Here is a 57,671-nt window from a genome sequence, read left to right as displayed (position 1 = left end):
AATTTCTTTTTTAATTACTAAAAATAACTTTATGAAGAAAAAAATACTGCTTATCTTATGGTTTTCATTATTACTTACCGCAATTGGATATCTTTTCTGGCAGAATGAGTTTAAATATAGTCTGCCAACACCAATTCCTGAAAACTATCACAAGATTGCTTTAGGAAGAACTGTTGATTTATCTCAATGTTGTCCTTTTGATGCAAAACCAGTTTTTTTTCACTTCTTCAATCCTGATTGTCCATGCTCACGTTTCAATGTGCCTCATGTTAGTGAACTTATAAAAAAATACGGAGACCAAGTCAACTTTAAAATTGTAGTTCTGAATAAGAAGAGAATTTTTACGATTAAGGAAATCCAAGAAAAATTTGGAGCAGAAATTCCGGTTTATTTTGATGAAGGTATTGCAAAGAAATGTGGTGTTATCTCGACTCCGCAGGCTGTTATTCTTGATCCTTTGCACAATTTATATTATCGAGGAAATTACAATAAAACAAGATATTGTACGAATCCAGAAAGTAACTATGCCCAGCAGGCCGTAGAGTTGCTTTTGAACAAACAAAAATCGCCCACTTTTAATGCTTTAGCTCTTAGAGCTTATGGATGTTCGCTGCCCAAATGCACTAAATAAATCTATCACTAACTTAAATTAAAAACCCCATGAAAACAAAAGCCAGCTTGAATGAGCAAGACTACCTACACAATTTTATGTCGACTATGACGCAAAAATCAGACACGATTATTAATTATGTTTTAATTGTTTATTTTCTCCTCGGAATCGGATTGTCGTTTAAATACGATACGTTTGAAATTGGAGTAGGAGTAGGAACGCTCAATCTTTTAGCCTATTATTCAGCTAAATTTTTTATTAAAAATTCTAAATTTTATCAATATGTTTTATCTGTTGTATTGGCTATTTTTATGGCTCAGTATATTTACCAAATGCACGGATTATTTGAGATGCATTTTACGGTTTTTATAGCCAGCACCATCCTAATTATTTATCAAAATTGGAAACTTCAAATTCCGCTGACGTTCTTGGTTGTACTGCACCATGCAGGTTTGGCATATCTTCAAAACTTCATTTATAATGATGCTAACGGACTTCAGGTTTATTTTTCTCAGGTAAATTTTGATCTCGAAACTTTGATTATTCATACTGTGCTGGCAGCAGTCGTATTTTTTATGAACGGGTATTGGGCGTATTATTTTAAAGAACACAGCCAAAATCATATTTCTAAAATCTCAGATGAATACGAATTGGAAAACATGAAACTGGCATCGGCCAAATTCAGCTCGATGTCGGCTACAAAAGAGTATAATGATTATATCCACAAAACGACATTGGATTTAAAACTTCCAGTTAATTCGGTTTTAAAACTAATTGATGTTACAAGAGGACATACAGACAATGATAAACTGCATACGTATCTGGATATGATGCGTGAAAGTGCTAAAAAAATTGACGATCTGGTAAATGATATTCATATAAAATCTACTAACAGCAGACCCTGATTAAGTAGAAAACCAACTTCCAAAAAAAAAAATCATTTACACGCAGTTAATCCTCATACTAACATTAATGTAGAAAAATATGGATGCCAGATTTTCCCGTCCAACGCCTTCTGATCGAGAAGTTGATTGGAATAAAAACAAAGTCTTACTTAGCAAAACAGATAAAAATGGGACTATTTTGTATGCTAATGAAGACTTTATAGATGTTTCAGGATATGATGAATTTGAATTAATAGGTCAGCCTCATAATATTATCAGACATCCAGATATGCCCAAAGTAATTTTTAAATTCTTATGGGACAGTATAAAATCAAGTGAAAATATACATGTCATCATTAAAAACATGGCAAAAACAGGCCGTTATTATTGGATTGTCACCGATTTTAAAATCATTGCCGATACTGATGGTGATATTGTAGGTTTCTTTTGCACTCGAAAATCAGTTCCTGAACCTATCATCACAAAGTTTATCGAACCGTTGTATAAAAAGCTTTTGCAGATTGAAGAAGTAAGTGGAATAAGTGCTTCAGAAGAATATCTGGTTGGATTTTTGGAAGAACGGAAGAAAACTTACATGGAATATATCGATCATTTAATCACAACTGGTAAAGACGATAAAAACAAAGTAAGTAAAGGTTTGTTCAGTGGTTTATTCGACAAAAAATCACCGTCTAAAAAATAACTGAACTTCAAGATATGCTTCATTGTATCGACAAAAATATTCAAAATTCATTTTTGCCCCCAACAAATCTTAATCACCTGAATATTTAAACTTATAGTAAAGAATAAGTCAGATACAGTGAAGTGTATTTTTTTATAAGGTACAGAGATATAGAGTTTCAAAGGGACAAAGGTTTAAAATCTCTCGAAGTTATACTTTAAACCTTTGTTACTCTGAACCTTTGCTTCTTTGTCCCTAAAAATATAACTACGAAATATAATTCCAAATATTCTTTTTCTTAGTCAATTCTATGAAGACTGTTTTTAGAATGGCGTGTTCTGGTTTTTGAAGAGGCGGATCTTCTTTTAAAATTTTCATGGCATAGTTGCGAGCGTAAGAAAGAATTTCTCTGTCTTTTACGATATCGGCAATTTGAAGGTTTAGTACACCACTTTGCTGTGTTCCCATCAAATCTCCTGGTCCGCGGAGTTTTAGATCTACTTCGGCAATTTCGAAACCATCGTTGGTACGCACCATAGTTTCCATTCTGGTTTTGCTGTCAGTGCTTAATTTATGGCTTGTCATTAAAATACAATAACTCTGTTCAGCACCTCGGCCAACACGTCCGCGAAGCTGATGCAGCTGCGATAAACCAAAACGCTCAGCACTTTCAATAATCATCACGCTGGCATTTGGCACGTTAACACCTACCTCAATAACGGTTGTAGCCACCATAATATTGGTTTTTCCTTCAGAGAAACGTTTCATCTCAGCATCTTTATCAGCAGGTTTCATTTTTCCATGCAAAATGGAAATCGAATATTGAGGCAGAGGAAAATCTCTGGAAATACTTTCGTAACCATCCATTAAATCCTTATAATCCATTTTTTCGGATTCCTGAATTAACGGATACACAATATAAATCTGTCTTCCTTTTGCAATTTCATCGCGAAGGAATTTCCAGACTTTCAAACGATTTGTGTCGTAACGGTGTGCCGTTTCGATAGGTTTTCTTCCCGGTGGTAATTCATCAATCACAGAAATATCCAAATCACCATACAAACTCATCGCCAAAGTTCTCGGAATTGGCGTTGCCGTCATGACCAAAACGTGAGGCGGAATATCGTTTTTCTTCCACAATTTAGATCTTTGTTCTACACCAAAACGATGCTGCTCGTCAATGATAGCAAGACCTAAATTATTGAATTTCACTTTATCTTCAAGTAATGCGTGCGTTCCAATTAATATTTTTAAACTTCCGTTTTCAAGCTCTTCGTGAATAATTTTTCGTTCGGAAGTTTTAGTTGATCCCGTTAAAATTCTGATGTTGATGTTTAATAAATTCGCAAATTCAGATAAACCAAGAAAATGCTGGTTGGCCAAAATTTCGGTTGGAGCCATTAAACACGCCTGAAAACCGTTGTCAATCGCCAAAAGCATACTCATAAACCCAACGATAGTTTTTCCAGAACCTACATCACCTTGAAGTAATCGATTCATTTGGGCGTTGCTTCCCATATCCGTACGGATTTCTTTAATTACTCTTTTTTGAGCATTTGTTAAATCAAACGGCAGGTGGTTTTGATAAAAATCATTAAAAAGTTCCCCGACTTTTGTAAACGGATGTCCTTTTATTTTATGTTTTCTAATTAAATTTTTAGTGATTAACTGAAGCTGGATGAAAAACAATTCTTCAAATTTTAATCGAAATTGAGCTTTCGCCAAAGCATCGGCACTCTTTGGGAAATGAATATTAAATAATGCGGCTCTCTTGGAAATCAGTTTTAATTCTTCGATTAAATAGGCTGGGAAAGTTTCGGTAAACAACGCTTGGGTTTCAAGAAACAATTGTTCCATCATTTTATTGATTGTCCTATTCGAAATACCACGATTCGTTAGTGTTTCTGTAGAAGGATAAACCGGCTGCATGGCAGAGCGCAGACTTCTTTCGTGTTCGCTTAGTAATTCAATTTCTGGATGTGCCATGCTGAATGAACTTCCATACAAAGAACATTTTCCAAAAATTACCAGCTGTTCGTTCAGTTTTAAACTTTCACGAATCCATTTGTGACCTTGAAACCAGTTGAGTTCGATCTGTCCGGTTTCATCTACAAAAGTTGCAACGAGACGTTTTTTGTTTTTGGCAAATTCAACAGTTTTAATGTTGATTATTTTTCCAATAATCTGTACTTCAGTTCCTGTATTCTGTAATTCATTAATCTTATAATATCTTGTACGGTCGATATATCGGTTGGGATAAAAGTTAACCAGATCTCCGTATTTATGAATTCCCAGTTCCTTGCGAAGCAGCTGGCCACGGCTTGGACCAACACCTTTCAGATATTCAATAGGAGTTTCAAGAAGATTGTTAGACATTGAGGAATTTTAGGTTTTAATTTCAGATTGATCCAATTGGGATTTGGAATTATTTTTTGATTTTATTCTTTGGAATTTTCTAAAAGCGAAGATAGATTTTAATTGGGAAATTTAAAAGTGACTTTCTGCTTAAAAATTTTAGTGTACAGATACGCAACCTTTTACAAATAATAATATCTATTTAATGTACAAACCATAAAACCTAATAAAATGAAAAAAATTACTCTTATTGGCGTAATAACACTGTTTATAACAAGCTTTTTATCTTGTTCAAATGATGATGGAGATTCCAAAAACACCAGTTATTATGGAAAATGGGAATTAAGTAGAATGGCTGGCAACGGATTTATTCTGGCGGTTTACAGTATTGGACAGCCGCAGTGGAAGGAAACCTATGATTTTAAAAAAGACAACACTTTTATTAAAACTAAAGTCCAAAACGAAACTACTATTACAGCATCAGGAACTTTTTCGGTAGTAACTATTCAAAACAGACCGCATTTGCAACTAACCTATACCAATCCAAGTGAAATTGTGGGAAGTTGTAAAGGAAACCAAAGTGAAGAATTAGTGGTAAATGAAGCAGGAACACTAAATAGTACATGGCAAAACTGCGATGGTCCTTCATTAGAATATAAAAAAGTAAAGTAGTCTATTCAAGATATTTATTGATTTATAAATACAAAAAAACTCTGTCAAAAGCTGGCAGGGTTTTTTATTTTTCCGTCAGTATTATTTTAATAAATAAAGATAATTGTTAGATTTGTTGACCATTAAGATATAAGCCCAAGAAAAATGAAAGAAGAAAAAGTTCCTTTTGAAACCATGATTTTTGCAGGTGTCACATTTAAAGTCATTAACCGACATGAAGCGCATACTATTATTGGAGATCTAACCAATTTCAATAATCAGAAAATTTACAATGTTTTTGAAGATACCTGGCGTTTTCCTGATTATGAAGAAAATCCAATATTCTTGCTGGCAGAGGACGATGTAGAAATGGATTCATTTGAAATGGATTTTAGTACAGATGAACATCCAGATGTTTTTATTCTAGGATTTATATTTAAAGGAAACCTGAATGTTGCCAAACTAATCAGTTCTTACGATACCGATAATTCACCTGCTTTAATTGTTTTTGGAAAAACCACAGCAGTAAATATTACTTTGTTCGGAAGTATTCATTATCTAGGCGGTGGTGTGCAGTGTGATGTTCTTATGGGAGAATACAATCATGGCGAACTTTTCGTAAAAGGCGATGTAAAAGCTTGGTTAATCCACAGTGATGATATGCTGATGCATTTTGAACGTTTTACTGATGTTGAAGCAATTATAAATGTGGGCAGACCCGATATTATGATCTGTAGTAATGTTGAAGGACCAGACGGTCTTTTGACAATCGAAAATTACTTTCCGTCAACTCATAAATTATATGATATTGTTGATGATGCTTTTATTGATTATTCAAGTTATGAAGATGGAATATTAGGTAACAATTACCATGAAGTTTTTAAAGAAGGGCTTTCGATCCTGAATTACAATAAAAAAGATCAGTATACATACGCTGATTTCCGTAATCAGTTTATCAATATGGTCAATGCTTTATCTGAAACCGAAGAATTAAAAGAAGAAGGTAAAATCATAAGAAATATTGGAACAACCATTTATTCGTTTATTCCTTTTGATTATGAAGGAATGAAATACAGCCAGATTTCTGAAGAAATTTCCAATGGATTTGACATCAGAATGCGTGCTTTATGGTGTCATGATACAGAAGAAATCACATTGGTATTAGAATATCTATACGAAGACGGAAATCCAAAATACCAGTGGGCTAACAACGAAACAGCTCCTGGAATTGAAATGTTGTGTGTAAAACGTGCTGCTTTAAAAACGTTTGAAATACTTACAGCTGAAGTTGTTGAAGAAGAGGAAGATGATGAAGACGAAAGAGAGTACACAGAGTATGACAGTAGTTTCTCTTTAGAAGAATTCACACCTCAGTTTGGAAGTTATAAATTGCCTGATGACTTGGTGAAATTATATAAATTTCAGCAAGAATACGGATCTGAAACTTATTCAGAATGTTTTGGACTTCTGGTAACAAATGATAAAACGGGAATAAAAACCTGGTCTGAGGAAGAAGAATTCTATAACAGTTTTATTGAATTTGCTGGTGCAAACGGTTCAGGAAGTTCATACGCGTACTGGCTTATCGACAATGATTTGAATAATTGTCCGATAGTCGTTTTTGGTGACGAAGGCGGGATTCACGTAGTAGCTGAGAACATCCGTAAATTAATTCATCTCTTAACTTTAGATACTGAAATTTCTGTTGATTTTGATTACGCGTATTTCTATAAAGACGACGAATATTATTCTGAAAATGAAAATAAAGAAGCATTTCACGAATGGGTTAAAAAAGAATTTAATCTAGATCCGATAGAAACAAATGAAGAAGCTGACGCAATCGTAGACGAAGCAAAAGAAAAGTACAAAAAGAAATTAAACGATTTTCTAACCAAATTCGGGATTGAAATTGGTGAAGAAGATGATGAATAAAATTGAATAAAATGACAACACATTTAGCACTTTTGAGAGGAATTAATGTTTCCGGACATAATATGATGAAAATGGAAGCTTTAAAAACCATGCTGGAAAATCTCGGCTTTCAAAATGTTCGTACCTATCTGCAATCGGGAAATGTATTTGTGGATAGCGAAGAAGAGGCGTCAAAAGTGGGTTTTATGATTAAACAGGAAATCTTTAAAGTTTTTGGGCATGAAGTTCCTGTCGTCATGATTACCAAAGAAAATTTAGAATCGTGTTTTGCTAACAATCCTTATTTGAAAGAAAAAGATTGTGACACTAAAAAGCTTTATGTGGCTTTTGTTTCAACGACTTTGAAAAAAGAAAATATAAACGATTTAAAAATCAGTCAGTTTAAACCAGATGAGGCCAGTATTGACGAAAATAGGATTTTTATAAAATATGCAGTTGGGGCAGGCAAAACCCGTTTCGATCAAAAATACATCGAGAAAAAACTGAATGTTACTGCTACGATTAGAAATTGGAATACAGTGACAAACTTACTTAAAATGTATTCGGAATAATTAATCACGAAGCCATTTTTGCATAGCTGGAAAAGGAGATTTTTGTTCTTTTTCGGCTTTTTCTTTTCCAAGGCATAATCCCATCCATTCCAACAGCGGCAATCCTATATAAGTTCCCGAACTAAAATTGGAAATAAACCACTGCGATTGATCTCTATAACCATTTGGATGAAATACAAATTCTAAAGGAAGTTCTAAATAATGCAAAGCACCATACGACCATAAAATTGCTGCAATTTCATCACCTTGAGTAGGCCATTCTGAAGGTATTTCTGTCGTTCCCACTAACTTTCTTTCCGCAGAAGTAGTTACCGCAAGATGTCCAGCTTCGTGTAGTATATCTCCGGGATAAAGTAATTTTTCGTAATCAATATAAATACAGTCTGGACCAAGTTCAAGACCAGGCAAAAATGTATTATCGAGTTCTTTTTCAATAACATTGATTTTTATTTCTTCAAGAAACCGCACTACTTTTTTTACTTCAATATTTTCTTTTAAAGACATAATCAGCTGGTTTTAATTAAATCACAATACCAAAAGCCATAGTCAAAAGCGTCGGAAGAATCATTGTCACAAGCTGTATTTGAAGGATTTTGGTTTTTTGGTTTTTCATATTTTCGATATACAATTTCGCCTATTTCAAAATCAATAGGTTTAGAGAAAATAGGTCCATCGAAAGTAAAAGTGTGAAATTCTCCGTTTTCTCCGCAAACATCTACATTTTCAGGAAGATCATTTATAAAATCCTGATCGATTAAACGTCCCACAAAACTTTTATCCAAATAACGTTCGTTTACACAAACCACAATAGTTTTAAATCCCAATGAAATAAATTCATTAATCAAATTATGTGACGGAATTTTCCAGATTGGAAAAACACCTTCAAAACCAATTTTCGCTAGTTGTTTCTCACGGTATTTTCGTAAATCTTCTAGAAATATATCACCAAAAACCGAATGCGTGATTCCGTTATTTTTGAAATCTGTTAGTGTTTTGGTCATAACTTCTTCGTAAACTTCCATAGTTGGCATTTCCGGAATTTCCATGATTTTGAGAGGTATGCCAATGCTTTCGGCTTGCTCTTTTAGTAGTTCAGTACGAACACCATGCATCGAAATTCGCTGATATTGCTGGTTGACACTTGTCAGCAGATATTCAATTTTATAGGCAGGATTCTGCAGTATTTTATATAAAGAAAGAGCAGAATCTTTTCCGCTGCTCCAGTTAAAAAGGGCTTTTATAGGTGCTGGCACAATTTGATATTTTAATAATGTAAACTTACAAATTTCATTCTATTTGTTACTGAAACCTTTGTAACTTTGGAATTTTACAAGCCAAAGAGATGACATTATTTAAAGACAAGTTCAGAACAATTTCAAATAGATTGAAAAATTGGGATTATTCTAGTGAAGCAATTTATTTTATTACAATAGTCACTAAAGGCAGGAAATGCATATTTGGGAATATTGAAGGTGATAAAATGATTTTAAATCATAATGGGAAAATTATAGAAAAAGAGCTCTTGAAATCAATAACTATTCGTAAAAATTGGTTTTTTCACAATTGGGTTATCATGCCAAATCACATTCATTTGTTAATTGAAATTCAAAATAATGAAGTTTCTAACGTAGAGACGCACAGCAGTGCGTCTACATATAGTATTTCTACGAAACAAAATAATGACTCTCATATTTCTTTGACGACAAATAAACGTGACACGCACTGCAGTGCGTCTCTACAAAACCAATCAGAACCAAAATTGTCCAGAAAACCAAATTCTATTTCATCCTTTATTGCCGTTTTTAAATCAATAACGACCAAACAAATAAATGATATTGATTCCATTTGGCAGACAAATTATCATGATCATATTGTTCGAAATTATAAAACATTTGAAACAATTTATGATTATATTAAAAATAATCCAATATCTTGGGAGAAAGATTCTATAAATTCAAATTTTCAATGAAATATATTTTCCTCTTTATAACGTCCTTCCTTTTTGCACAACAAACCAAATATGTTGATTTTAAATCCGTTTCAGGGCAACTAACGATATACAGCACTCCAAAAATAATTTCTGGTGAAGTCGATTATACTTTCGAAGTGCTTCAGCCAATCGACACTATCAAAATCGATGGGAAAAATATGGAGTTTACTAATGTTCAGATTGATGGGCAAGATGTAATTTTTTTGAATACCACTAAAGAATTACAAATCATAAATAATTTTCAAAAAGGCCTTAAACACTTAATATTTAAATATAATGTAAAACCAAAACAAGCTTTGTATTTTGTTGATATTGAAAACAATGATGTACAAATCTGGACACAAGGACAAGGAAGATATACCAGTAATTGGTTTCCCAGTTTTGATGATGTAAATGAAAAAGTCATTTTTAATTTAGGGATAACTTACGATAAAGAGTATCAAGTTGTTTCGAACGGTATTTTGAAAAGTAAAACCGAAAAAATTAATCAGATTCATTGGCAGTATGAAATGGAAAAACCAATGAGCTCTTATTTGTTGGTTCTTTCTATTGGTAAATACGATAGAAAAGATTTTCGTTCGAAATCGAAAATCCCGCTTGAATATTATTTAGAAAACAAAGATTCTGCTCGTTTTGAACCAACTTATCGCTATTCAAAACGCATTTTTGATTTTCTGGAAAAGGAAATTGGAGTTAAATATCCATGGAAAATATTTAGAAATATTCCAGTTCGTGACTTTTTGTATGCCGGAATGGAAAATACCACTACAACACTTTTTGCCACACGTTACGTGGTTGACGATATTGGTTTTGCTGACCGAAATTATGCAAATGTTGACGCTCATGAATTGGCGCATCATTGGTTTGGAGATTTGATAACTGCCGAAAGCAGCACTCATCATTGGCTTCAAGAAGGGTTTGCTACATATTATGCGTTACTTGCGGAACGCAATATTTTTGGTGACGATTATTTTTATGCCAAACTTTACGATACCGCGCAGCAGATTAAATTTGCTTCTAGAACAGATCATGTTCCGGTTTTAGATGCCAAAGCAAGTTCGCTGACGTTCTATGAAAAAGGCGCATGGACGCTTTTTGTATTACACGAAACCATTGGCGATAAAGCGTTTAAAAGAGCGGTGAAAAATTATCTCAATAAATACGCTTTTAAGAATGTAAATACGCAGAATTTCTTTGATGAAGTCAAAAAAGTAACTGACTTTGATTTGGTTCAGTTTCAGAAAACTTGGCTTGAATCAACGACTTTTGATACGCCAACTGCCAACGCTTTGTTGAGTAAAAACAAAGCAATTCAAGTCCGGTTAGAAGTCGATAAATTAAAGAAAACACCTTTAGCAGACAAAATTGATTTTCTAACAAAAACTCTAGATTCAGATGTTTATTATTCAGTAAAAGAAGCTATTATAGCCCAATTGCAAAATGAAATCTATGAAAGCAAAAAGGAATTGTTATTGAAAGCAATGCATCAGAATAATATTCAAGTACGTCAGACTCTTGCAGGAACTTTGTCCAAAATACCAGAAGATTTTAGAACAGAATATGAAACTTTGCTAGATGACAAATCGTATCAAACACAAGAGATTGCTTTGTTTTATTTATGGAAAAACTTTCCTGATCGTAGAAAAGAATATCTAGATAAATCTAAAAACTGGATTGGTTTTAACGATTATAATTTACGGACTTTATGGCTTTCTTTGGCATTATCAACTCCAGATTATAGTTCAAATCCAGAAGAACTCATTACTGAATTGATTGGTTTTTCGACGACGAAATATGAAGCAACAACACGTCAGAATGCTTTAGAAAAATTGATTGCTTTTAAAATCATTAACGATCAGGTTCTTGTAAATCTTGTAAACGCAACCACACATCATATGTGGCAGTTTTCTAAGTTTGGAAGAGATTCTATCAGAACTTTATTGAAAAATTCAGAAATGCGTGCTTCATTTAATAGAATTTTGCCTAATTTGAACCCCGATGAACAATTTCAGCTGAATCGTTTGTTGAAAGAGTAATTTTTTACTGGAGATCTTGTATGGTGCTGAAGGGAGACATGGAAGAAGCAAGAATAAGATGAAAGAGTAAAGATGAAAGAGTAAAGATGAAAGATTATTGAAAGGACGATAGAATAAGAAATTAAAGAAAAAAGTAAAAAAAAGTCTTTCTTCTGGCTTCTTTCCTCTATTCTCCATTTTTCAACCCCAAAACAAAACCAAAAACCTACGTTATACATTTTATGAGAGCATTAGTTATTTCTGGCGGTGGAAGTAAAGGCGCATTTGCCGGCGGAGTTGCACAATATTTAATTGAAGAAAAAAAACATGAGTACGATTTATATTTAGGTACATCGACGGGAAGTTTACTTATTCCGCATCTCGCTTTAGGTCATATTAAGCAAATCCATTCGATTTACACTAATGTTACCATGGCAAGTATATTTAATATTTGTCCGTTTGTAGTTAAAAATAAAGATGGTGTAGATATTGTTACCATTAATCACTTTAATGTACTGCGCCAGTTTTTTAAAGGAAAACGCACTTTTGGAGAAAGCAAAGGTTTGAAAAAATACATCCAGAATAATTTCTCTCTTACCGATTTTAATAAACTGAAAAAGCTTAAAACAGATGTTATAGTTACCGTAACCAATTTTACTAAAAACGAGTCAGAATACAAATCTGTAAAAGATTGTACGTATGAAGAATTTTGTGAATGGTCTTGGATTTCAAGTAACTACGTTCCGTTCATGAGTCTAGTGACCAAAAATAACTCTGAATATGGGGATGGCGGATTTTCGAGTTTGGTTCCTATTCGTGAAGCAATTAACCGCGGCGCTACAGAAATAGACGTAATTATATTAGAAACAGAAGTCAATACAAACAAAATGGTTATTGGGAAAAATCCATTTTCATTGATGATTGACTTATTTAGAATTGCCTTAGATCAAGTTGAAAAACACGATATTGCTATTGGAAAACTTATGGCAAATAGTAAGAATGTGAAACTTAATTTATATTACACTCCAATAAAATTGACAGATAATGCCTTGATTTTTAACAAAGATGTAATGAAAGAATGGTGGAAACAAGGTTACGAATATGCTCAGAATAAATCAGAAGTAATGAGCGATAATAAGATATTGATTTGAAAAAAGTAGTACTGTTTATTTGTCTTTTTTTGGGTTTCAGTTCATGGAGCCAGAATTTATGCTGGACTGAAATTTTGACAAAAGAGGAACTACATAAGCAAAACGAATTAGAAAAGTATGTGAAATATGATTTCTCAAACTTATGGAATAAATCAGAGAACAATTTAGTTTATGGCGTTATTGGAGACAATTACGAGAGAATACTAATTAAGTTAATTTCTATTAAAAGAAATAAAGATAAAAGAAACGAATATTTTGTTTCGGGTAAATCTCGGGTAAAATCGAATACATGTGATTTTAAAGGTAAGATAACAATCGTAAAAGTTAACGAAGTTATAGAACCAAAGTTTGGTGTTGATGATGAATATAAAAATGCAGGAATAAAAAAGCAAGGACTTTTAAATGCTGTTTATGAGTTTTTTGAAGATCATAAACAAAAAGGATCAGGTAAGTTTTCGGGAAAACTACAATCGCTTTGGTATTTAGACAAGAACGATTTGATGCAGTATAATGATATCGAAATGGATTCAGATAGCTACTTTAATAATGCGTTTACAGGTATTTGGAAATCCAATAATTCTGGAAAAGAAAAAGTTTGTAATTGGGGCGATTACAGGGTTCCAAATGTAAATTGCGATTTTGATATAGGAAGTGGCGAATTCAGTGTTTCTGAAAAATATCAAAAAAACGGATGGTGGATTAAACCAAAATTAAATTGGTGGTAAAATATATAAGGCAAGATTTAATATTAAATCTTGCCTTATATATTTTACCACATTTCTGCTACTTCATTTTTGATAAATCCTAAAGCGGCATTACTTGGAGATTGTTTTTCTAATAAATCATTCAAGATTACTTCACGTAATTTGTCTGCGTTGTCTACTTTATCGCTCATAGCAGCTTTACGAATCATCTGGATGGTTGCGTTTTTAGCAGTTGTAATGATTGTCCAGCATTCATCAGACATATAAATCTGTTGTGTTAAATTATGTTCGAATTCTTGCTCGATTTGGTCAATTACATAATTTTCGTAATCGTGTTTGTTTTGTGAAATCGGTGAAATTCTAATTAATAATTTCGTGAGATTGATTCGTTCTAAAAACAAAGTCATACGTTCGTAAGCTTGTAAACGAATGGGAAGTGATTCTTTATGAGCTTCTCTGTTTAATAAAAAAGCACGTTTTCTGTCATTGTTTTTAATGTGCAGTTCAAAAAAACGATACGCTACCAATCCGGTAATAATTGCAGGCAGTGTATAGCTGGCTAATTCTATAATTCTTGTAAAATCCATTTGAATAATTTTTAAGCAAAAATATACTTTTTAAGGAAAAATCCATTTTAAATTTTTAGTAATAAACAAAAAGGAAGACTTACTTTTGTAACTTGTTTTTTTAGTTACCGAAAAATCTTTTTAATGGATTCGTATATCATTATTTTTCTTTGTTTAGCCGCTTTTGCAGCTGGATTTATTGATGCAATTGTAGGCGGTGGTGGTTTAATCCAGACTCCAATGGGACTAATTCTTTTACCAAATCTTCCAGTTTCGACAGTGGTAGGAACTTTAAAAATTCCTGCTTTTAGCGGTACTGCTTTTGCTGCTTTCCAATACTTGAAAAAAGTGGTTATTCAGTGGAAATTATTAATTATAATGATGTGTCTGGCAGTTCCGTCAGCATTTTTGGGATCGACAATTTTGACTTTAGTAAGTAATGATTTTATGAAACCACTTTTATTGGTCGTTTTGTCTTTATTATTCATTTACACTTACGCCAAGAAAAACTTCGGACAGCATGTTGTTAAAGATCATTCGGCAACAACACAAATAATTTATGCGGTTGTCATTAGTGTAATCGTTGGCTTTTATGATGGATTTATCGGTCCAGGAACTGGAAGTTTTTTTGTGGTAGCATTCATAGCACTTTTAGGATTTGATTTTCTTCATGCTTCTGCGAATGCTAAAATGGTAAATCTGGCGACTAATTTTGGATCGATTTGTTTATTTATGATAAAAGGAAAAATCATCTGGTCAATCGCAATTCCTATGGCTGTAAGCAATGGATTAGGCGGATGGTTAGGTGCAAAACTGGCTATTAACAAAGGAAACAGCTTTATTAGAATTTTCTTTTTAGTAGTTGTTGTGGGAACTCTGATTCGTTTTGCTTATGATGTGTTTTTTAAATGAGATTGTAAGGTTCTGAGATGTTGGATTTTTATATTGCTATACCTTTTCTCATTTTTTTGATTTATATTTGTTGTTTAAACAATATTATTAGTATCAAAATATGATAGAAATAGTTGAGAATTACGAGAAATACATTGATAGTTTACCTGAATTAATCAATAAATCATATTATAAGGCTGAATTTTTTATGCAAAAATTGGGCTTAAAACATGCTACATATTACAGGAAATTAAAATCAAAAACATTCACACATCAGGAAGTTAAGTTGATAACTAAATTATTGTTTCCAGAAGAAATGTTAATTGAAGAATTGAAGAAAGGTGAGGAGGATATAAGAGCTGGCAGAACTATTGATTTTGATGATTTTAAAGAGAGATTAAGAGCTAAGTATAATATCTAAATCGACAGGATTTCTCTTGTTATCCCAAAACAAAATGATATATAAAATTTGACTTTCTATTGTATAGAAAATGTATACTTGGTTTGATAACAAGAATTTTCGATAACAAGTTTTTTTATATCTAGAACCAATCTCATTATTTTGAATAATCATTTCTATAGTTGAGATAGTTTTTTCTGAGAAAATTTTTGCTTTTGAATCACTGAATCTATCAATAATAGATGTATATGTTTTTTCGGCGATTTCCGTTAGTTTTACAATCATTAATTTGCATTAAGTTTTTTACAAATATAATATTTAGGATTTTTCTTTCAAAATATTCAAAAATGTAAATTCTTTATCTTTAGCCCCGATTGAGGCGGTATCCTCGCAGCGTAGCGAAGAGATCAAGCCGAAAGCGGGAAACCATGCTTAAAAGAAAGCCTTTTGTTTGGCTTCAAATTAAAAAACTTAGTGGCTTAGAACCTTAGCAACTTAGTAGCTTATTAAATCATTAATTCTTAATTTTGCATAAAAGGAGAAAATTACATGCAGAAATATATTGACCAGCTCAACGAAGCGCAGAGAGCACCTGTTTTAAAAAAAGACGGGCCAATGATTATTATTGCTGGTGCAGGTTCGGGGAAAACCCGTGTTTTAACAATTAGGATTGCCTATTTAATGCATCAGGGAGTCGATGCCTTTAATATTTTGTCGCTTACGTTTACGAATAAAGCGGCGAGAGAAATGAAACACAGGATTTCGGATATTGTGGGAGCATCTGAAGCCAAAAACCTCTGGATGGGAACTTTCCATTCCATTTTTGCCCGTATTCTTCGTGCAGAATCGGAACTTCTGGGATATCCTTCCAATTTTACGATTTATGATTCTCAGGATTCGGCTAGACTGATTTCTTCTATTATTAAAGAAATGCAGCTGGATCGTGATATTTATAAGCCAAAACAAGTTTTAGGACGTATTTCAAGTTATAAAAACAGCTTAATTACCGTAAAAGCATATTTCAATAATCCAGAATTGATTGAAGCCGATGCTATGTCTAAAAAGCCGAGATTGGGTGAAATCTATCAGCAGTATGTGGAACGCTGTTTTAAAGCCGGCGCCATGGATTTTGATGATTTGCTATTGAAAACCAATGAATTACTGACTCGCTTTCCAGAAGTTTTAGCAAAATATCAAAACCGCTTTAGATATATTTTGGTGGATGAGTACCAAGATACGAATCACTCTCAGTATTTGATTGTTAGAGCTTTATCAGATAAATTTCAAAATATTTGTGTAGTTGGAGATGATGCGCAGAGTATTTATGCATTCCGTGGAGCGAACATCAATAATATTTTGAACTTCCAGAAGGATTATGAAGGTGTGGTCATGTTCCGTTTGGAGCAGAATTACCGTTCGACGCGAAACATTGTGGAAGCTGCGAATACGGTAATGGAGCATAATAAAACCAAACTGGATAAAGTCGTTTGGACAGCCAATGAATTTGGACCAAAAATTAAAGTCCACAGAAGTTTAACTGATGCCGAAGAAGGTCGTTTTGTTGCTAGTACTATTTTCGAACAGAAAATGCAAAATCAATTGCATAATGGCGCTTTTGCTATTTTGTACCGTACAAATGCACAATCTCGAGCGATGGAGGATGCGTTAAGAAAACGTGATATTCCGTATAGAATTTATGGTGGTTTGTCTTTCTATCAGCGTAAAGAAATTAAAGACGTTTTATGTTATTTGCGTTTGGTTTTGAATCCGAAAGATGAAGAAGCTTTAATTCGTGTCATCAATTATCCAGCACGTGGAATTGGTGATACAACGGTAGAAAAACTGACTATTGCAGCCAATCATTACAAACGTTCGATTTGGGAAGTAATGGTCAATATTGATAAAATCGACTTAAAGCTGAATGCGGGTACAAAAAACAAATTAAAGGATTTTGTTACGATGATTCAGAGTTTTCAAGTTATCGATCAGAATCAGGATGCTTTTTATGTTACCGATCATGTTGCTAAGAAAACAGGTTTGGTTCAGGAATTAAAGAAAGATGCTACTCCAGAAGGAATGGCAAAAATTCAGAATATCGAAGAACTTTTAAACGGTATTAAAGATTTTACCGAAGGACAAAGAGAAATTGACGGAGCAAGAGGTGCGCTTTCTGAATTTATGGAAGATGTAGCTTTGGCAACAGATCTGGATAAAGATACAAATGATGATGATCGTGTGGCGTTAATGACAATTCACCTAGCCAAAGGATTAGAGTTTCCTCATGTTTTTGTAGTTGGTATGGAAGAAGATTTGTTTCCTAGTGCAATGAGTATGAGTACAAGAAGTGAATTAGAAGAGGAACGTCGTTTGTTTTATGTAGCATTAACTCGTGCAGAGCATCAGGCATATTTAACTTACGCTCAGTCGCGTTACCGCTGGGGAAAATTAACTGATAGTGAACCATCTCGTTTTATTGAAGAGATTGAAGGACAATATTTAGAATATTTAACTCCGGCTGAAAGTAATTATCGCTACAAATCGCCAATTGATGGAGATATTTTTGGTGATGTTGATAAATCAAAATTGAGATTAACAAAACCAGTAGGAGGAACACCGCCTAAACACATTACAGATAATAGTCCGAAACCGGATCTAAATATTAGAAAACTGAAACCAGTTGCTGGAACTAATCCAAATGCTAGTGCACCAAATTTATTTGATGGCAAATTAACCATTGGAAATGTAGTTATGCATGAACGTTTTGGAAAAGGCGAAGTGATTAATCTTGAAGGTGTTGGTCCTGATAGAAAAGCAGAGATTAAATTTGAAGTAGGAGGAATTAAGAAATTACTTTTAAGATTTGCTAAACTGGATGTTATTGGATAGTTAGACTTCGATTAAACTTCTGCACAATAAATATGAAACATGAAAATTTTAATGTGTAATGATTTAACTTGAAAACTATCTAAATTTAAATAAAAAACAAAATGGCCGAATTTATAAAAATATATCCCGATAAACCAAGCGAAGCTGCGATTGCAAAAGTTGTGAAAGTACTTCAGAATGGTGGTTTGGTAATTTATCCTACTGACACCGTGTATGGTTTAGGATGTGATATTACCAATTCAAGAGCATTAGAGAAAATTGCAAAAATTAAAGGTGTTAAACTAGAGAAAGCCAATTTCTCGTTTATATGCCATGATCTGAGTAATTTGTCTGATTATGTTCGTCAAATCGATACGTCGACTTTTAAAATATTAAAAAGAGCCCTTCCTGGGCCGTATACTTTTATTTTACCAGGAAATAATAATTTACCAAAAGAGTTTAAGAAGAAAACTACCGTAGGTATTCGTGTTCCAGATAATAATATCATTTTAGAAATTGTCCGCCAGTTAGGAAATCCAGTTGTTTCGACTTCTATTCGTGATGAAGATGATGTAATTGAATATACTACAGATCCCGAACTAATTTTTGAAAAATGGCAGAATCTGGTAGATATGGTTATTGATGGTGGTTATGGAGACAACGTAGGGTCAACAATCATCGATCTTTCAGAGCATGAACCAGTTGTGGTAAGAGAAGGAAAAGGTGATATTGATATTTTGTAAAAAAAATACAGAATTACGTAAAAGCTAAAAAAATATAACTAACTTTATAGTAGTTAAAATTTAGTTAGTTAATTACAATAATAAAAAAAGCAGGTCAATTGACCTGCTTTTTGCTTTTAAAGCTGTTATTATTTAGCTTGTTTTTTCATTTCTTTTTCGATCATATCATAGAACTGGTCGATTTTTGGCATAACCACGATACGAGTTCTTCTGTTACGAGATTTGTTTTCAGGAGTATCATTTGCAACTAATGGTACATATGAACTTCTACCTGCAGCAATTAATTTAGCTGGGTTTACACCAAGGTCATTTGTTAATACACGAACGATTGAAGTTGAACGTTTAACACTTAAATCCCAGTTGTCTAACAAAACACCATTACTTCTGTAAGGTACGTCATCTGTGTGACCTTCAACCATACATTCGAAATCTGGTTTGTCGTTAACTACTTTTGCAACTTTTGCTAAAACAGATTTTGCTTTGTCACTAACTTCGTAGCTTCCGCTTTTGAATAATAATTTATCAGCAATAGAAATAAATACTACTCCTTTTTCAACATTTATTTCGATATCCGGATCGTTGATTCCAACAGCACCTTTTAAACTTGTAACTAATGCTAAAGTTACACTGTCTTTTTTCGTAAGTGCATCCTGAAGTCTTGAAATTTTTAAATCTTTTTCTTTTAAGCTTTCTAAAGATTTTTCAAGGTTTTCAGCTCCTTTGGTAGTTAAAACTGTTAAATCTTTAGAGCTGTTTATTAAGTCTTGATTGTGTTGTTTATAGCTTTCAGCTGTTGCTGCTAATCCTGCTTTTTCTTCTAAACAAGAATTTAATTTAACTGTGCAAGAGTTTAATAAATCTTGAATTTCTTTATTCTTAGCTTCTAGTGCTGCGTACTCTTTTTTAGATACACACGAAGTTAAGGCCATTAATACTGATAGTGCGATAACTATTTTTCTCATAGGTATTATATTTAATTAAACGTTGATTACAAATTTAGTTTTTAATATTTTGATTAGTGTTAAAGATTTCTTTAAAAACCCGTAATTTCTTTATATAATAGAGGAAAACGATACTTTTTACAGTATAGTATTGCTGTATTTGAAAATCTTTTCTTTTTTTCAGATACTTTAAAGATAGACAATAAAATGAAAAATGTGCTCTTAAAATCGCAAATGTATGTCCAAATTTTCCTTGTGTAAGAAAACGGATACCCGCAATTCCATCTAAAATCATTCTGAAGAAAATCACAAAAAGCAATCCTTTTTTGGGAAGGTTTTTTACCATCATCAATAGTGAATTTCTGAAATTGAGATATGTCTTTTTCGGATTTCCTTGAGCCAGAGTCGCACCGCCGACATGATAAACAATTGATTTTGAATTGTATTTTATAAAATGCCCGCTATTTTGCGCACGCCAGCATAAATCTATTTCTTCTTGATGCGCAAAGAAAGTTTCATCAAAACCACCAAGTTCATGGTACACTTCTTTTCGAATAAAGAAACAAGCTCCAGATGCCCAAAATAGAGGACAAGTATCATCATATTGGCCATTATCTTTTTCGACAGTATCAAATATTCTTCCTCTGCAAAATGGATATCCATATTTGTCTATGAATCCACCAGCTGCGCCTGCGTATTCGAAATATTCTTTGTTTTTATAATCGAGGATTTTCGGCTGAATTATAGCGGTTTGTTTTTCTGTATCGAAAGTTTCAATTATCGGTTTCAGCCAATTTTCGGTAACTTCAATATCAGAATTTACCAATGCATAAAGTTCTGCATCAACATGCTGAAGTGCATCATTATATCCTTTTGCAAAACCGTGATTGCCTGTATTTTGTACAATTTTTACAGAAGGAAAATTTTGCTTTATAAAATTGATAGAATCATCCGTAGAGGCATTATCCGCAATATAAATAGTGGCTTCTTCTGAATATTGTATAACCGACGGCAAAAATTGTTCTAACAATTTAACTCCGTTCCAATTTAAAATGATAACTGCTATTTTATCCAAAAGAATTCTTATTTTATAATATTATAATCGGGTAAGCTGGGTAAAAACTGATATTTTTCATTTTCAAAGTCCATCTGACAATAATAATGATTCAGTCCGTTTGTGACATTCAAAAACCGTGCCTGCATTGTCATGTTATAGCGGGCAATCTGGTCAAAAGTTGCTTGTGAAATCCTCACTTCGGGCGCTTTGCATTCTACTAATATATGTATAGAACCATCAGAATTAAATACTACAACATCGTATCTTTTTCTTAACCCATTGACTGTTAAAACTTTCTCTACATTAATGAGCGATTTTGGATATTTTTTCTCATTTATTAAGTAATGAACAACATGCTGACGCACCCATTCTTCGGGGGTAAGAATTATAAATTTTTTCCTGATTTCATCAAAAATAGACACTTTATTTTCGTTATTTTTGAATCGGAAAGTGTAGGTAGGGAAATTAAGTTTTAGCATAAAGCAAAAATATAAAATAGTTTCAGGTTTCAAGTTCAAAGTTTCAAGTTATTGAAATTCGAACCTGAAATCTGAATCTTGAAACAAATTTTAAATGGACGAAGTAATAAAGATTGTTAACGATATCAAAGCGGGAAATATCAAACCTATTTATTTTTTAATGGGTGAAGAACCGTATTATATCGACAAGTTATCTGAATATATTGAGCAAAATGTGCTTGCTGAAGAAGAAAAGGGTTTTAACCAAACGGTTTTATACGGAAGAGATGTTTCGGTTGATGAGATTGTCTCTACGGCTAAGCGCTATCCTATGATGGCTGATCGTCAAGTTGTTATTGTTAAAGAAGCACAGGATTTATCGCGAACAATTGACAAAATTGAATCGTATGTTGATAATCCAATGGAAACGACGGTTTTGGTTTTTTGTTATAAATATAAAACACTAGACAAAAGAAAAAAAGTAACCAAACTTCTAGCGCAGAAAGGAATTGTTTTCGAAAGTAAGAAATTATATGAAAATCAAGTTGGAGACTGGATTAAACGTGTTTTAGCTGGAAAAAAATATACAATTGATCCCAAAGCAAATGCGATGTTGGTTGAGTTTTTAGGAACTGATTTGAGTAAAATTAACAATGAACTTGAAAAACTTCAGATTATTTTACCGCAAGGAACCATGATTACGCCACAGCATATTGAGGAAAATATTGGTTTCAGTAAAGATTATAATGTATTCGAATTACGAAAAGCAATTGGCGAACGAAATCAATTGAAAGCTTATAAAATTGCTGAAAATTTTGCCCATAATCCTAAAGAATATCCGCTGGTGATGACAACAGGTTTGGTTTTTGGATTTTTTGTTCAGCTTTTAAAATACCACGGACTTAAAGATAAAAATCCTAAAAATGTCGCTGCCGCAATTGGTGTGAATCCATTTTTCTTGAAGGAATATGATTTGGCAATAAAAAATTATCCAATGCGAAAAGTCAGTCAGATTGTGGGAGCTTTACGCGATATCGATGTTAAAAGTAAAGGAGTTGGAGCAAATGCACTTCCGCAGTCAGATTTACTTAAAGAAATGCTGTATAAAATATTTAATTAAGCCATTAAAATTCACGATATTTGCGTTTCTAAAAAATTTTACTACTTCAAAATATTACGATATAATTATGGGAATGAATAAAAATACCGTTTTAGGATGGGCTACTTTCATTATGGTGCTTATGGGGTTACTGCTTATAGGTCTTGGTGCTTTTAGATACAGAGACGTATCCGGCTGGGGATTTGCGGCAACTGGAGTTGGTTTTATTGCTAATGCTTGGGTTTTTAATGCTTTAAAAGGAAGAGTGTAAGCTCAATAGCAATTTTCGTAAATCAAAAATTCAACGTAAAAAATAATTAATTTATATAAAGAACATAAAAAATGTCAGACGATAAGAAAGTAATTTTCTCAATGCAGAAATTGAGTAAAACCTATCAAGGAGCAGACAAACCGGTACTTAAAAATATTTACCTTAGTTTCTTTTACGGAGCTAAGATTGGTATTTTGGGTCTTAACGGTTCTGGAAAATCTTCTCTTTTAAAAATTATTGCAGGTGTTGATAAAAACTATCAAGGAGATGTTGTTTTCCAGCCAGGATACACAGTTGGATATTTAGAGCAGGAGCCAATTCTTGATGATTCTAAAACAGTTATTGAAATTGTTCGTGAAGGAGCTGCAGAAACTATGGCAGTTTTAGATGAATACAACCAAATCAATGACTTATTCGGTCTTCCTGAATATTATGAAGATCAGGATAAAATGGATAAATTGATGGATCGTCAAGCGGCATTACAAGATAAAATTGATGCTCTTGGTGCTTGGGAAATCGATACCAAATTAGAAATTGCAATGGATGCATTGCGTACTCCAGAAGGTGATACACCTATTAAAAACCTTTCAGGAGGAGAGCGTCGTCGTGTAGCTTTATGTCGTTTGCTATTGCAGCAGCCAGATGTATTGCTTTTAGATGAGCCTACTAACCACCTTGATGCTGAATCTGTACTTTGGTTAGAGCAGCACTTAGCACAATATTCAGGAACTGTGATTGCCGTAACTCACGACCGTTATTTCCTTGATAATGTGGCGGGTTGGATTCTTGAGTTAGATAGAGGAGAAGGTATTCCATGGAAAGGAAATTATTCTTCTTGGCTGGATCAGAAATCAAACCGTTTGGCTCAAGAAGAAAAAGTGGCTTCTAAACGTAGAAAAACTTTAGAGCGTGAGTTGGAGTGGGTTCGCCAAGGAGCAAAAGGTCGTCAGACAAAACAAAAAGCGCGTTTACAGAATTACGACAAATTATTGAATGAAGATCAAAAACAACTAGACGAAAAATTAGAAATTTATATTCCTAATGGACCTCGTTTAGGTACAAATGTTATTGAAGCTAAAAATGTTGCCAAAGCTTTTGGTGATAAATTATTATATGATAATTTAAACTTTACTTTACCACAAGCGGGTATCGTTGGGATTATTGGACCAAACGGTGCTGGTAAATCAACCATTTTCAAAATGATTATGGGAGAAGAAACTACTGATAGCGGAGAATTTACAGTTGGAGACACTGTGAAAATTGCTTATGTAGACCAGTCACACGCGAACATTGATCCGAATAAATCAATCTGGGAAAACTTTGCCGATGGTCAGGAATTAATTATGATGGGAGGGAAGCAGGTAAACTCAAGAGCTTACTTATCTCGTTTTAACTTCGGTGGCGGTGAGCAGAATAAAAAAGTATCAATGCTTTCTGGTGGAGAACGTAACCGTTTGCACTTAGCAATGACTTTGAAAGAAGAAGGAAACGTACTTTTACTGGATGAGCCTACGAACGACCTTGACGTAAATACACTTCGTGCACTTGAAGAAGGTTTAGAGAATTTTGCAGGTTGTGCTGTAATCATCTCTCACGATAGATGGTTTTTAGACAGAATCTGTACACACATTTTAGCTTTCGAAGGAGATTCTGAGGTTTATTTCTTTGAAGGAAGTTTCTCTGATTATGAAGAAAACAAAAAGAAACGTCTTGGTGGTGACTTGACTCCTAAACGTTTGAAATACAGAAAATTGATTAGATAATAATCTGTTTGAAATTTCAATAAAAAAATCCCAAATTCCAATTTTTGTGAATTTGGGATTTTTTGTTTAATATGTTTTTCGCGTTTAGTTTTTCTTTCCTAGGAACAAGTAGTCTTTCGCAAGAATTCCACAAAGCTTGGAATTTGGAATTTTAGTTTTGGGAATTTTCTACAGAAACTTAGCTTTCAATTCTGGAGTAGGAATCATGCAGCTTTCTTTTTTGCCGTACCATTTGTATCGATTTTTTGCAATATAATCGTAAAGATAATTTCGTAGTTTTTCGGGTAAAATTTTAAAAGCTGAAATTAAACTGTAAATTCCGCCTAGATCATTTCCAATTTCTATAACAGCTGTTGATTTGTAATAGTAAGCAACACCTGGATTGTATAAAATGATACTGTCAATTTTATTTTGATCGACACCAATATAATTACAAATTTCTTTTCCTAATTCAGACTGCAACGATACAAATCGAAAAATATCCTTTTTATCATGCTTGATAATAAACTGAACGGCTCCATCACACAAGTTACAAACACCATCGAAGAGTACAATTTTTTTATTTTTTGGAAGATTTTCCATTTTTCACCATTTATAATATGTTTTCTAAAACTTCAAATTTTAAGAAAACTATATATTTAATCAAAAAGCAGAGTTTTATATTAATTATTGTTTGTATTTATTTAAAAAATGAAACCAATAAATTTTGCATATAGAAATTGGCTTTCATAAATCGATTTTAAGCGATTTTTAAAAATTTACGACCTTCTTTATTGTGAAAAACAAAATATGTCCTTAAATCGGATTATTTGAATTTTGCCGTTTTTTACTTCAATTTTATGACTAAAACTATAATTGAGAATGAAAGCTTTTACTTTTTAACAGCTTCAACTAATTCTAATTCGTCTAAACTAACTTTCGAAGTAAAAATGCCATAATTTACTGTTGCTTTATTTTTCTCGATCAAATCGATACTTCCAACAGATCTTCCGTCAAGCATTCTTACTCGGTCACCAACTTTTAAAATTGGTTTTGGTTTTTCTACAACTGGTTTTAGTTTCTTCTCTTTTTTCTCTTTTCGAATTTCTTCGACTTTTACTTGAACTTCAGCAATAATTTCCTTTTGTTTTTCAACTTTTGCTTTGACTTCTTTTGGAGTTGCTTTTTTACGCTTCGAATTTTCAATCTCAACAATTTTCAAAAATTCACCAATAAGTTCTTTCTTGTTTTTATTGTTGAAATATTTCTCAGCAATATCATCTATTTTTTGTCCGATGTAAATGATCTTCTGATTACTGTCGTATAATTCTTGATAGCTTTCCAGCTTCTGCTGAATTCTAGTATTGATGTTTTCCATCTTTTTACTTTCTTCCCGAGCTCTGGTTTCTTCTTCTTTTAAATTTAAAGAAGTTTTTTCCAGTTTCGATCTTTCTTTTTGAAGCGTTGCAATGGTTTTATCAAAACGAACCTTTCCAACTTCGATTTTCTTTTTGGCACGATTGATCAATCCAAACGGGATTCCATTTTTCTGAGCTACTTCAAAAGTAAACGAACTTCCGGCCTGACCTAAAGCCAATTTGTACATTGGTTCGAGTGACTTTTCGTCGAACATCATATTCGCATTTGTTGCGTATGGTAATTCGTTTGCCAGAATTTTTAAATTGGAATAATGTGTTGTGATAATTCCAAAAGCCTCGCGGTGATAGAATTCTTCTAAGAAAATTTCAGCCAAAGCTCCACCTAATTCAGGATCAGAACCTGTACCAAATTCATCAATTAAAAACATGGTTTTTCTATTACATTTTTTTAAAAAGTAATTCATGTTTTTTAATCGGTAGCTGTATGTACTCAAATGATTTTCAATAGATTGATTGTCTCCAATATCCGTTAAGATTCTATCAAACAAAAAAGTCTCACTTCTTTCATGAACTGGGATCAAAATTCCTGACTGCAGCATTAATTGTAATAATCCAACTGTTTTTAAGGAAATGGTTTTTCCTCCGGCATTTGGTCCAGAAATGACAATAATTCTATTTTCTTGTTTCAGCTCAATGGTCTGCGGATGCGTAACTTCTTGTTTTTGTTTGTTGTTCAAATACAAAATTGGGTGATACGCTTCTCTAAAAAATAATCTTCTTTCTTCAGTAATAGTTGGCAAAAGACCATTAATTCGATTTGCATATTTTGCTTTTCCAGCAACTACATCAATATCACTTAAAAAATCTTGATATTCAATTAATAAAGGAAGGTAAGGACGAATTACATTAGATAAATTTTTTAAAATTCTCGTAATTTCTTCTTTTTCTTCGTATTCTAAATTGGCTAATTCTCTTGAATATTTTAAAGTAGCTTCAGGTTCTATATAGGCAATGCTTCCAGTTTTCGAACTTCCTAAAATAGAGCCTTTTACCTTACGGCGATACATGGCTAAAACCGCTAAAACCCTACGGTTCTGTACAAAACTTTCTTTAATATCGTCCAAATATCCTAAGCCATTGTATTGCGTTAAAGCCACGCCAAAACTTTGGTTTACTTTACCGCGAACTAGGTTCATATTTTGTCGAATTCCAGAAAGAGCAGGAGAGGCATTGTCTTTTATTTCTCCATATTTATCTACAATCGCATCAATTGCTGTGATAATATCTTTTGTTAATTCTACACGAGAAGCTCTTGCGTTTATGTTTGGATAATAATCATCAAACTTTTTCAGGAAATTTAATAAGACATTTGTTGTTGCAGAAAGGTTTGCAATTTTTCTAAAGCTTCCTACTTCAAGAAAACTATCTTCAATAGCTAAAAATTTAATTTCGTGCGTGATCGCGTCAAATCCATGATTTGGAATTGCGTTATTATTTTGAAAAGAAGATACATACTCTGATGTCTGCATCAAAGCCTGCATTAATTCTTCTTTATCTCTAAAAGGTTTTATTTGTAAAGCTTTTTCTTTTCCAATGTCAGTGTTACAACCATCTGAAATGGTTTCGAGTACAGTTGGAAATTGTAAGTCTTGTAATGTTTTTTCGGTAATACTAATCATTTAATTTCTTTAAGAAAGTACACGCAAAAGTACAAAAACATAATGATTGAATTCTACTAGTTCGTGTCTAAATTTTATTGTGAGTAAATATGATTTTAACTAATAATTGCTGATATTCGCTAAAAAAATATTATGGACGTAAAAATGCATTCTTCATGGAAACCAGTTTTAAATGAAGAATTTCAAAAACCATATTTCAGCGAATTGATTTCATTTGTGAAATCTGAATATACCACTAAAGTTTGTTATCCAAAGGGGAATCAGATTTTTTCTGCTTTTGATCATTGTCATTTTGATGATGTAAAAGTTGTTATTATTGGACAAGATCCTTATCACGGACCCAATCAAGCAAATGGTTTGTGTTTTTCTGTAAACGACGGAATTCCATTTCCTCCTTCTTTATATAATATTTTTAAAGAAATTGAAACGGACTTAGGAAAAACAATGCCAAAAACAGGAAACTTGGAACGCTGGGCGGATCAAGGTGTTTTTCTTTTAAATGCTACTTTAACTGTTAGACAATCTGAAGCTGGAAGCCATCAAGGAAAAGGTTGGGAAAAATTTACTGACGCTGTTATTAAACAAATTTCTGCCGAAAAAGAAAATGTTGTTTTCTTACTTTGGGGAGGTTTTGCTCAAAAGAAAGCGGCTTTGATTGACGCTTCAAAACATCATATTTTAAAATCAGGACATCCTTCGCCTTTAAGTGCTAATCGAGGTTTTTGGTTTGGGAATAAACATTTTAGTCTCGCCAATGATTTTTTAAAATCAAAAGGTTTGCCGCAGATTGAATGGTAATATAAAAGAAGGTTCTATTTTATTCTAATAATCTAGAACCTCAAATTTACCATCTGCTATTGTAAAAATACTTGAGTCAACAGTACAGTTTTCTAGAAGTCTCAGGTTTTCTTCAACACAGAGTATAGAATTAAGTAAAATTATTTTTTGATAATTTCTTCTAAAATTGCTTTGTTTTCGTAGTTGATTATTTTTAGAATAATTTCCTGATTTTTAACTGTTTTTCCTTCAATCACATATAACTTCCCTTTTTTATAAGGAACATTACTTTGATCAAAATCAACATCGCCATAAGTCAGTGTGTTTATGATGTCATTTTTATTGATCCAGTTTTCGCTTAATGCTTTTTTTGCCTGATCTGAATATTCAAAAGAAGATTTTGTTTTAATATTATTTAAAACTCTAGCATTTGGAAAATAGTTGCAGCGAGTGTCTTTACCACTAAAAACAAGGGCTACAAAAAAGCATCCCATAACTAAACCAATTAAATAATATGCAAAACGATGTACAAATTTCATGAAATAATTTTTTGGCAAAGGTACATTAAAGTTCCTTTAGAATACAAGTAAATTAATATCGTTATCTGGTAAGTCAAACCAGTCGCCGATAGCTTTGTTTGTCAATATTCCATGATATAGGTAAATTCCATTTTTAAGACCTTTATTACATCTAATCGCACTTTCTAAACCACCATCTTCGGCTATCTGATGCAGATAAGGAGTTAAAATGTTACTTATTGATAATGAGGCAGTTTTAGAATAACGTGAAGGTATGTTGGGTACACAATAATGCAAAACGTTGCTTTTTATGAAGGTTGGTTTTTCATGAGTTGTTACTTCTGAGGTTTCAAAACAGCCGCCCATATCAATACTTACATCAACAATTACAGCGCCTTTTTTCATATGTTCAACCATAGTTTCTGTTACTACAATCGGACAGCGGTCTTTTCCGCGCATCGCACCAATGGCAACATCACAGCGTCTTAATGCTTTTAATAAACCTTTTTGCTGAATAGTAGAAGTAAAAATACGTTGATTTAAATTGTTTTGTAAACGGCGAAGTTTCGTGATTGAATTATCGAAAACCTTAACATTTGCGCCTAATCCAAGTGCGGTCTTTGCAGCAAATTCTCCAACAGTTCCGGCGCCTAAAATAACAACTTCAGTAGGAGGAACTCCAGTAATATTTCCGAATAAAAGTCCTTTTCCAAACTCATCTGTAATCATTAATTCAGACGCGATGAGTATTGATGCCGTTCCAGCAATTTCACTTAAAGATTTTACAGCAGGATAAGATCCGTCTTCATCTTTAATATATTCAAAAGCTAATGCCGTAATTTTCTTTTTGGCTAAAGCTTCAAAATATTCTTTCTTTTTTGTTTTAAGCTGAATCGCTGAAATAATAGTTGTTTCGGGATTTATCATTTCGATTTCAGCTAATGTTGGCGGTTCTACTTTTAAAAGAATCGGACAACCAAAAACTCTTTTGGTATCTTTTGTAATTTCTGCACCAGCATCTGCATATTCTTTGTCAGTATAACTCGAACTTTCTCCAGCTCCAGATTCAATCATTACTCGGTGTCCTTCATAAGTAAGCGAATTAACGGCATCGGGAGTTAAACAGATACGACGTTCCTGATAACTTGTTTCTTTGGGAATTCCTATAAAAAGCTCACTTTTAAATCGACCAATCTCAAGTTTTTCTTCCTGTGGAATTAATTGTTGTTTTGTAAACGGAGTTAAAGTAATTGACATGGATTGTGCAAAAAATTAAAGGGTACAAATTACGCAAAAAGATTTAAAATTAATGCAAAAATTCTGCTAATACTCTAACGCTGTAAGTTAAGTTTTTTTTTCATTTTTTAAGGTCAGTTTTTATTCTGTTTCAGTTTCTTGTGTTTCGCGCCTAATCCATTTATCTCCAATAAATTTTCGTGAAGCTTCTTCTCCATATTCGAGATCAAAAATCTGATTTAAAGTCTTGTCTTTAAGTATTAATTGTTCAAGCGCTACAATGATTATGTTTTCTGCTGATGGTTCGTCATCAGTTAAAAACTGCCAGTCTCCATCATACTCATGAAAAACTTCAATAATTGGCTTTCCTTGCATCCATTGCTTTGTGGTAAAGGCAGTAAGGTTTTTTGGTTCTCTAAATTTGAAATCGCTATTTCTATCAAGTAAAGGTTGTTTATAGAGAAATTCTTCTTCAAAATTTTCTTCCCACGGGAAATTATCATTTCGATCTGTCCATATTAGTTGTAAAGCAGGAAAATCGTCACTTTTATAGAAGTTTATCGCAATTCCAAAATAATCAGCTATATTATCGGGATGAACATTTATGAATTCTGCTTTACTGTCTTTAAAAATATTCAAGTAGTTTTTTTCTGTTATAATTGATTCATTTTCTTTAATCATTTCTGCAACGTCATTAATTAAAGTATGAAGAAGATTATTAGATAATCCAAAACAAATTATTTCAGGATGATTATATTTTTCCCAAAGACCAATGCTGTATGCAAATGAAGGTAAATAGTCCGTTGCTTCAATTACTATAATCTGAAGACCATACTTGTCAATATTATTTCTTGTTTTTTTGAACAAAGTATCAGAATCAACACAATTATGTTTGTTTTCGGCGGTCATTTATTATTAAATTCAATTTAGTATTAACTCTCGGTTCCCATCAGCCAGTAATTCGATATTGATTGTTGAATATTCAGCAGGAAGCAGATTGGCTATTTTTTCAGACCATTCTATAAAACACCAGTTTCCAGAATACAAATAATCATCAACACCCATATCAAGTGCTTCTGTTTCTTTGTTTAATCGATAAAAATCAAAATGATAAACCGTTTGATTATTAGAAGTTTGATATTCATTTACTAGAGAAAAAGTAGGACTGCTGGTGGCGTCCTGAACTCCTAAAGTTTTGCACAGTTGTTTGATTAAAGTGGTTTTTCCAACTCCCATTTCTCCTTTAAAAAGAATGATTTTTTTAGGATTTGAAGCTAAAATCTGTTCTGCAACTTCTTGAATTTGATCTAATGAAAAAACGGTATTCATTTTTAATTACTTATTTATTTAGTTAGTTCTCAGTCACAGTGACAGTTTTCAGTTTTAACTATTACTGAAAACTGCGACTGAAAACTTTTTATTTAGGGTTAAACACCAAAAACGGAATAATCATTTCTTCTAATGAAATTCCACCATGCTGATAGGTGTTTTTATAATAACTTACATAATGATTGTAGTTGTTTACATAAGCCAGAAAGAAATCATTTTTGGCAAAAATAAACGAACTGCTCATATTTATGGCTGGAAGGCCAATTGTTTTAGGCTCTTTTACCACATAAACGTCCTTTTGTTCGTAGGTTAAACTACGTCCCGTTTTATAACGCAAATTTAAACTTGTATTTTTATCTCCCACAACTTTCGACGGATTTTTTACATTAATTGTTCCGTGATCTGTAGTTAGTATTAATTTGAATCCTAAAAGCTGTGCCTGCTGAATCAATTCTAATAAAGGTGAATTTTTAAACCAGCTCAATGTTAACGAACGATAGGCTTTGTCATCAGAAGCTAATTCTTTTACCACTTCCATTTCTGTTTTGGCATGCGAAAGCATATCCACAAAATTATAAACAACCGTTACTAAATCATTGCCTTTTAAAGCTTTGAAGTTTTCTGCCAGTTTTTTTCCTCCTGCATAATTGGTGATTTTGAAATAATCTTGTTTAATGTTTAGTCCAAGACGTTTTAATTGTGCAGTTAAAAATTCGGCTTCATAAAGGTTTTTACCGCCATCTTCAACATCATTTTTCCAATATTCAGGATGTTGTTTTTCCATTTCCAATGGCATCAAACCTGAGAAAATGGAGTTTCTGGCATATTGTGTTGCCGTTGGAAGAATAGAGAAGTATGGGACTTCTTTTTCGAGTTTGTAATAATTAGAGACAACAGTTTCAAAAGATTTCCACTGGTCATAGCGAAGGTTGTCAATAACGACAAATAAAATAGGTTTGTCTTTCTTTTTGATTTCTGGAACTACTAATTCTTTAAAAAGAGTATTGGACTGAATAGGTTTGTCGGCTTTTGGAGCAAACCAGTCTTCGTAATTTCTTTCGATAAATTTTCCAAATTGCGAATTGGCTTCCACTTTTTGTGATTCAAGAATTTCGATCATTGCCTGATCGTTTATATTTTCAAGTTTCAGCTCCCAGAAAAGTAGTTTTTTGTACAATTCAACCCAGTCCTCATATGAATTAACCATAGCTAATTCCATTGAAATTTTTCTGAATTCTTTTTGATAATCTAAGGTAGTTTTTTCCGAAATTAACCTTGAATCGTCTAAGTTTTTCTTCAAACTCAAAAGAATTTGGTTGGGATTAACAGGTTTTATTAAATAATCGGCGATTTTAGAACCAATCGCTTCTTCCATTATGTATTCTTCCTCACTTTTGGTAATCATAATCATCGGGATAGATGATTTTTTTTCTTTCATTTCCGAAAGTGTTTCCAAGCCGCTCATTCCCGGCATATTTTCATCAAGAAAAACAATATCAAAATTGTCTTCTTCAAACAATGCAATAGCGTCAAGTCCGTTATTACAAGTAGTTACAGAGTAATTTTTTTTCTCCAGAAATAATATATGAGGCTTTAAAAGATCGATTTCATCATCGACCCAAAGTATTTTAATTTTATCCATAAACAAATTTATTTTAATGCAATTTAAAGCTATAGAACTTAAAAAGTATTAAAAATAGTATAAAATTAGAAATGTTAAAGTGAAAATTATTTTAAGATCTTTTTTGGGTGAGTTTTTCTGAATTAAGAAATTACGTATTGTAAATATCGATTATTTAAGTTAAAAACTGAAATCTGTTTATAGTTATTTACTTATATTTGTTGACCAAAAATAACCATCTAGTGACTCATATTAACAAGTTAAAAATATTCAATGACCCAATCTACGGGTTTATCTCTATCCCAAATGAACTTATTTACGATTTAATCCAGCATCCGTATTTTCAACGTTTACGCCGTATATCACAAATGGGATTATCGTATTTGGTTTATCCTGGGGCCAATCATACACGTTTTCATCACGCTTTAGGCTGTATGCATTTAATGCAGAAGGCTGTTGAAACGCTTCGTTTTAAAGGGGTTGCTATTTCCAGTGAAGAAGAATGTGCTTTGTACATCGCCATTTTACTTCATGATATTGGCCACGGACCATTTTCTCATGCCATGGAAAAAAGTATTGTAGAAGATGTCAATCATGAAGCTATATCTTTGTTATTTATGAACAAGCTGAATGAAGAATTTGAAGGAAGATTAAGTCTTGCTATTCAGGTTTTTAAGGGGGAATATCATAGAAAATTCATGCTGCAATTGATTTCAAGCCAATTGGATATGGATCGTATGGATTATCTTAAAAGAGATAGTTTTTATACCGGAGTTGCAGAAGGAAACGTCAATTCTGGCCGATTAATTCAAATGATGAATGTCGTAGATGATGTTTTGGTTATAGAAGAAAAGGGAATTTACTCTGTCGAAAAATTTCTGCTTTCAAGAAGATTAATGTACTGGCAGGCATATCTGCATAAAACTAGTTTAGTAGCCGAATTAATTTTGATGAAACTTTTAAAAAGAGCAAAAGAGCTGACTTTAAAGGGAATTAAACTTCCTTGCAGTGAACCGCTTATGTATTTTATGCAGAACAAAATCACACTGGAAGATTTCGATACCGAAAAACTGGATTTATTTTCTCAATTAGATGATTTTGATATTATTAGCGCTTTAAAATCATGGCAGAAACATAGTGATTTTATTCTTTCAACTTTGAGTAAAATGATTATAAACAGAGATTTGCTAAAGATTAAATTAAGTGCAGATAAAATTCCGATGGAAGAATCGCAGTCTTTAAAAGAAGAGTTTGCGGAGGCACACAATATTTCGGCAGTTGATGCGGGATATTTCATTTTTAGAGGTAAAATAAAGAATCAGGCCTATAGTAAAGAAGCTGAACCGATACGAATTTTGAAAAAAGATAAGACAATTGAAGATGTTGTTGAAGCTTCTGATCAATTGAATTTGAAATCGTTATCTAAATTAGTGACAAAATATTATATCTGTTTTCCAAAACAACTTATCTAAAATTAACATTTAAAATCTATTTTTTATATTTTTGTCGCGATGAAATTTACAGCAGAACAAATAGCAGGAATTTTAGAAGGAGAAGTTGTTGGGAATCCCAATGCAGAAGTTTCTAAACTTTCTAAAATAGAGGAGGGTGACGAGGGTTCACTTACTTTTTTGGCTAATCCCAAATATATCAATTACATATATAGTACAAAAGCAACTGTTACTATTGTTAACGACAGCTTTGTGCCAGAACAGGAAATTACTACTACTTTAATAAAGGTAGAAGATGCTTATGCAGCGTTTTCTAAACTTTTACATTTTTATAATCAGGTAAAATTAAACAAAACTGGTATTGAACCTCATTCATTTATGTCTGAAGGAACTAAATATGGAGAAAATCTGTATTTGGGAAGCTTCAGCTATATTGGGCAGAATGTTGTTTTAGGTGATAATGTAAAAATTTATCCCAACAGTTTTATTGGAGATAATGTAACAATTGGAGACAATGTGTTTATTTTTGCCGGTGCTAAAATTTATTCAGAAACTGTAATTGGTAATAATTGTACCATTCATTCGGGTGTTATTATTGGTGCTGATGGTTTTGGTTTTGCTCCAAATGAAAATGGAGAATATAGCAAAGTGCCTCAAATTGGAAATGTTATTATTGAAGATAATGTAGATGTTGGCGCTAATACTACAATTGACAGAGCAACTCTTGGTTCTACAATCATTAGAAAAGGGGTAAAGCTTGACAATCAAATTATGATAGCTCATAATGTGGAAATTGGTAAAAATACTGTAATTGCTGCTCAAAGCGGGGTTGCGGGTTCTACCAAAATTGGCGAAAATTGTATGATTGGCGGACAGGTAGGTATTGCAGGTCACTTAGTAATAGGAAACAATGTGAGACTTCAGGCACAGTCAGGAGTAGCGAGAAATATTAAAGATGATGAAGTTTTACAAGGAACTCCATCACTTGGATATACCGATTTTAATAAATCGTATGTTCATTTTAAGAATCTGCCTAAAATCGTGGCTCAAGTTGAAGAATTAAAAAAACAAATAATAAACCCAAAAAATGGAAATAATGGTTAAACAGAAGACCATCAAAAATGAAATTTCACTAACAGGAGTTGGATTGCATACTGGAAAAGAAGTTACAATGACTTTTAAACCAGCTCCAATTAATAATGGTTTCACTTTTGTAAGAGTAGATTTGCAAGGTCAGCCAGTCATTGAGGCTGATGCTAATTACGTTGTTAACACACAGAGAGGTACTAATTTAGAAAAATTAGGCGTAAAAATTCAAACTCCTGAGCATGTTTTAGCAGCAGTAGTTGGTTGCGATTTGGATAATATTATTATTGAATTGAATGCCTCAGAACTTCCTATTATGGATGGTTCGTCAAAATATTTTGTTGAAGCAATTGAAAAAGCAGGTATTGAAGAGCAGGAAGCAAGCCGTAATGTTTATGTAGTAAAAGAAGTGATTTCATTTACTGATGAAGCAACGGGAAGTGAAATTCTTGTAATGCCAAGCGATGAATACCAAGTGACTACAATGGTAGATTTTGGTACAAAAGTATTAGGTACTCAAAATGCTACACTTAAAAGTTTAGCTGATTTTAAACAAGAAATCGCAAGCTCTAGAACTTTTAGCTTCTTGCATGAGTTAGAATCATTATTAGAGCATGGTCTTATTAAAGGTGGTGATTTAAACAATGCAATTGTATATGTAGATAAAGAGATTTCTGAATCTACAATGGAAAACTTAAAGAAAGCTTTTGGTAAAGATGAAATTTCTGTAAAACCAAACGGCGTTTTAGATAATCTTACATTACATTATCCAAACGAAGCAGCAAGACATAAATTACTTGATGTTATTGGAGATTTATCGCTTATTGGAGTTCGTATTCAGGGAAAAATCATAGCAAATAAACCAGGTCACTTTGTAAATACTCAATTTGCTAAAAAGCTGGCAAAAATTATTAAAATTGAGCAGAGAAACCACGTTCCAACTTATGATTTAAATCAAGAGCCATTGATGGATATTCATAAAATCATGTCAATGCTGCCTCACAGACCTCCATTTTTGTTGATTGACAGGATTATTGAAATGTCTGATCGTCATGTTGTTGGTTTGAAAAATGTTACTATGAATGAAAATTTCTTCGTAGGACACTTTCCGGAAGCACCAGTTATGCCAGGAGTTTTAATTGTTGAAGCAATGGCACAAACAGGAGGAATTTTAGTTTTAAGTACTGTTCCTGATCCGGAAAATTATTTAACTTATTTCATGAAAATTGATAATGTTAAATTCAAACACAAAGTATTGCCAGGTGATACACTAATTTTTAAATGCGAATTGATTTCTCCTATCAGAAGAGGAATCTGCCACATGCAGGCGAATGCATATGCAAATGGTAAATTAGTTACTGAGGCAGAATTAATGGCACAAATTGCAAGAAAGCAATAATTAATCAAATTTATTGTTTAGGTTTGTGGCCTTCAAATTAGATTATTTTAATTCAAAATATAAAACATAGATGAATCAACCATTAGCATATGTTCATCCTGGCGCGAAAATCGCTAAAAACGTTGTAATTGAACCTTTTACAACAATTCACAATAATGTTGTTATTGGTGATGGTACTTGGATTGGTTCGAATGTTACCATTATGGAAGGAGCCCGAATTGGAAAAAATTGTAATATCTTTCCAGGCGCGGTAATTTCTGCAGTACCACAGGATTTAAAATTTGGTGGTGAAGATTCTTTGGCAATTATTGGTGATAACTGTACAATTAGAGAATGTGTTACGATTAATAGAGGGACAATTGCTTCTGGACAAACTGTTCTTGGAAATAATTGTTTAGTTATGGCTTATGCGCACATTGCACACGATTGCGAAATTGGTAACAATGCGATTATTGTAAATGGTGTTGCATTAGCAGGCCACGTAGTTGTTGGTAATCATGCTGTTATTGGTGGTTTAGCGGCAATTCACCAGTTTATACATATTGGAGATCATGCTATGATTTCAGGAGGATCTTTGGTAAGAAAAGATGTTCCGCCGTATACAAAAGCTGCAAAAGAACCTTTATCATACGTTGGTATTAACTCTGTTGGTTTAAGAAGAAGAGGATTTACTACTGAAAAAATTAGAGAAATTCAGGAAATTTACAGAATTTTATATCAAAAGAATTACAATACAACACAAGCTTTAAGTATTATTGAAGCTGAAATGGAAGCTACTCCTGAGAGAGATGAAATTCTTGATTTTATTAGAAATTCGTCTCGAGGAATTATGAAAGGTTACTCAGGGAACTATTAATTATTTTAGAGTTTAGATTTCTGATTTTAGATTTCTGAACTTTGAAAAGATTATAATAAATTATTAAATAAAAAAAGAAGATTGATTCTATTTTAAGAATAAATCTACACACGAAAATCTAAAATAAAAACAAAATGGCATCTACATCAGATATTAGAAACGGATTGTGTATTAAATTTAATCACGATATCTATAAAATCATTGAATTTCTTCACGTAAAGCCTGGAAAAGGTCCAGCTTTCGTAAGAACTAAACTAAAAAGTTTAACTTCAGGTAAAGTATTGGATAATACTTTTTCTGCAGGACACAAAATTGATGTTATTCGTGTTGAAACACATACATTCCAGTTTTTATATCCAGAAGGTGACGAATTTCACTTTATGAATGCAGAAACATTTGAGCAGATTTCTTTAAACAAAAACATCTTAGATGCTCCAGATTTATTAAAAGAAGGAACAAATGTAATGGTTCAAATTAATACTGAAACTGATTTACCTTTATCTGTAGATATGCCTGCATCTGTAATTCTAGAAGTTACTTACGCTGAGCCGGGAGTAAAAGGAAACACAGCTACAAACGCTACAAAAAATGCTACTGTTGAGACAGGTGCATCTGTAAACGTGCCGTTATTTATCAACGAAGGAGACAAAATTAAAATTGATACTGCTACAGGTTCTTACATGGAGCGTGTAAAAGAGTAGTTTTTTAATTGAGATAATTTGACAATGAGTCAATTAGATAATTTGTGAATCGACATAATTTTGTATATTCATATTCTAATTGACTCATTTCTAATTTGGCACATTTTCTAATTATATAGTATGAAATTTCCAAAAGTTCACTCTTTAGAAGAAATTGCAAATTTGCTTAACTGCGAATTTATTGGTGACAAAGACTTTCAGGTTTTAGGCATGAACGAAATTCATGTTGTTGAACCAGGAGATATTGTTTTTGTGGATCATCCCAAATATTACGACAAAGCTTTACAATCTGCTGCAACCATAGTTTTAATTAATAAAAAAGTGGATTGTCCAGAAGGTAAAGCTCTTTTAATTTCTGATGATCCTTTCAGAGATTTTAATACTTTAACCAAACATTTTAAACCTTTTCAATTTGCAAATGTGGCTATTGCTTCAACTGCAGAAATCGGTGAAGGAACGGTAATTCAGCCTAATACCTTTGTGGGTAATCACGTTAAAATTGGAAAAAACTGTTTGATTCATTCAAACGTTTCTATTTACGATCACACTGTGATTGGTGATAACGTAATTATTCATGCTGGAACTATTTTAGGTGCAGATGCTTTTTATTATAAAAAGCGTCCTGAAGGTTTCGATCAGCTAATTTCTGGTGGAAGAGTTGTTATTGAAGATAATGTTGGTATTGGTGCGCTTTGCACAATCGACAAAGGCGTTACTGGAGATACAAAAATCGGAGCCGGAACAAAACTAGATAATCAAGTGCATGTTGGACATGATACGGTTATTGGAAAAAAATGTTTAATTGCCTCACAAACAGGTATTGCCGGATGTGTGGTCATTGAAGATGAAGTGACACTTTGGGGACAAGTAGGAACGACTAGTGGTATTACAATAGGTACAAAAGCTGTTGTGATGGGACAAACTGGAGTTACGAAATCGGTAGAAGGAGGAAAAACCTATTTTGGAACTCCTATAGAAGAATCAAGAGAAAAGTTAAAACAATTAGCCAATATCAAAAAGATTCCTGAAATACTAAGTAAATTAAAGTAATATGTCTATTAAAGAATTTGTTCAAAAATTTTATAAGTCGGATGCCTTAATTGATAGTGAAGTGCTAAAAACATATCTGCATCCTGAAATAATTATTGACTGGAATAGCAGCAAAGGTTTTATTCAGCTGGATTATAATTCGATACTTGAAATGGCCAATGAATTGAGCAGGGCGTATGTACGTTCTAAAGTTAGAATCAGTCATATTATTGCTGAAGAAGATTTAGTTTCAGTACGTTATTCTCATTATGTAAAAACGATCGAGAACCCTCGCGAGGAGATGCTCTTGGCTCATTTTGCAGTAATCTGGCAGATAAAAGATGACAAACTTTATAGAGGCTACCAGATGAGTCAATTTTCTTAATATTTTTTTGACAATAAAAGAGGCAAAATACATTACAAAACCTTATTTTTGCAACACAATTTAAAAACTTACATAAAATATATATCATGAGTGTTTTAGTTAATAAAGATTCCAAAATAATTGTTCAGGGATTTACAGGAAGCGAAGGAACTTTCCACGCTTCTCAAATGATCGAGTATGGTACTAACGTTGTTGGTGGTGTTACTCCAGGAAAAGGAGGCACAAGCCATTTAGACCGTCCAGTTTTTAATACAGTAAAAGATGCTGTTGACCAAGCTGGAGCTGATACTTCTATCATTTTCGTTCCGCCAGCTTTTGCTGCTGATGCAATTATGGAAGCTGCTGATGCAGGAATTAAAGTAATTATCGCTATTACAGAAGGTATTCCTGTTGCAGACATGATTAAAGCAAATAATTATGTTAAAGAAAGAAATTCTAGATTAATTGGTCCTAACTGTCCAGGAGTTATTACTCCAGGTGAGGCTAAAGTTGGAATTATGCCAGGTTTCGTTTTCAAAAAAGGAAATGTTGGTATCGTTTCTAAATCAGGAACTTTAACTTACGAAGCTGCTGATCAAGTTGTAAAACAAGGATTAGGAATCACTACAGCTATCGGAATTGGTGGAGATCCAATCATTGGAACTACAACCAAAGAAGCTGTTGAATTATTAATGAACGATCCAGAAACTGAAGCAATCATTATGATTGGTGAAATTGGAGGTCAATTAGAAGCTGATGCTGCTAGATGGGTAAAAGCTGATGGTAACCGTAAACCAGTTATTGGTTTTATCGCTGGAGAAACTGCTCCTGCTGGTAGAACAATGGGGCACGCTGGTGCTATCGTTGGAGGTTCTGATGATACTGCTGCTGCTAAAAAACAAATTATGAGAGACAACGGAATTCACGTTGTTGATTCACCAGCTGAAATTGGTAAAAAAGTAAAAGAAGTACTTGGATAATCTTCAAGTTTCGAAATAACAAATTCCAAAAAAAGTCTCAATATTTGTTGAGACTTTTTTACATTTTAAAGGCTGAGGCGTAAATAAAAAAATCTTAGCATCTTAGAACCTCAGTATCTTAGAAGCTTAAAAAAGAAATATGTACAAAGAATTAGAAAAATTTAAATCAACAAACAGTTTCACTTTTACAGTAAATGATAGTTTAGAAGAAGTTTGCAATGCTCCTGAAGGAAGCGCAGGTATTTTTGTGGTTTACGCTGTTGAAGGAAATGATAAAGAACTAATTATGGTTGGTTCTACTGGAACCGTTCAAAACGACGGAACTTTAAAAAGTAAAAGCGGTGGATTATATGATAAAATCGTAAACGGACATCAATTTGCAAAAACTGGAAGAAAATATTCATGGCCTGCTCAAATGAAGTTAGAGAATATTTCTGAGCTTGAAGTAGTTTGGTATGAAACTTTCAATGCAGATGCAAAAGCAATTCCAACGGCTGTTGAAGGTCAGGTTCTACAAAACTTTTTAGATGAAAATGCTAAATTACCAAGGTGGAATGTAGCTTTTTAAAAAATGTTTTCATAAATATTTAAAAGCCTTGCTAATCTATAAGCAGGGCTTTTTTATTGATGATAAATAATAATGTTAACTTTTATAATTACGTAAAATCTTATATTTTTAAATAGCCCCCAAATTAAAAATAATTTTAACATTTCTTCCAAACATCAACAATAGCAGTCCAAATCAATGTTTTTGTGTATTATGAAAGTATCTCTTTTATGTAAAGGAATTGTTTTTAATTTTTTGCTTTTATATATTTATCGCACAAATTCAAAAGATAATGTTAAAATAGTGTGATCTATTCATTAAGAATTGTTTTTTGTTAACTGCCTTAAGTATGAAGACCCGACCCCTGCACCTCAATTCTGTTGATGATAATACACTTTGGAATGATTTAAAAAATGGAGATGAAAAGTCATTTTCATTATTATTTGAAAGATATTATAACGACTTAGTAAATTATGGAAATTCTCTTTCACCTTACGAAGAGAAAGTTCAGGATTGTATACAAGATGTCTTTACAGATATATGGGTATATCGTAATTCGCTGCAGACGGCTGTAGTTGTGAAAGCGTATCTATTATCAAGTGTGAGAAAGAGAATTGCTCGTTTATACGAAAGAGATCATATTTTTAGAAAAACAGCAAGTACTGACGATATTGCATTTCTTTTAGAATTTTCCGTTGAAAACGATCTTCTGGATGATGATTATGCAACAAAAGAAAAAGTTCACTATTTAAACAGACTTTTAAACGAATTGCCTCCAAGACAAAAAGAAGCCTTGTATTTGCGTTACCATCAAGGATTAAGTGTGGAGCAGATTGCAGAGATGCTTGATGTGAATTATCAGTCTGCAAGTAATTTGTTACACCGCGGATTACTTACTCTCCGTAAAGAATGGAAAGGTACTTTACCCCTAATTACACTATTGTTTTCAAGCACTCTTTAAAAAAAGTTAAAAAAACTTAAAAAAAATCATAATTTGGTGAGTATATAATAACAGAACTGTCCTCTATGTTTTTGTAACCTTATTAGTAGATGCAAAAACGTAATAAATATTCCGAAATAGAAGATTTCTTAGCAGACGAATCATTTCAAGCCTGGGTCTTATTTAAAATTGATAAAGAAGGCTGGGAGGAATGGACTCTAGAAAGTCGTCAGCGTGCCAAATTAGTACAAGATGCAAGATTAATGCTTCTTGCTATGAAAGTTCCTGAGAATGAATTATCATCTTCTGATATTCACAGGGCGTTACAGGCAACATGGGTAAAAATCCGTGAAAAGGAAAATCAAAAAAATGTAAAGACCTCAAAAATCAGGTTTTTAGGAAAACAAATTCTAACTGGAGTTGCTGCCACTTTGTTTATCTGTTTTATTTCTTCATGGATTTATAGTACATATTTTAAAATTGATAACAATATTGTTACTTATAATGAGCTTGTTGACGAAAATAATGAAGGTCTGGTTGAACAGACTAACAATACAACTAAGCCCCAAATTATTACACTTTCTGATGGTAGTTCTGTACTGCTTCAGCCTAATAGCAAATTAAGTTATCCTAAAATCTTTACCGGAAACGAAAGAAAGGTGTATTTATCCGGCGAAGGTTTCTTTGAAATTAGTAAAAATCCCCACAAGCCTTTTTATGTTTATGCTAACGAAATAGTTACAAAGGTGGTAGGGACAAGCTTTAGAGTTAAAGCTTATTCTGATCAGCCCGACGTTGAGATTCTTGTTCGCACCGGTAAAGTTAAGGTTAAATCAAATGATTTAGTTTCAAAATCAGATAAAGAAGAAATTGTATTACTTCCTAATCAGGCACTTAGATTTCAAAGAAGCGATTTAAAATTCAATAAAATTACCAACATTACACAAGATGCAGTACTGGCTCAAAGTGTAGGAAATATTGAGCAGCTGAGTTTTGAATTTAACGATATTCCTGTATCACAAATATTTGAAACAATAGAACAGGCTTATTTAGTAGATATTGATTATCCAAAAAATAAATTAATAGATTGTCATTTAACCACTTCACTGAGTGATCAGCCATTAACAGAGAAATTAAAAATTGTCTGTAAAAGCATTGGAAATAACACCAGTTTTGAGATGAATGGAAATCAAATTATTATAACCTCAGAAGGTTGTAATTAATCGTTTCAGCGTAACTGTAATTGCGCTGGAGGATGACTATTTTTTGAATATTAATTTTTAGGGGTAAAGTCTTTCATTTCACTATTTAAATGTAATTTATTTCCTTTTTATTTTACCAAAACAATAAAACTTAAACTCAACCAACCAAAACCAAAAAATGCCTATGTGAAAAAAGATTGCATAAAAAAAGTGCCGAAATGCTGTAACATTATCGACACTTATAGAATTGAATTTCTCTCTGTAAAGAGCAATTCATACGTTTCTTAAAATACACTCGAATCAGTATTAATCAAAACAAATCAAAATTATGAAAAAACCAGTTGTTAAACAACGATTACTCCATAGAATCATGAAAATAACACTATTTCAGTTTGTCTTGGCACTTGTGTTTTCAAGCTTTGCCGTGGCAAATAATGTAAATGGACAAAAGAAATTAGATACCAAAGTTACAATTACAGTTGAAAATTTGACTCTTGATAACGCTTTGTCTAAAATTGAAAAGTCTGCACATGTAAAATTTTCTTACAATTCAAGACTTCCTCAGTTAAGCAACAAAGTAAGTATCGAAGCAAATCAGGAAACGCTTTCAAGCATCTTGAGTCGAATATTGGTGCCCTTCAATATTACTTTCTCTGAAGTCAGTAATCAAATTATCCTACAAAAAAGTACTGGTGCAGCACCTTTTGCAAGTACCGATAATCATGATTCACTTTTTGAAATATTAACTGCAGGCCCAATCATCAAGGGAAAAGTTACTGACCAAAGCGGAAGCCCGCTTCCAGGTGCTACAGTAATGGCAAAAGGTACAAAAATAGCAGTATTAACAGACTTTGACGGTAATTTCGTAATCGAAATGCCAGCCAATACAGATCGACTTATTATTTCTTACGTAGGTATGGAGACGAAAGAAATAGGAATCGAAAATACTTCGCCAAATATCGTTTTAAGTGAATTAGGACAAAACTTAAAAGAGGTTGTAGTAACAACAGGTTATGAAAAAACATCTAAAAGAACTTTTACCGGAGCTATCAGTAAAATTTCTGGTGCTGAATTAAAAGTGGATGGGGTTGTAGACGTAAGCCGTATGATCGAAGGTAAAGCGGCAGGGGTTACTGTACAAAACGTTACAGGTACATTTGGTACGGCTCCTAAAATTACAGTTCGTGGATCTTCTTCAATTTTTGGAGATACAAAACCATTATGGGTAATCGATGGTGTTGTTCAGGAAGATATCATAAATATGTCATTTGCTGATTTAGCTTCAGGAAACTCAGAAACATTATTAAGTTCATCTGTTGCCGGATTAAATGCAAATGATATTCAAAGCATTGAAATTCTTAAAGATGCATCTGCTACTTCTATCTATGGTTCAAGATCATTAAATGGAGTTGTAGTGGTAACTACAAAACAAGGACGTAGAGATGCGCCATTAAAAATTACGTACGGGTTAGAGCAAACTGTTAGATCGGTTCCTAATTATAGCCAATATGATATTTTAAATTCTCAGGAATCTATGAGTATCTTAAAAGAAATGGAACAAAAAGGATATTTAGATTTGCCTTCAACAGTTAATGGAAGATATGGTGGAGCATACAATATTTTAGGAAGAGCAATCAATACCTATGTACCTGAAACTGGAGGTTATTTAGTAAACAATGATCCTGTGAGCCGTAACAACTTTTTGAAAAAGTATGAATTGGCAAATACAGATTGGTTCAATATATTGTTCAGACCTTCTATTACTCAAAATCACTCTTTAAGCTTTTCTGGTGGTGGAAAAAATAATACATTTTATGCCTCTTTAGGATATTACACTGATCCGGGATGGACTATTGCTGATGATGTAAAACAAATCTCAAGCAACATCAAAGGAACATTTTATGTAAATGATAAATTAAATATTACGCTTTCTACTTTGGCTTCTATTCGTGATCAAGGAGCTCCAGGAAGTTATGAAAGTGAAAAAGACGTTGTTTTTGGTAAAGTTACTCGTGATTTTGACATCAACCCATTCAACTATGTATTAAATACAAGCAGAACGTTAAGACCTTATGACGATAACGGTAATTTAGAGTACTATAGAAATAACTGGGCTAAGATGAATATCATCAACGAATTAGCTAATAATTACATGGAAATCGAAGTAAAAGATATTCGTTTCCAATTAGATCTTGATTACAAAATTACACCGCATTTAACGTATAACTTAACAGGTTCAGCACGTTATGCAAATACAAGCCGTGAGCACAAAATTTTAGAAAACTCAAACGTAGTAGGTGCTTACAAAGCGGGAACTCCAGATGGAGAAGATGGTGTTAATACATTGGTGAGAGACCAAAATATTTTCCTATACCAAGATCCAAATGATTTAACAGCACCAAAAGTTTCTGTTTTACCAAATGGAGGTTTCCTAAGAAAATTTACTAATGACATGACTTCTTACAACCTAAGAAATAGTGTTAATTACAGAAATGTTTTCGCAGATAAACATGAAGTTGAAGGTTTATTTGGAACAGAGATGAGAGTTGTAGACAGAACTAGCGATCAATTTACAGCTGCAGGTTTACAATACGACAGAGGTTTGACTGCTTTTACAGATCCTAGAATCATTGAAAAAATCATTAATGGTGGAGACTCTTACTATGGGTTTAATGAAGAAAAAGAAAGAACAGTAGGTTTCTTCGGAAAAGTAGGGTATACATACGATCGTCGTTATACAGCTTCTGTTACAGGACGTTATGATGGATCTAACAGACAAGGGAATAGCGATTCTTCTAGATGGCTGCCAACTTACACTTTCAGTGGAAAATGGAATGTTGCCGAAGAAAAATTCATGAAAGATGTAGCATCTATTAATACTTTGGCACTTAGAGCTTCTTACGGTTTAACTGCAACTGCAGGACCTGCAACAAACTCTTTAGCGATTTACAAAAGTTATATTACAGATCGTTTTAATCTAGACAACAGAGAAACTTCAATTAGAATTGATGAATTACAAAATGGTGATTTAACTTGGGAAAAACAATTCGAAACTAACATTGGACTTGATCTGGGAATGTTCAACAATAGAGTACAATTGACTACAGATGTTTATCGTCGTAAGGCATTTGACTTAGTAGATTATGTAATTACTTCAGGGATTGGAGGTCAGAGAGTTAGACAAGGAAACAATGCTGATATGGAAACTAAAGGTCTTGAAGTTGGAATTACAACTAAAAACATCGATGCAAAAGACTTTAAATGGACAACGTCTCTTAATTTCTCAGTTTATCACCAAGAAATCACTAAGTTACAAAACACGCCTACCGCATTTGACTTAGTAGATTCAAATGGAGGAAATACAGTTGGACATCCAAGAAACTCTATTTATTCTTATCAGTTTACAGGTTTAAATAACCAAGGTCTTCCAACCTTTATTTTACAGCCGGGTGCAGATAATAATATTACCGATGCGAACTTTCAAGATAATTTAGATGTTACAAAATATTTAAAATACGAAGGATCAATTGAGCCAAACAAATCTATTGGTTTAGCCAATACATTTACATACAAAAACTGGTCATTATATGTGTTTTTTGTGGGGTCAGGCGGAAACAAAGTTCGTTTAAACCCTGTTTACGATAGTACGTATGACGATTTAACGGTATTTACAAAAGATTTCACAAACAGATGGATTAATCCAGGAGATGAAAACTTTACAAACGTTCCGGTTATTGCAGACAGACGTTTAAATGCTAATTATGGTGGAGAACGTACACTTGCTAGAGCTTATAATACGTACAACTATTCAGATGCTCGTATTGCAGATGGTGATTTCATCCGTTTGAAAAACATTTCATTAAGCTGGGAATTCCCTAAAGATTTCAAGAGAAAGTTAGGATTAAGCACTTTTACATTAAAAGGTTCTGCAGTTAATCCATGGTTAATTTACTCAGATAAAAGATTAAACGGTCAGGATCCTGAGTTCCGTAATTCTGGAGGAGTTGCTTTACCGGTAACCTCTCAATATACATTTACTTTAAATCTTTCATTATAATAGTCAAAAAATATGAAAAACTTAAAAATAGCTTTATCCCTATTGATACTGGTAAGTATTACTAGCTGTGATGATTTCCTTTCGGAAAAACCAGATAACAGAACAGAAATTGACACTCCTGAAAAAATCTCAGAATTACTAGTTGAGGCTTATCCGCAAATGAGTTATTTTGATATTGCAGAAACAATGTCTGATAACGTTTTTGACAGTGGCATGCCACAGACTTTAATAAAAAATGAGCAAAGCTATAACTGGGAAATACAAACAGAAACTACAGATATAGATACTCAGGCTTTTTATTGGGATGCATGTTACAAAGCAATCGCTCATGCAAATAAAGCATTAGAAGCAATTGAAGATCTAGGAAGCCCTGCAACGCTTAATCCTCAAAAAGGTGAAGCTTTAATGGCAAGAGCTTACTCTCATTACATGCTGGTTTCATTATGGTCTAAACGTTATAATCCTGCCACTGCAGCATCAGATTTAGGAGTTCCTTATGTTACAAAACCAGAAACAGAATTAGTAACAAAGTACAAAAGAAACACAGTTGCTGAAGTTTTTGATTTTATTCAAAAAGATATTGAAGAAGGATTAAAATTAGTAACCAACGATTACAAACAACCAAAATTCCACTTTAACGTAAATGCTTCAAAAGCTTTTGCCAGCAGATTTTATCTAGTAAAAGGTGATTGGGACCGAGTAATCGAATTATCTAGTGATTTAGGTTCTAAACCAGAAGGGAAATTAAGAGACTTTCCATCATATGATTTATTAAGCGCCGTTGATCAAAGATTAGCTTACGCAGATAGCAATGCTGAAACAAACTTATTAATCGTTTCAGCAAATTCAATTGTGAGCAGATCGTACTATTCAAACCGTTTTTATCTTTCGGGAGCAAGATATCCTGAAATTTTTGGATCGGGAGTAAGTCCTTATAATAAACCATGGTATTATAACTTTTATTCATCAAACAGTAGTATTACAGTATTTATGCCTAAGTTTTATGAGTACTTTAAATACTCTAACGTAACTGCTGGAATTGGAGATCCTTATGTAGCAGAAGTTTTATTAAGCAATGATGAATTTTTCTTGAACAGAATCGAAGCACATGTAATGAAAGGAGAGATTGCCTTAGCAAATGATGAATTAGACTATTTCCTATCAACAAGAACGGTAGGGTATGTTGCCTCAGATAAATTGACAGAAGCAAAAATTGTAGCAAAATATCCAGTAATTGCCGATGAATATACACCATTCTATACCATGACACCAGTGCAAACCTCTTACGTTAAAGCAATTGCAGAAGCACGAAGAAGAGATTTTGTACATGAAGGAATGAGATGGTTTGATGTAAAACGTTTTAACATCGTAGTGAATCACGAAACAACCAACAAACCAACAAATATTTTGGTAAAAGATGATAACAGAAGAGCATTACAAATTCCGTTGCATGCCTCAAATACTGGAGTTGAATTAAATCCTAGATAATCTTTAAAATTAAAAACTTATGAAACTATTCAAATACAATAAACTAGCCATTATGGCCGTGGTTTCTGCAGCGTTAATTTCATGTGGAAGTGAAGATCAGCCGGGAGAAAGCCAATTAGATTTTACACAGCCAACAAAAACGGCTCTAGATAATTGGATTACAACTACATATTTGAATCCTTTTAACATTAATGTACAATATAAATGGAACCAAAATACAGTTGACAACAGCCGTTATTTATTTCCGCCAACAATAGATAAAGTAAAGCCAGCCTTAGAAATTGTTGAAGAAATCTGGCTTAAAAGTTACTCAACAATTGGAGGAGCTGATTTTGTGAAAAAAATTGCACCAAGAGAAATTGTTTTAGTTGGAGGAGTAAATTTAAATAGTGTAGGAACTAGAACTTTAGGTTTAGCCGAAGGTGGACAAAGAGTAACATTATTTGAAACAGATTATATTGATCAAACTGATCGTGATAATGTTTCAGAATTTATTCATACGATCCAGCACGAATACATTCACATTTTGAACCAAAACAAACCTTTCGACGAAAAATCATGGGCAGCTGTAACTCCTGTAGGATATACAGCAGATTGGTACAATTATGATATTCCAGAATCTAATGAAATTGGATTTATAACAAGTTACGCAAGATCAAACATTAACGAAGATTTCGCAGAAACAGCTTCAATGATTTTGATTTATACAAAAGCAGATTATCAAGCATTCTTAGATGGAATCCAAAGTCCATTTGCTTATCAGGCATTAAAAACAAAAGAAGCTTTGGTTGTTAAATACTTCAAAGAAGCATTCAACATGGATTTTTATGCTTTGAGAGATGAAGCAGAGAAAAACACAACAGGTGTAATAAACAATTAAAAACAAGTATCATGAAAATAAAAAACATATATAAGTATTTATTTGCAGCAATTTTGATACTGCATTTAAGCGCCTGTAACAATAATACTGACGCTGAACAATTATTTGATAAAACACCAACTGAACGTTTAAACATTCAGAAATCAGAACTTAGCCAAGCATTGCTTTCATCACAGTTTGGATGGAAAACAGTTTATTTTACAGACAATACAGTCTTAGGTGGTTATACACACTTGTTCAGATTTGCTCAAGACGGAACTGTAGAAATGGCTTCTGATTTTGATTCAGATACAGATGTATACAAAAGTGAATATGAAATTCAACTTGGAAGCACTGTAAGTTTAACTTTCACTACAAAAAACAGAATTCATCTTTTATCAGAATCAGATAATTATCCAATTCCTGCATTAAGAGCAAAAGGATATTTAGGAGATTTTCAGTTCTTATACTATGGGCAAGAAAACGGTGAAATTATTTTTAAAGCCAATAGAAATGGAACAGAAATTCGTTTTGTAAAAGCAACTGCAGCAGATTGGGCAGATCTTCCTAAAAACCTTGTAACAGAAGAAAATGTTATTGGAAGTGATGAAAGACCTTTATTTAGATTATTAGAAACTACCGATGGAACAACAGTTCATAAATTTGATTTTTCATTCAGTTCTGTAACTCGTTTCGCTGAATCAAATTCTATAGAGGCCGGATATTCTGTAAGTTACAATATGGGAGTTGGTTATACGCCAACTGGAATCGTTGTTAGCCCAGCGGTTGAAGTAGGCGGACAAAAACTTTCAAATTTTGTATATAATGATGCAGATGGAAGTTTTACTGCAACTGGAACTGGTGGTGTTAGTGCTACAATAAAATACACTGATAAGCCATTGGTTTTAACAGATGATTATAAAATTTTACTTCCTGGGAAAGTTTATGCGAGATTTGGTTATTATGTAGGAGATTATATTGAAGACGCCGCTACAAATTCAAAATTATTTGCTGCTGAATTAGCTAAAATCAATGCTTCATTACCTGCTGGACAAAGGGTTTCATCTGTACAATTGTATTTAAATCATTCACTTGGAAATTTCATTTATTACACATTTGTTGGTAGGTCAGCATTACAGCATTACGTTGATGTAGAAGAAGATCCTATTGGTAAAAAGATTATTTTAAAACATAAATCATGGAATGGAAATACAACTGTTGCTACTCCTGCTTTCCTTGCTGGATTTGACAGCTATTTGATGGATCCAAACGGAATTTATGTTAAAAAAGAAAACTTTAGAGTGTTTTATTCAAATACAGTATACACTTTTACAAGTTCAACAAGTCCATTTAGAATGACTACTTGGCAGCTGAATTAAATTGATTGTATCGGAAAGACTGTTTAATATGGTCTTTCCGATTATAACATTTTATTTTTAGTAGTTATAAGTAGGTTATTTTATGAAAAAAAATTAAAGCAAGAATGAACAACTTAGATTTTAATAAAATATGCTCTAAATTATATATATTCGGATTTATTGTAGCATTTATAATATTTTATTCATGCTCTTCAGAAGATGAATCTTTAAATAAATTAGGAGCTGTTAAAGCAAAAATAGAATCTGCAAAAAATACAAGTGAAAATTCTGTAATTGTAGCTTCTAATATGGAAGAAAATTTAAATACACTTTCAGTACAGATCTTTGTAAATGTTTCAAATCTAGAAGTAGCATTAAATAAAAATGCTTATGTAGGTTTTAATGCTGAAGCAATGCAAAAATTAAGCGTTGCAAAAAATGAGAGTGATTTAAAAATAGTTTTTGAAATGGCTGGAATAGCAAATAGTCAAGAGGTAATTAACCTTTTAAAAAGTAATGTAGCAATTCAGCAAGCATTTGTATCACAAAATCCAGGGTTTTATAATTTTACTGTAGAGAAACAAACTCAACTTTTAAATACTCATTTAGAGTTGGTGAAGAATACTTATAACTCTCAAGTTCCATTACCGCCAACTGGCTTGGTAGGAAGTCCAAATTGTGCAAGTACATTTAATAAAAGCATAGATCGATGTGCTGGAGATTTTGGAACTTGTGCAGTATTTGCAGTAGCAGGTGCATATGCCGGCTTGATTCCTGGATTGTTGTCTGCTGCATATTGCATGGCAACTAAAATAACTTGTGATAACAGAGCAAAACAAGATTATAAAGAATGTGTACTTGAACCAATGAGTCCTGATGGGCCACCACCGCCAACGGGAGAATTAACTTTGCATTGTAATAGAGATAGTTGCTGGACGACTGACTCGAATGGCAAATTTGTTGAAAGAATAGATTAATTTTAAAGCTATGGTCAAAAAATATACTACACCACTTAATATTATTTTCTTTTTATGGGGGGTAATACTTTTGGCAGTATCATGGTTCTATCCAGATTATACAAGATATTATCTATATCTTTCTATTTTAATAATCATTCCAGTGGCAACTGCTCATTTAATGAAAGAAAGAAGAATGGATAAGATCAACAATACAACTGATTTTAAATCATCAATTTTTAGAATGTTGATTTTAGCTTTAGTACTGGTAGTTATATTTTTTATCACGAAACAAAATCATTTATAAAAATTTTAGTTTTAGTTTTTTTATTTTGGAGGAAGCAGCCCATTTAGGGCTGCTTTTTTTATTGGTACGAAAACAAAGATTCTAAGCCATTTTTTACATTTCAAATTTTATTAAATGCCCAAATACTCTATATTTGTAATTCAAAAAATAAAAACGAATACCTTAATATGAAATTACTAGAAGGAAAAGTAGCAATCATTACAGGCGCTAGCCGCGGAATTGGTAAGGGAATTGCAGAAGTTTTTGCTAAACACGGAGCAAATGTAGCATTTACATATAGTTCATCTGCTGCATCTGCAGAAGCTCTTGAAGCTGAGTTAAATGCATTAGGAGTAAAAGCAAAAGGATATCAGTCAAACGCAGCTGATTTTAACGAAGCGCAGACTTTTGTTGATGCTGTTTTAGCTGATTTTGGAACTGTAGATATTCTTATCAATAATGCCGGAATTACAAAAGACAACCTTTTAATGCGTATGTCTGAAGCCGATTTCGATCAAGTAATTGATGTTAACTTGAAGTCAGTTTTCAATATGACGAAAGCTATTCAAAAAACTTTCTTGAAACAACGTGCTGGTTCTATTATCAATATCAGTTCAGTAGTGGGAGTTTCTGGAAATGCCGGACAAACAAACTATGCAGCATCAAAAGCAGGAGCAATTGGATTCACAAAATCAGTAGCTCTTGAATTAGGTTCTCGTAATATTCGTTGTAACGCAATTGCACCAGGATTCATCGAAACTGAAATGACTGCAAAATTATCAGAAGATGTAGTAAAAGGATGGAGAGAAGGTATTCCTTTAAAACGTGGAGGAACGCCAGAAGATGTAGCAAACGCTTGTCTATTCTTAGCTTCTGATATGAGTGCATACGTTACAGGACAAGTTCTTAACGTTTGCGGAGGAATGCTAACCTAAGGTACTGAGGTACTAAGCAGCAAAGGTTCAAAGATTTTAGTATTCAGTATATTCTGATTCTAGGATATAACTGAACGCTTTTTTAAATCTGAAGACTGTAAACTGATACTGAATACTAAATTATGACTACAAACACAATTCTTTTATTATTACTTTCTTTAGTAATAGCGGGTGGTTTGTCGTACTTTCAATATTTTTTCAAAGCCAAAAACAAATCAAATCTGATTTGGTTTTTGGCTTTTTTACGTTTTCTTGCGATTTTCGGATTACTGGTATTGTTGATAAACCCAATAATTTCTAAAAGCTCGCTTGAAATAACCAAAACTCCTTTGGCAATTGCTGTAGATAATTCAAGCTCAATAACAGCATTAAAATCAGATAAAAAAGCAGCCGAACTATACCAGAAATTAATCTCAAATCCTGCATTAAAGGAAAAATTTGAGATTCAATCCTATCAATTCGATGCCGATTTTAAAACATCTAATAAATTTGATTTTAAAGGAAATCAAACCAATTTAGATGAAGTTGCTAAGAATTTAAAAAGCATTAATAAAAACCTGACTTTCCCAACCGTACTAATTACCGATGGAAATCAGACTACAGGAAACGATTATGTATATCGTTTTGATCCTGCCAATAAAGTTTATCCTTTGGTTGTGGGAGATACAACCACTTTTTTTGATTTAAAAATCAATCAGTTAAACGTAAACAAATACGCTTTTCATAAAAATAAATTTCCTGTCGAAGTATTTTTGCAATATGCAGGAACCAAACCAACAACTGCCGATTTTACAATTTCGCAAGGGAATTCAGTGGTAGCCAGAGAAAAAGTTTCTTTCTCACCATCAAAAAAAACAGCTTCTTTAAATTTACTTTTACCTGCTGATAAAGTAGGATTGCAGATTTTTAGAGCCAATATTTCTTCTGGAGCGAAAGAGAAAAATTCATATAATAATATCAAAAATTTTGCGGTTGAAATTATCGATCAAAAATCTACAATTGCAATCGTTTCTTCCATAAATCATCCAGATATTGCGGCATTAAAACGTTCGATAGAAGTTAATGCGCAACGTAAAGTGATTTTGGTTAAACCGAATGATATTAGCCAGTTACAAGAAGCTTCGGTTTTAGTTTTATATCAGCCAACAACTGCTTTTAGACAAGTTTTTGAAAACAACAAAGCTGCTGGAAGAAACATGTTTATTATAACTGGAAACAGTACAGATTTTAACTTTCTGAATCAACAGCAAAATAACCTGATCTTTAAAATGAGCGGACAAATTGAAGATTATTTGTCTGAATTTCAATCACAGTTTAATTTATTTGCCATTGATAATATTGGTTTTGAAAATTTCCCGCCATTACAAAATGCTTTTGGAACAATAACAACAAACGGAGATGTATCTGTTTTACTTTCGTCCAAAATAAGAAATGTTTCTACAAATGCAACATTATTGGCTTTTGCCGAAAATCAAGGAAAAAGAACCGCTTTTCTTTTAGGGGAAAACAGCTGGAAATGGCGTTTGCAAAGTCATATCGACAATCAATCATTTGAAAAATATGATGTTTTTGTAGATAAAATAATTCAGTATTTGGCAACTTCTGCTTCTAAAAAATCATTGGTGGTAACACATGAAAACTTCTATAATTCAGGAGATGAAATTGTAATCAATGCGCAGTATTTCAATAAAAATTATGAGTTTGACGAAAAAGCAAGATTAACCATTTCGGTTACAAATGCTGAAACCAAACAAAGTAAAAATTACGATTTATTAAAAGGAAATAATTCGTTTTCAGTAAACCTTGACGGATTAACAGCTGGAAAATACAATTTTACAGTAAAAGAATTAAATTCAAATACTTCATATTCCAGTCATTTTGAGATTTTAGATTTTGACATCGAAAAACAATTTGTAAATCCTGATGTTTTAAAACTAAAGCAATTGGCTTTACAAACCAACGGAAAAGCTTTCTTTGAAAACCAAGCAGAAGATTTGATTAATACACTTTTAGAAAATAAAGAATACAAATCAATCGAAAAAAATGTGACCAGTAAAACTCCAATAATTGACTGGGTTTGGTTACTGATTTTAATTGCAGTTTTATTAACAACCGAATGGTTTGTTAGAAAATATAATGGATTGCTTTAATTAAGAAGATTCAGAGCGATAAAACTTCAAAGTTTTGCAACCTGAAACATCAAACTTGAAACAAAAAATAAATTATGGATTTCAGGCTAAAAGTATTTTACACTGTTGCAATTCGTCTTAACTTTACTAAGGCTGCAACTGAATTGTATATTACACAGCCTGCCGTTTCAAAACATATTCAAGAACTTGAAGAAACTTATAAAACCAAGTTATTTGAACGTAATGGCTCTAAAATCGCTTTAACTCTTGCCGGAGAAATTCTTTTAAAACATACCAAAGAAATCTTTGAAATTTACCGTGAAATTGATTTCGAAATGAGTTCTTTTATCAGTGAACGTCAAGGATTATTAAGGCTTGGAGCCAGTACAACAATCTCCCAGTATATCATTTCTCCCGTTTTAGCTCGTTTTCATCAGAAACAAAGAGATATAAAAGTCAATTTATTGAACGGGAATACAGAGCAGATTGAAAATGCTTTGATTAATAAAGAAATAGAAATTGGAATTGTTGAAGGACAATCTAAAAATCAATCTATAAAATACATTCCATTTTTAAAAGACGAATTAGTTCTGGTTTGCAGTAATAAAAATCCGTTTGCAAAGAAGAATGAAATTTCGGTAAATGATTTAAAATCAATGAAGTTCATTACCCGCGAACGTGGATCAGGAACACTTGAAGTTATAGAATTTGCTCTAAAAAACATAAATTTAAAACTTTCTGATTTAGAGATTGAAATGCAGTTGGGAAGCACAGAAAGTATAAAATCCTATTTATTAAATTCTGACTGCTTTGCTTTTATGTCTATTCATGCAGTTAGTAAAGAATTGAAAAACAGAGAATTGATTGTTTTAGATGTGGAAAATATGGCAATTGAAAGATACTTTTACATCATTACTTTATTAGGAAAATCCGATCCTTTATCAGAATTGTTTATTCAGAATATATCATCTCATTATAACCTGAAGTTATAGCGGATTGTAATTTACGATTGGCGAATTACATATAAACATGAGAACTTTGCAGGGTAATTATACATTATCCTATTTTGAAAACAAGTCAGCACTCAGCATCACAATTATTTGAAATTAATCATTATTTACAGCAGGCACTTTTTATTGTTATACTATTGCTGTGTTTAGCTTCGATAATTTCTCCTCCAGTTGCCTTGTTAATAGGAGTGGTAATGGTAAATGTATTTGGAAATCCATTTATCGAATTCAATCATAAAGCAATCACGTTTTTACTGCAATTTTCTGTGGTAGGTCTTGGTTTTGGAATGAATGCATCAAACGCATTTTCTGCTGGAAAAGAAGGTTTTGTATTAACTATAGCTTCTATTTTCAGTACACTGATTTTTGGTTTTCTGTTGGGAAAATGGCTCAAAACGGAGAAAAATACATCGCATTTAATTTCATGCGGAACTGCAATCTGCGGCGGAAGTGCTATTGCAGCGATATCTCCAGTGATTAAATCTAATGAAAACCAAACTTCAATAGCTTTGGGTGTGATTTTCATACTGAATTCTATTGCATTATTTGCTTTCCCATTTATTGGGCATCAGCTTGGTTTGTCACAAAAAGATTTCGGAATATGGTGCGCCATTGCAATTCACGATACAAGTTCGGTAGTAGGTGCAGCCAATAAATACGGAGCCGAAGCTTTACAAATCGCCACAACTGTAAAATTAGCAAGAGCTTTATGGATTATTCCCATCTCACTTTTAACCGCTGTAATTTTTAAAAACAAAAGCAGTAAAATCAAAATTCCGTATTTTATTGGATTGTTTATATTGGCAATGCTTCTGAATTCATATGTTCCCAAAGTTTCAGTTTTTGCCCCTTATGTGGTAAATGTTGCTAAAATCGGATTGACTATAACACTGTTTTTAATTGGGGCAACATTAAATATAAATACTTTAAAATCAGTAGGA

52 protein-coding genes (1 of these 52 cut by a window edge) are annotated in these 57,671 nt (G+C 32.7%); 38 read left to right on the top strand and 14 right to left on the bottom strand.

The window, feature by feature from the left end:
- The first annotated feature begins 31 nt into the window (after positions 1-31).
- The 3 genes from P2W75_RS08885 to P2W75_RS08875 all read left to right on the top strand — a co-directional run bounded on the left by P2W75_RS08885 (position 32) and on the right by P2W75_RS08875 (position 2,197).
- Positions 32-631 carry a peroxiredoxin gene (locus P2W75_RS08885; RefSeq protein WP_276380076.1) on the top strand — a complete coding sequence of 200 codons (600 nt, stop codon included), beginning with the start codon at positions 32-34 and terminating at the stop codon, positions 629-631.
- Positions 632-660: 29 nt separating this feature from the next.
- Positions 661-1,515, top strand: coding sequence for a hypothetical protein (locus P2W75_RS08880; protein WP_207296366.1), 855 nt, complete (start codon positions 661-663; stop codon positions 1,513-1,515).
- Between the two features lie 79 nt (positions 1,516-1,594).
- Positions 1,595-2,197, top strand: coding sequence for a PAS domain-containing protein (locus P2W75_RS08875; RefSeq protein ID WP_276380075.1), 603 nt, complete (start codon positions 1,595-1,597; stop codon positions 2,195-2,197).
- Between the two features lie 246 nt (positions 2,198-2,443).
- Here P2W75_RS08875 and recG read toward each other — a convergent pair whose 3' ends face one another.
- Positions 2,444-4,552 carry an ATP-dependent DNA helicase RecG gene (gene recG / locus P2W75_RS08870; RefSeq protein ID WP_207296364.1) on the bottom strand — a complete coding sequence of 703 codons (2,109 nt, stop codon included), beginning with the start codon at positions 4,550-4,552 and terminating at the stop codon, positions 2,444-2,446.
- Between the two features lie 210 nt (positions 4,553-4,762).
- On the opposite strand from recG, the gene P2W75_RS08865 reads away from it, so the two are divergent.
- The 3 genes from P2W75_RS08865 (at position 4,763) to P2W75_RS08855 (ending at position 7,665) form a co-directional block, all read left to right on the top strand.
- Positions 4,763-5,203: a hypothetical protein gene (locus P2W75_RS08865; protein ID WP_207296363.1), complete on the top strand. Its 441-nt coding sequence runs from the start codon at positions 4,763-4,765 to the stop codon at positions 5,201-5,203.
- A 144-nt stretch (positions 5,204-5,347) separates the two neighbouring features.
- The gene (locus P2W75_RS08860; protein WP_276380074.1) at positions 5,348-7,114 is read left to right on the top strand and encodes a hypothetical protein; all 1,767 of its coding nucleotides are present in this window, start codon (positions 5,348-5,350) and stop codon (positions 7,112-7,114) included.
- A gap of 11 nt (positions 7,115-7,125) precedes the next feature.
- On the top strand, positions 7,126-7,665 hold the full coding sequence (locus tag P2W75_RS08855) for a DUF1697 domain-containing protein (protein WP_276380073.1): 540 nt from the start codon (positions 7,126-7,128) through the stop codon (positions 7,663-7,665).
- Here P2W75_RS08855 and P2W75_RS08850 read toward each other — a convergent pair whose 3' ends face one another.
- Positions 7,666-8,169, bottom strand: a complete 504-nt coding sequence (locus tag P2W75_RS08850) for a hypothetical protein (RefSeq protein ID WP_276380072.1) — start codon at positions 8,167-8,169, stop codon at positions 7,666-7,668.
- 2 nt (positions 8,170-8,171) lie between these two features.
- Positions 8,172-8,918: a diphthine--ammonia ligase gene (locus tag P2W75_RS08845; protein ID WP_276380071.1), complete on the bottom strand. Its 747-nt coding sequence runs from the start codon at positions 8,916-8,918 to the stop codon at positions 8,172-8,174.
- A gap of 89 nt (positions 8,919-9,007) precedes the next feature.
- On the opposite strand from P2W75_RS08845, the gene P2W75_RS08840 reads away from it, so the two are divergent.
- From P2W75_RS08840 to P2W75_RS08825, 4 genes are all read left to right on the top strand, one after another.
- Entirely contained in the window at positions 9,008-9,634 is a 627-nt protein-coding gene (locus P2W75_RS08840; RefSeq protein WP_276380070.1) for a transposase, read from the top strand.
- Complete coding sequence (locus P2W75_RS08835; protein ID WP_276380069.1) at positions 9,631-11,691, top strand: M1 family metallopeptidase; 2,061 nt, start codon at positions 9,631-9,633, stop codon at positions 11,689-11,691. Before P2W75_RS08840 ends, P2W75_RS08835 begins: the two co-directional genes overlap by 4 nt.
- Positions 11,692-11,912: 221 nt before the next feature.
- Complete coding sequence (locus tag P2W75_RS08830) at positions 11,913-12,821, top strand: patatin family protein (protein ID WP_276380068.1); 909 nt, start codon at positions 11,913-11,915, stop codon at positions 12,819-12,821.
- Positions 12,818-13,546, top strand: a complete 729-nt coding sequence (locus P2W75_RS08825; protein ID WP_276380067.1) for a hypothetical protein — start codon at positions 12,818-12,820, stop codon at positions 13,544-13,546. Before P2W75_RS08830 ends, P2W75_RS08825 begins: the two co-directional genes overlap by 4 nt.
- A gap of 44 nt (positions 13,547-13,590) precedes the next feature.
- Here the strand turns inward: P2W75_RS08825 and P2W75_RS08820 are convergent, their stop codons facing one another.
- Complete coding sequence (locus tag P2W75_RS08820; RefSeq protein WP_276380066.1) at positions 13,591-14,112, bottom strand: hypothetical protein; 522 nt, start codon at positions 14,110-14,112, stop codon at positions 13,591-13,593.
- Positions 14,113-14,235: 123 nt separating this feature from the next.
- Between P2W75_RS08820 and P2W75_RS08815 the strand changes: the two genes are divergently transcribed.
- The 4 genes from P2W75_RS08815 (at position 14,236) to P2W75_RS08800 (ending at position 18,990) form a co-directional block, all read left to right on the top strand.
- Positions 14,236-15,003, top strand: coding sequence for a TSUP family transporter (locus P2W75_RS08815; protein WP_207296354.1), 768 nt, complete (start codon positions 14,236-14,238; stop codon positions 15,001-15,003).
- Between the two features lie 100 nt (positions 15,004-15,103).
- Complete coding sequence (locus tag P2W75_RS08810) at positions 15,104-15,403, top strand: hypothetical protein (protein WP_207296353.1); 300 nt, start codon at positions 15,104-15,106, stop codon at positions 15,401-15,403.
- Positions 15,404-15,931: 528 nt separating this feature from the next.
- Entirely contained in the window at positions 15,932-18,268 is a 2,337-nt protein-coding gene (locus tag P2W75_RS08805; RefSeq protein WP_276380065.1) for an ATP-dependent helicase, read from the top strand.
- 101 nt (positions 18,269-18,369) lie between these two features.
- Positions 18,370-18,990: an L-threonylcarbamoyladenylate synthase gene (locus P2W75_RS08800; protein WP_207296351.1), complete on the top strand. Its 621-nt coding sequence runs from the start codon at positions 18,370-18,372 to the stop codon at positions 18,988-18,990.
- Between the two features lie 128 nt (positions 18,991-19,118).
- Here P2W75_RS08800 and P2W75_RS08795 read toward each other — a convergent pair whose 3' ends face one another.
- Genes P2W75_RS08795 through P2W75_RS08785 form a run of 3 tightly spaced genes read right to left on the bottom strand, consistent with a single transcriptional unit; the run spans position 19,119 to position 21,467 of the window.
- Positions 19,119-19,952 (bottom strand): OmpA family protein, encoded by an 834-nt coding sequence (locus P2W75_RS08795; protein ID WP_207296350.1) that lies wholly within the window; start codon positions 19,950-19,952, stop codon positions 19,119-19,121.
- 34 nt (positions 19,953-19,986) lie between these two features.
- Positions 19,987-21,006, bottom strand: a complete 1,020-nt coding sequence (locus tag P2W75_RS08790; protein ID WP_276380064.1) for a glycosyltransferase family 2 protein — start codon at positions 21,004-21,006, stop codon at positions 19,987-19,989.
- A gap of 8 nt (positions 21,007-21,014) precedes the next feature.
- Positions 21,015-21,467: a type I restriction enzyme HsdR N-terminal domain-containing protein gene (locus P2W75_RS08785; RefSeq protein ID WP_207296348.1), complete on the bottom strand. Its 453-nt coding sequence runs from the start codon at positions 21,465-21,467 to the stop codon at positions 21,015-21,017.
- A 94-nt stretch (positions 21,468-21,561) separates the two neighbouring features.
- On the opposite strand from P2W75_RS08785, the gene holA reads away from it, so the two are divergent.
- The 3 genes from holA to ettA all read left to right on the top strand — a co-directional run bounded on the left by holA (position 21,562) and on the right by ettA (position 24,579).
- Positions 21,562-22,566: a DNA polymerase III subunit delta gene (holA, locus tag P2W75_RS08780; RefSeq protein WP_207296347.1), complete on the top strand. Its 1,005-nt coding sequence runs from the start codon at positions 21,562-21,564 to the stop codon at positions 22,564-22,566.
- Positions 22,567-22,633: 67 nt separating this feature from the next.
- Positions 22,634-22,816 carry a CAL67264 family membrane protein gene (locus tag P2W75_RS08775; protein ID WP_207296346.1) on the top strand — a complete coding sequence of 61 codons (183 nt, stop codon included), beginning with the start codon at positions 22,634-22,636 and terminating at the stop codon, positions 22,814-22,816.
- 71 nt (positions 22,817-22,887) lie between these two features.
- Complete coding sequence (gene ettA, locus P2W75_RS08770; RefSeq protein ID WP_207296345.1) at positions 22,888-24,579, top strand: energy-dependent translational throttle protein EttA; 1,692 nt, start codon at positions 22,888-22,890, stop codon at positions 24,577-24,579.
- Between the two features lie 168 nt (positions 24,580-24,747).
- Here ettA and P2W75_RS08765 read toward each other — a convergent pair whose 3' ends face one another.
- Both P2W75_RS08765 and P2W75_RS08760 read right to left on the bottom strand, forming a co-directional pair.
- The gene (locus tag P2W75_RS08765; protein ID WP_276380061.1) at positions 24,748-25,161 is read right to left on the bottom strand and encodes a thiol-disulfide oxidoreductase DCC family protein; all 414 of its coding nucleotides are present in this window, start codon (positions 25,159-25,161) and stop codon (positions 24,748-24,750) included.
- Between the two features lie 289 nt (positions 25,162-25,450).
- The gene (locus tag P2W75_RS08760) at positions 25,451-27,616 is read right to left on the bottom strand and encodes a DNA mismatch repair protein MutS (RefSeq protein ID WP_207296343.1); all 2,166 of its coding nucleotides are present in this window, start codon (positions 27,614-27,616) and stop codon (positions 25,451-25,453) included.
- Positions 27,617-27,748: 132 nt separating this feature from the next.
- Here P2W75_RS08760 and P2W75_RS08755 point away from each other — a divergent pair, with 132 nt between their 5' ends.
- Complete coding sequence (locus tag P2W75_RS08755) at positions 27,749-28,414, top strand: uracil-DNA glycosylase (RefSeq protein ID WP_276380060.1); 666 nt, start codon at positions 27,749-27,751, stop codon at positions 28,412-28,414.
- A 140-nt stretch (positions 28,415-28,554) separates the two neighbouring features.
- Here P2W75_RS08755 and P2W75_RS08750 read toward each other — a convergent pair whose 3' ends face one another.
- The 5 genes from P2W75_RS08750 to P2W75_RS08730 form a co-directional block, all read right to left on the bottom strand.
- Positions 28,555-28,932 (bottom strand): DUF4258 domain-containing protein, encoded by a 378-nt coding sequence (locus tag P2W75_RS08750; RefSeq protein WP_207296341.1) that lies wholly within the window; start codon positions 28,930-28,932, stop codon positions 28,555-28,557.
- Positions 28,933-28,968: 36 nt separating this feature from the next.
- Positions 28,969-30,168, bottom strand: coding sequence for an alanine dehydrogenase (locus P2W75_RS08745; RefSeq protein WP_207296340.1), 1,200 nt, complete (start codon positions 30,166-30,168; stop codon positions 28,969-28,971).
- A 120-nt stretch (positions 30,169-30,288) separates the two neighbouring features.
- A complete protein-coding gene (locus P2W75_RS08740) occupies positions 30,289-31,056 on the bottom strand; it encodes a DUF4262 domain-containing protein (RefSeq protein WP_276380059.1) in 768 nt (255 codons plus the stop codon).
- Between the two features lie 12 nt (positions 31,057-31,068).
- Positions 31,069-31,476, bottom strand: a complete 408-nt coding sequence (gene tsaE / locus P2W75_RS08735) for a tRNA (adenosine(37)-N6)-threonylcarbamoyltransferase complex ATPase subunit type 1 TsaE (RefSeq protein ID WP_276380057.1) — start codon at positions 31,474-31,476, stop codon at positions 31,069-31,071.
- Positions 31,477-31,564: 88 nt separating this feature from the next.
- Positions 31,565-33,118 carry a bifunctional response regulator/alkaline phosphatase family protein gene (locus P2W75_RS08730; protein WP_207296337.1) on the bottom strand — a complete coding sequence of 518 codons (1,554 nt, stop codon included), beginning with the start codon at positions 33,116-33,118 and terminating at the stop codon, positions 31,565-31,567.
- Between the two features lie 221 nt (positions 33,119-33,339).
- Here P2W75_RS08730 and P2W75_RS08725 point away from each other — a divergent pair, with 221 nt between their 5' ends.
- The 20 genes from P2W75_RS08725 to P2W75_RS08630 form a co-directional block, all read left to right on the top strand.
- On the top strand, positions 33,340-34,569 hold the full coding sequence (locus tag P2W75_RS08725; protein ID WP_276380056.1) for an HD domain-containing protein: 1,230 nt from the start codon (positions 33,340-33,342) through the stop codon (positions 34,567-34,569).
- 39 nt (positions 34,570-34,608) lie between these two features.
- A complete protein-coding gene (lpxD, locus tag P2W75_RS08720; protein ID WP_207296335.1) occupies positions 34,609-35,652 on the top strand; it encodes a UDP-3-O-(3-hydroxymyristoyl)glucosamine N-acyltransferase in 1,044 nt (347 codons plus the stop codon).
- On the top strand, positions 35,645-37,033 hold the full coding sequence (locus P2W75_RS08715; RefSeq protein ID WP_207296334.1) for a bifunctional UDP-3-O-[3-hydroxymyristoyl] N-acetylglucosamine deacetylase/3-hydroxyacyl-ACP dehydratase: 1,389 nt from the start codon (positions 35,645-35,647) through the stop codon (positions 37,031-37,033). Before lpxD ends, P2W75_RS08715 begins: the two co-directional genes overlap by 8 nt.
- A gap of 70 nt (positions 37,034-37,103) precedes the next feature.
- Positions 37,104-37,889 (top strand): acyl-ACP--UDP-N-acetylglucosamine O-acyltransferase, encoded by a 786-nt coding sequence (gene lpxA, locus P2W75_RS08710; RefSeq protein WP_207296333.1) that lies wholly within the window; start codon positions 37,104-37,106, stop codon positions 37,887-37,889.
- 134 nt (positions 37,890-38,023) lie between these two features.
- Positions 38,024-38,590, top strand: a complete 567-nt coding sequence (gene efp, locus P2W75_RS08705; RefSeq protein WP_207296332.1) for an elongation factor P — start codon at positions 38,024-38,026, stop codon at positions 38,588-38,590.
- Between the two features lie 120 nt (positions 38,591-38,710).
- On the top strand, positions 38,711-39,640 hold the full coding sequence (locus P2W75_RS08700; RefSeq protein ID WP_207296331.1) for a UDP-3-O-(3-hydroxymyristoyl)glucosamine N-acyltransferase: 930 nt from the start codon (positions 38,711-38,713) through the stop codon (positions 39,638-39,640).
- Between the two features lies 1 nt (position 39,641).
- The gene (locus tag P2W75_RS08695; protein ID WP_276380053.1) at positions 39,642-40,004 is read left to right on the top strand and encodes a nuclear transport factor 2 family protein; all 363 of its coding nucleotides are present in this window, start codon (positions 39,642-39,644) and stop codon (positions 40,002-40,004) included.
- A gap of 86 nt (positions 40,005-40,090) precedes the next feature.
- Complete coding sequence (gene sucD, locus P2W75_RS08690; RefSeq protein WP_091497690.1) at positions 40,091-40,963, top strand: succinate--CoA ligase subunit alpha; 873 nt, start codon at positions 40,091-40,093, stop codon at positions 40,961-40,963.
- A gap of 139 nt (positions 40,964-41,102) precedes the next feature.
- A complete protein-coding gene (locus P2W75_RS08685; RefSeq protein WP_207296329.1) occupies positions 41,103-41,531 on the top strand; it encodes a hypothetical protein in 429 nt (142 codons plus the stop codon).
- A 328-nt stretch (positions 41,532-41,859) separates the two neighbouring features.
- Entirely contained in the window at positions 41,860-42,471 is a 612-nt protein-coding gene (locus P2W75_RS08680; RefSeq protein ID WP_276380052.1) for an RNA polymerase sigma factor, read from the top strand.
- Positions 42,472-42,560: 89 nt separating this feature from the next.
- On the top strand, positions 42,561-43,673 hold the full coding sequence (locus tag P2W75_RS08675; RefSeq protein WP_207296327.1) for a FecR family protein: 1,113 nt from the start codon (positions 42,561-42,563) through the stop codon (positions 43,671-43,673).
- A 307-nt stretch (positions 43,674-43,980) separates the two neighbouring features.
- Positions 43,981-47,709 (top strand): SusC/RagA family TonB-linked outer membrane protein, encoded by a 3,729-nt coding sequence (locus P2W75_RS08670; RefSeq protein ID WP_276380050.1) that lies wholly within the window; start codon positions 43,981-43,983, stop codon positions 47,707-47,709.
- A gap of 12 nt (positions 47,710-47,721) precedes the next feature.
- Entirely contained in the window at positions 47,722-49,197 is a 1,476-nt protein-coding gene (locus tag P2W75_RS08665; RefSeq protein ID WP_276380049.1) for a RagB/SusD family nutrient uptake outer membrane protein, read from the top strand.
- Positions 49,198-49,216: 19 nt separating this feature from the next.
- Positions 49,217-50,077, top strand: coding sequence for a substrate import-associated zinc metallohydrolase lipoprotein (locus P2W75_RS08660; protein ID WP_207296324.1), 861 nt, complete (start codon positions 49,217-49,219; stop codon positions 50,075-50,077).
- An 11-nt stretch (positions 50,078-50,088) separates the two neighbouring features.
- On the top strand, positions 50,089-51,435 hold the full coding sequence (locus P2W75_RS08655) for a DUF4302 domain-containing protein (RefSeq protein ID WP_276380048.1): 1,347 nt from the start codon (positions 50,089-50,091) through the stop codon (positions 51,433-51,435).
- Positions 51,436-51,539: 104 nt separating this feature from the next.
- Positions 51,540-52,391: a hypothetical protein gene (locus P2W75_RS08650; protein WP_276380047.1), complete on the top strand. Its 852-nt coding sequence runs from the start codon at positions 51,540-51,542 to the stop codon at positions 52,389-52,391.
- Positions 52,392-52,844: 453 nt separating this feature from the next.
- A complete protein-coding gene (gene fabG / locus P2W75_RS08645) occupies positions 52,845-53,591 on the top strand; it encodes a 3-oxoacyl-[acyl-carrier-protein] reductase (RefSeq protein WP_091497713.1) in 747 nt (248 codons plus the stop codon).
- 122 nt (positions 53,592-53,713) lie between these two features.
- A complete protein-coding gene (locus P2W75_RS08640) occupies positions 53,714-55,741 on the top strand; it encodes a hypothetical protein (protein WP_276380045.1) in 2,028 nt (675 codons plus the stop codon).
- A gap of 74 nt (positions 55,742-55,815) precedes the next feature.
- Complete coding sequence (locus P2W75_RS08635; protein ID WP_276380044.1) at positions 55,816-56,712, top strand: LysR family transcriptional regulator; 897 nt, start codon at positions 55,816-55,818, stop codon at positions 56,710-56,712.
- 74 nt (positions 56,713-56,786) lie between these two features.
- Positions 56,787-57,671, top strand: partial view of a YeiH family protein gene (locus tag P2W75_RS08630; protein ID WP_276380043.1) — the 5' portion only. It continues 81 nt past the right edge of the window; only the first 885 of its 966 coding nucleotides appear in the window; its start codon is at positions 56,787-56,789; its stop codon lies beyond the right edge, outside the window.

Origin of the sequence: Flavobacterium sp. H4147, assembly GCF_029360735.1 — a bacterium.
GTDB classification, from domain to species: domain Bacteria; phylum Bacteroidota; class Bacteroidia; order Flavobacteriales; family Flavobacteriaceae; genus Flavobacterium; species Flavobacterium endoglycinae.
Note: the sequence above shows the minus strand (reverse complement) of the source record. Positions and strands in the feature narration are given on the sequence as shown.

What these genes read in the sequence shown, in the direction of transcription:
- P2W75_RS08885 (WP_276380076.1), top strand. Translation starts at nt 32, where the DNA reads ATGAAGAAAAAAATACTGCTTATCTTATGGTTTTCATTATTACTTACC.
- P2W75_RS08880 (WP_207296366.1), top strand. Translation starts at nt 661, where the DNA reads ATGAAAACAAAAGCCAGCTTGAATGAGCAAGACTACCTACACAATTTT.
- P2W75_RS08875 (WP_276380075.1), top strand. Translation starts at nt 1,595, where the DNA reads ATGGATGCCAGATTTTCCCGTCCAACGCCTTCTGATCGAGAAGTTGAT.
- recG (WP_207296364.1), bottom strand. Translation starts at nt 4,552, where the DNA reads ATGTCTAACAATCTTCTTGAAACTCCTATTGAATATCTGAAAGGTGTT.
- P2W75_RS08865 (WP_207296363.1), top strand. Translation starts at nt 4,763, where the DNA reads ATGAAAAAAATTACTCTTATTGGCGTAATAACACTGTTTATAACAAGC.
- P2W75_RS08860 (WP_276380074.1), top strand. Translation starts at nt 5,348, where the DNA reads ATGAAAGAAGAAAAAGTTCCTTTTGAAACCATGATTTTTGCAGGTGTC.
- P2W75_RS08855 (WP_276380073.1), top strand. Translation starts at nt 7,126, where the DNA reads ATGACAACACATTTAGCACTTTTGAGAGGAATTAATGTTTCCGGACAT.
- P2W75_RS08850 (WP_276380072.1), bottom strand. Translation starts at nt 8,169, where the DNA reads ATGTCTTTAAAAGAAAATATTGAAGTAAAAAAAGTAGTGCGGTTTCTT.
- P2W75_RS08840 (WP_276380070.1), top strand. Translation starts at nt 9,008, where the DNA reads ATGACATTATTTAAAGACAAGTTCAGAACAATTTCAAATAGATTGAAA.
- P2W75_RS08835 (WP_276380069.1), top strand. Translation starts at nt 9,631, where the DNA reads ATGAAATATATTTTCCTCTTTATAACGTCCTTCCTTTTTGCACAACAA.
- P2W75_RS08830 (WP_276380068.1), top strand. Translation starts at nt 11,913, where the DNA reads ATGAGAGCATTAGTTATTTCTGGCGGTGGAAGTAAAGGCGCATTTGCC.
- P2W75_RS08820 (WP_276380066.1), bottom strand. Translation starts at nt 14,112, where the DNA reads ATGGATTTTACAAGAATTATAGAATTAGCCAGCTATACACTGCCTGCA.
- P2W75_RS08815 (WP_207296354.1), top strand. Translation starts at nt 14,236, where the DNA reads ATGGATTCGTATATCATTATTTTTCTTTGTTTAGCCGCTTTTGCAGCT.
- P2W75_RS08810 (WP_207296353.1), top strand. Translation starts at nt 15,104, where the DNA reads ATGATAGAAATAGTTGAGAATTACGAGAAATACATTGATAGTTTACCT.
- P2W75_RS08805 (WP_276380065.1), top strand. Translation starts at nt 15,932, where the DNA reads ATGCAGAAATATATTGACCAGCTCAACGAAGCGCAGAGAGCACCTGTT.
- P2W75_RS08800 (WP_207296351.1), top strand. Translation starts at nt 18,370, where the DNA reads ATGGCCGAATTTATAAAAATATATCCCGATAAACCAAGCGAAGCTGCG.
- P2W75_RS08795 (WP_207296350.1), bottom strand. Translation starts at nt 19,952, where the DNA reads ATGAGAAAAATAGTTATCGCACTATCAGTATTAATGGCCTTAACTTCG.
- P2W75_RS08785 (WP_207296348.1), bottom strand. Translation starts at nt 21,467, where the DNA reads ATGCTAAAACTTAATTTCCCTACCTACACTTTCCGATTCAAAAATAAC.
- holA (WP_207296347.1), top strand. Translation starts at nt 21,562, where the DNA reads ATGGACGAAGTAATAAAGATTGTTAACGATATCAAAGCGGGAAATATC.
- P2W75_RS08775 (WP_207296346.1), top strand. Translation starts at nt 22,634, where the DNA reads ATGGGAATGAATAAAAATACCGTTTTAGGATGGGCTACTTTCATTATG.
- ettA (WP_207296345.1), top strand. Translation starts at nt 22,888, where the DNA reads ATGTCAGACGATAAGAAAGTAATTTTCTCAATGCAGAAATTGAGTAAA.
- P2W75_RS08765 (WP_276380061.1), bottom strand. Translation starts at nt 25,161, where the DNA reads ATGGAAAATCTTCCAAAAAATAAAAAAATTGTACTCTTCGATGGTGTT.
- P2W75_RS08760 (WP_207296343.1), bottom strand. Translation starts at nt 27,616, where the DNA reads ATGATTAGTATTACCGAAAAAACATTACAAGACTTACAATTTCCAACT.
- P2W75_RS08755 (WP_276380060.1), top strand. Translation starts at nt 27,749, where the DNA reads ATGGACGTAAAAATGCATTCTTCATGGAAACCAGTTTTAAATGAAGAA.
- P2W75_RS08750 (WP_207296341.1), bottom strand. Translation starts at nt 28,932, where the DNA reads ATGAAATTTGTACATCGTTTTGCATATTATTTAATTGGTTTAGTTATG.
- P2W75_RS08745 (WP_207296340.1), bottom strand. Translation starts at nt 30,168, where the DNA reads ATGTCAATTACTTTAACTCCGTTTACAAAACAACAATTAATTCCACAG.
- P2W75_RS08740 (WP_276380059.1), bottom strand. Translation starts at nt 31,056, where the DNA reads ATGACCGCCGAAAACAAACATAATTGTGTTGATTCTGATACTTTGTTC.
- tsaE (WP_276380057.1), bottom strand. Translation starts at nt 31,476, where the DNA reads ATGAATACCGTTTTTTCATTAGATCAAATTCAAGAAGTTGCAGAACAG.
- P2W75_RS08730 (WP_207296337.1), bottom strand. Translation starts at nt 33,118, where the DNA reads ATGGATAAAATTAAAATACTTTGGGTCGATGATGAAATCGATCTTTTA.
- lpxD (WP_207296335.1), top strand. Translation starts at nt 34,609, where the DNA reads ATGAAATTTACAGCAGAACAAATAGCAGGAATTTTAGAAGGAGAAGTT.
- P2W75_RS08715 (WP_207296334.1), top strand. Translation starts at nt 35,645, where the DNA reads ATGGTTAAACAGAAGACCATCAAAAATGAAATTTCACTAACAGGAGTT.
- lpxA (WP_207296333.1), top strand. Translation starts at nt 37,104, where the DNA reads ATGAATCAACCATTAGCATATGTTCATCCTGGCGCGAAAATCGCTAAA.
- efp (WP_207296332.1), top strand. Translation starts at nt 38,024, where the DNA reads ATGGCATCTACATCAGATATTAGAAACGGATTGTGTATTAAATTTAAT.
- P2W75_RS08700 (WP_207296331.1), top strand. Translation starts at nt 38,711, where the DNA reads ATGAAATTTCCAAAAGTTCACTCTTTAGAAGAAATTGCAAATTTGCTT.
- P2W75_RS08695 (WP_276380053.1), top strand. Translation starts at nt 39,642, where the DNA reads ATGTCTATTAAAGAATTTGTTCAAAAATTTTATAAGTCGGATGCCTTA.
- sucD (WP_091497690.1), top strand. Translation starts at nt 40,091, where the DNA reads ATGAGTGTTTTAGTTAATAAAGATTCCAAAATAATTGTTCAGGGATTT.
- P2W75_RS08685 (WP_207296329.1), top strand. Translation starts at nt 41,103, where the DNA reads ATGTACAAAGAATTAGAAAAATTTAAATCAACAAACAGTTTCACTTTT.
- P2W75_RS08680 (WP_276380052.1), top strand. Translation starts at nt 41,860, where the DNA reads ATGAAGACCCGACCCCTGCACCTCAATTCTGTTGATGATAATACACTT.
- P2W75_RS08675 (WP_207296327.1), top strand. Translation starts at nt 42,561, where the DNA reads ATGCAAAAACGTAATAAATATTCCGAAATAGAAGATTTCTTAGCAGAC.
- P2W75_RS08670 (WP_276380050.1), top strand. Translation starts at nt 43,981, where the DNA reads ATGAAAAAACCAGTTGTTAAACAACGATTACTCCATAGAATCATGAAA.
- P2W75_RS08665 (WP_276380049.1), top strand. Translation starts at nt 47,722, where the DNA reads ATGAAAAACTTAAAAATAGCTTTATCCCTATTGATACTGGTAAGTATT.
- P2W75_RS08660 (WP_207296324.1), top strand. Translation starts at nt 49,217, where the DNA reads ATGAAACTATTCAAATACAATAAACTAGCCATTATGGCCGTGGTTTCT.
- P2W75_RS08655 (WP_276380048.1), top strand. Translation starts at nt 50,089, where the DNA reads ATGAAAATAAAAAACATATATAAGTATTTATTTGCAGCAATTTTGATA.
- P2W75_RS08650 (WP_276380047.1), top strand. Translation starts at nt 51,540, where the DNA reads ATGAACAACTTAGATTTTAATAAAATATGCTCTAAATTATATATATTC.
- fabG (WP_091497713.1), top strand. Translation starts at nt 52,845, where the DNA reads ATGAAATTACTAGAAGGAAAAGTAGCAATCATTACAGGCGCTAGCCGC.
- P2W75_RS08640 (WP_276380045.1), top strand. Translation starts at nt 53,714, where the DNA reads ATGACTACAAACACAATTCTTTTATTATTACTTTCTTTAGTAATAGCG.
- P2W75_RS08635 (WP_276380044.1), top strand. Translation starts at nt 55,816, where the DNA reads ATGGATTTCAGGCTAAAAGTATTTTACACTGTTGCAATTCGTCTTAAC.